Origin of the sequence: Haemophilus parainfluenzae (genome assembly GCF_036288925.1) — a bacterium.
In the GTDB taxonomy this organism is placed as follows: Bacteria; Pseudomonadota; Gammaproteobacteria; order Enterobacterales; family Pasteurellaceae; genus Haemophilus_D.
Genome location: NZ_CP127167.1, coordinates 343,170 through 400,840 on the forward strand (window position 1 = coordinate 343,170; position 57,671 = coordinate 400,840).

The 57,671-nt window shown below is 40.1% G+C and carries 46 protein-coding genes and 2 pseudogenes (2 of these 48 cut by a window edge); 24 read left to right on the plus strand and 24 right to left on the minus strand.

Annotation, left to right across the window (positions count from 1 at the left end):
• On the minus strand, positions 1–378 hold the 5' portion of the coding sequence (locus QQS40_RS01780) for a single-stranded DNA-binding protein (protein ID WP_049357843.1). It extends 90 nt beyond the left edge of the window; only the first 378 of its 468 coding nucleotides appear in the window; its start codon is at positions 376–378; the stop codon falls past the left edge of the window.
• A 162-nt stretch (positions 379–540) separates the two neighbouring features.
• Here QQS40_RS01780 and uvrA point away from each other — a divergent pair, with 162 nt between their 5' ends.
• A complete protein-coding gene (gene uvrA / locus QQS40_RS01785) occupies positions 541–3,372 on the plus strand; it encodes an excinuclease ABC subunit UvrA (RefSeq protein ID WP_297568227.1) in 2,832 nt (943 codons plus the stop codon).
• A gap of 55 nt (positions 3,373–3,427) precedes the next feature.
• On the opposite strand, the gene QQS40_RS01790 is transcribed toward uvrA, so the two are convergent.
• The 3 genes from QQS40_RS01790 to rarD all read right to left on the minus strand — a co-directional run bounded on the left by QQS40_RS01790 (position 3,428) and on the right by rarD (position 7,151).
• Positions 3,428–4,954 (minus strand): DHA2 family efflux MFS transporter permease subunit, encoded by a 1,527-nt coding sequence (locus tag QQS40_RS01790; protein WP_297568230.1) that lies wholly within the window; start codon positions 4,952–4,954, stop codon positions 3,428–3,430.
• Positions 4,955–4,962: 8 nt separating this feature from the next.
• Entirely contained in the window at positions 4,963–6,132 is a 1,170-nt protein-coding gene (locus QQS40_RS01795; protein ID WP_128786824.1) for an EmrA/EmrK family multidrug efflux transporter periplasmic adaptor subunit, read from the minus strand.
• A 134-nt stretch (positions 6,133–6,266) separates the two neighbouring features.
• Positions 6,267–7,151 (minus strand): EamA family transporter RarD, encoded by an 885-nt coding sequence (gene rarD, locus QQS40_RS01800; protein ID WP_172622028.1) that lies wholly within the window; start codon positions 7,149–7,151, stop codon positions 6,267–6,269.
• A gap of 123 nt (positions 7,152–7,274) precedes the next feature.
• Here rarD and QQS40_RS01805 point away from each other — a divergent pair, with 123 nt between their 5' ends.
• The gene (locus tag QQS40_RS01805) at positions 7,275–7,733 is read left to right on the plus strand and encodes an Lrp/AsnC family transcriptional regulator (RefSeq protein ID WP_128786822.1); all 459 of its coding nucleotides are present in this window, start codon (positions 7,275–7,277) and stop codon (positions 7,731–7,733) included.
• A gap of 59 nt (positions 7,734–7,792) precedes the next feature.
• Here QQS40_RS01805 and nhaA read toward each other — a convergent pair whose 3' ends face one another.
• Positions 7,793–8,977: a Na+/H+ antiporter NhaA gene (gene nhaA / locus QQS40_RS01810; RefSeq protein WP_128786821.1), complete on the minus strand. Its 1,185-nt coding sequence runs from the start codon at positions 8,975–8,977 to the stop codon at positions 7,793–7,795.
• A 231-nt stretch (positions 8,978–9,208) separates the two neighbouring features.
• Between nhaA and brnQ the strand changes: the two genes are divergently transcribed.
• A complete protein-coding gene (gene brnQ / locus QQS40_RS01815) occupies positions 9,209–10,510 on the plus strand; it encodes a branched-chain amino acid transport system II carrier protein (protein ID WP_329505799.1) in 1,302 nt (433 codons plus the stop codon).
• A gap of 65 nt (positions 10,511–10,575) precedes the next feature.
• On the opposite strand, the gene rlmB is transcribed toward brnQ, so the two are convergent.
• The 3 genes from rlmB to rpsT form a co-directional block, all read right to left on the minus strand.
• Positions 10,576–11,316 (minus strand): 23S rRNA (guanosine(2251)-2'-O)-methyltransferase RlmB, encoded by a 741-nt coding sequence (rlmB, locus tag QQS40_RS01820; RefSeq protein WP_005698098.1) that lies wholly within the window; start codon positions 11,314–11,316, stop codon positions 10,576–10,578.
• Positions 11,317–11,332: 16 nt separating this feature from the next.
• On the minus strand, positions 11,333–13,678 hold the full coding sequence (gene rnr / locus QQS40_RS01825; RefSeq protein WP_329505802.1) for a ribonuclease R: 2,346 nt from the start codon (positions 13,676–13,678) through the stop codon (positions 11,333–11,335).
• Between the two features lie 164 nt (positions 13,679–13,842).
• Positions 13,843–14,106: a 30S ribosomal protein S20 gene (rpsT, locus tag QQS40_RS01830; protein ID WP_005695217.1), complete on the minus strand. Its 264-nt coding sequence runs from the start codon at positions 14,104–14,106 to the stop codon at positions 13,843–13,845.
• 266 nt (positions 14,107–14,372) lie between these two features.
• Here rpsT and murJ point away from each other — a divergent pair, with 266 nt between their 5' ends.
• From murJ to ileS, 7 genes and pseudogenes are all read left to right on the plus strand, one after another.
• Positions 14,373–15,947 (plus strand): murein biosynthesis integral membrane protein MurJ, encoded by a 1,575-nt coding sequence (gene murJ / locus QQS40_RS01835; protein ID WP_112082692.1) that lies wholly within the window; start codon positions 14,373–14,375, stop codon positions 15,945–15,947.
• A gap of 46 nt (positions 15,948–15,993) precedes the next feature.
• Positions 15,994–16,920, plus strand: coding sequence for a bifunctional riboflavin kinase/FAD synthetase (gene ribF / locus QQS40_RS01840; RefSeq protein WP_297568251.1), 927 nt, complete (start codon positions 15,994–15,996; stop codon positions 16,918–16,920).
• Positions 16,921–16,967: 47 nt separating this feature from the next.
• Positions 16,968–17,120: pseudogene (locus tag QQS40_RS01845) on the plus strand (RNA pseudouridine synthase); the annotation flags it as partial.
• A gap of 28 nt (positions 17,121–17,148) precedes the next feature.
• Positions 17,149–17,667 (plus strand): ClbS/DfsB family four-helix bundle protein, encoded by a 519-nt coding sequence (locus QQS40_RS01850; RefSeq protein ID WP_112082690.1) that lies wholly within the window; start codon positions 17,149–17,151, stop codon positions 17,665–17,667.
• Positions 17,668–17,845: 178 nt separating this feature from the next.
• Positions 17,846–18,073 carry a DUF4160 domain-containing protein gene (locus QQS40_RS01855; RefSeq protein WP_112082689.1) on the plus strand — a complete coding sequence of 76 codons (228 nt, stop codon included), beginning with the start codon at positions 17,846–17,848 and terminating at the stop codon, positions 18,071–18,073.
• 1 nt (position 18,074) lies between these two features.
• Entirely contained in the window at positions 18,075–18,323 is a 249-nt protein-coding gene (locus QQS40_RS01860; RefSeq protein WP_112082688.1) for a DUF2442 domain-containing protein, read from the plus strand.
• Positions 18,324–18,349: 26 nt separating this feature from the next.
• Positions 18,350–21,175, plus strand: coding sequence for an isoleucine--tRNA ligase (gene ileS, locus QQS40_RS01865; RefSeq protein WP_297568255.1), 2,826 nt, complete (start codon positions 18,350–18,352; stop codon positions 21,173–21,175).
• A 375-nt stretch (positions 21,176–21,550) separates the two neighbouring features.
• Here ileS and purB read toward each other — a convergent pair whose 3' ends face one another.
• Together purB and hflD are read right to left on the minus strand one after the other, a co-directional pair.
• Positions 21,551–22,918, minus strand: a complete 1,368-nt coding sequence (gene purB, locus QQS40_RS01870) for an adenylosuccinate lyase (RefSeq protein WP_149785842.1) — start codon at positions 22,916–22,918, stop codon at positions 21,551–21,553.
• Positions 22,919–22,934: 16 nt separating this feature from the next.
• Entirely contained in the window at positions 22,935–23,558 is a 624-nt protein-coding gene (gene hflD, locus QQS40_RS01875; RefSeq protein ID WP_128786814.1) for a high frequency lysogenization protein HflD, read from the minus strand.
• 140 nt (positions 23,559–23,698) lie between these two features.
• Between hflD and trpS the strand changes: the two genes are divergently transcribed.
• From trpS to QQS40_RS01910, 7 genes are all read left to right on the plus strand, one after another.
• Complete coding sequence (gene trpS / locus QQS40_RS01880; protein ID WP_005697360.1) at positions 23,699–24,703, plus strand: tryptophan--tRNA ligase; 1,005 nt, start codon at positions 23,699–23,701, stop codon at positions 24,701–24,703.
• 54 nt (positions 24,704–24,757) lie between these two features.
• The gene (locus tag QQS40_RS01885) at positions 24,758–25,048 is read left to right on the plus strand and encodes a YfcZ/YiiS family protein (protein WP_049373802.1); all 291 of its coding nucleotides are present in this window, start codon (positions 24,758–24,760) and stop codon (positions 25,046–25,048) included.
• A gap of 32 nt (positions 25,049–25,080) precedes the next feature.
• Positions 25,081–25,869, plus strand: coding sequence for a 4Fe-4S cluster-binding domain-containing protein (locus tag QQS40_RS01890; protein WP_329505813.1), 789 nt, complete (start codon positions 25,081–25,083; stop codon positions 25,867–25,869).
• 105 nt (positions 25,870–25,974) lie between these two features.
• Positions 25,975–27,222 (plus strand): NupC/NupG family nucleoside CNT transporter, encoded by a 1,248-nt coding sequence (locus QQS40_RS01895; RefSeq protein ID WP_297568264.1) that lies wholly within the window; start codon positions 25,975–25,977, stop codon positions 27,220–27,222.
• A 127-nt stretch (positions 27,223–27,349) separates the two neighbouring features.
• Entirely contained in the window at positions 27,350–28,066 is a 717-nt protein-coding gene (gene deoD, locus QQS40_RS01900; RefSeq protein WP_297568267.1) for a purine-nucleoside phosphorylase, read from the plus strand.
• Positions 28,067–28,160: 94 nt separating this feature from the next.
• A complete protein-coding gene (locus QQS40_RS01905; RefSeq protein WP_128787400.1) occupies positions 28,161–28,514 on the plus strand; it encodes a helix-turn-helix domain-containing protein in 354 nt (117 codons plus the stop codon).
• The gene (locus tag QQS40_RS01910; protein ID WP_329506704.1) at positions 28,502–29,320 is read left to right on the plus strand and encodes an IS3 family transposase; all 819 of its coding nucleotides are present in this window, start codon (positions 28,502–28,504) and stop codon (positions 29,318–29,320) included. Before QQS40_RS01905 ends, QQS40_RS01910 begins: the two co-directional genes overlap by 13 nt.
• Positions 29,321–29,382: 62 nt before the next feature.
• Here QQS40_RS01910 and greB read toward each other — a convergent pair whose 3' ends face one another.
• Positions 29,383–29,859, minus strand: a complete 477-nt coding sequence (gene greB / locus QQS40_RS01915) for a transcription elongation factor GreB (protein ID WP_054420337.1) — start codon at positions 29,857–29,859, stop codon at positions 29,383–29,385.
• 105 nt (positions 29,860–29,964) lie between these two features.
• Between greB and QQS40_RS01920 the strand changes: the two genes are divergently transcribed.
• Positions 29,965–32,277 (plus strand): Tex family protein, encoded by a 2,313-nt coding sequence (locus tag QQS40_RS01920; RefSeq protein WP_329506706.1) that lies wholly within the window; start codon positions 29,965–29,967, stop codon positions 32,275–32,277.
• A gap of 102 nt (positions 32,278–32,379) precedes the next feature.
• Positions 32,380–32,760, plus strand: a complete 381-nt coding sequence (locus tag QQS40_RS01925) for a hypothetical protein (RefSeq protein WP_329505817.1) — start codon at positions 32,380–32,382, stop codon at positions 32,758–32,760.
• 137 nt (positions 32,761–32,897) lie between these two features.
• On the opposite strand, the gene QQS40_RS01930 is transcribed toward QQS40_RS01925, so the two are convergent.
• From QQS40_RS01930 to glpA, 4 genes are all read right to left on the minus strand, one after another.
• Positions 32,898–33,989 (minus strand): ElyC/SanA/YdcF family protein, encoded by a 1,092-nt coding sequence (locus QQS40_RS01930; protein ID WP_329505819.1) that lies wholly within the window; start codon positions 33,987–33,989, stop codon positions 32,898–32,900.
• A gap of 70 nt (positions 33,990–34,059) precedes the next feature.
• The gene (gene glpC / locus QQS40_RS01935; RefSeq protein WP_049357807.1) at positions 34,060–35,337 is read right to left on the minus strand and encodes an anaerobic glycerol-3-phosphate dehydrogenase subunit GlpC; all 1,278 of its coding nucleotides are present in this window, start codon (positions 35,335–35,337) and stop codon (positions 34,060–34,062) included.
• A gap of 9 nt (positions 35,338–35,346) precedes the next feature.
• Entirely contained in the window at positions 35,347–36,636 is a 1,290-nt protein-coding gene (gene glpB, locus QQS40_RS01940) for a glycerol-3-phosphate dehydrogenase subunit GlpB (protein WP_329505822.1), read from the minus strand.
• Positions 36,626–38,317 carry an anaerobic glycerol-3-phosphate dehydrogenase subunit A gene (glpA, locus tag QQS40_RS01945; RefSeq protein ID WP_329505824.1) on the minus strand — a complete coding sequence of 564 codons (1,692 nt, stop codon included), beginning with the start codon at positions 38,315–38,317 and terminating at the stop codon, positions 36,626–36,628. Before glpA ends, glpB begins: the two co-directional genes overlap by 11 nt.
• A gap of 297 nt (positions 38,318–38,614) precedes the next feature.
• Between glpA and glpT the strand changes: the two genes are divergently transcribed.
• Positions 38,615–40,054, plus strand: coding sequence for a glycerol-3-phosphate transporter (gene glpT / locus QQS40_RS01950; RefSeq protein ID WP_329505826.1), 1,440 nt, complete (start codon positions 38,615–38,617; stop codon positions 40,052–40,054).
• Positions 40,055–40,148: 94 nt separating this feature from the next.
• Positions 40,149–41,234: a glycerophosphodiester phosphodiesterase gene (gene glpQ, locus QQS40_RS01955; protein ID WP_329505828.1), complete on the plus strand. Its 1,086-nt coding sequence runs from the start codon at positions 40,149–40,151 to the stop codon at positions 41,232–41,234.
• A gap of 878 nt (positions 41,235–42,112) precedes the next feature.
• Here glpQ and QQS40_RS01960 read toward each other — a convergent pair.
• The 4 genes and pseudogenes from QQS40_RS01960 to purL form a co-directional block, all read right to left on the minus strand.
• Positions 42,113–43,543 carry an ATP-binding protein gene (locus QQS40_RS01960; RefSeq protein ID WP_329505831.1) on the minus strand — a complete coding sequence of 477 codons (1,431 nt, stop codon included), beginning with the start codon at positions 43,541–43,543 and terminating at the stop codon, positions 42,113–42,115.
• 221 nt (positions 43,544–43,764) lie between these two features.
• Positions 43,765–43,995, minus strand: a pseudogene (locus QQS40_RS01965) (phosphoribosylformylglycinamidine synthase subunit PurQ); the annotation flags it as partial.
• Between the two features lie 83 nt (positions 43,996–44,078).
• Positions 44,079–44,708 (minus strand): YkgB family protein, encoded by a 630-nt coding sequence (locus QQS40_RS01970; RefSeq protein ID WP_005646193.1) that lies wholly within the window; start codon positions 44,706–44,708, stop codon positions 44,079–44,081.
• A gap of 186 nt (positions 44,709–44,894) precedes the next feature.
• Positions 44,895–48,788: a phosphoribosylformylglycinamidine synthase gene (gene purL, locus QQS40_RS01975; protein WP_329505834.1), complete on the minus strand. Its 3,894-nt coding sequence runs from the start codon at positions 48,786–48,788 to the stop codon at positions 44,895–44,897.
• Between the two features lie 174 nt (positions 48,789–48,962).
• Between purL and QQS40_RS01980 the strand changes: the two genes are divergently transcribed.
• The 3 genes from QQS40_RS01980 (at position 48,963) to QQS40_RS01990 (ending at position 50,996) form a co-directional block, all read left to right on the plus strand.
• Positions 48,963–49,760, plus strand: coding sequence for a methyltransferase domain-containing protein (locus QQS40_RS01980; RefSeq protein ID WP_329505836.1), 798 nt, complete (start codon positions 48,963–48,965; stop codon positions 49,758–49,760).
• Between the two features lie 76 nt (positions 49,761–49,836).
• Positions 49,837–50,190: a helix-turn-helix domain-containing protein gene (locus QQS40_RS01985; RefSeq protein ID WP_128787400.1), complete on the plus strand. Its 354-nt coding sequence runs from the start codon at positions 49,837–49,839 to the stop codon at positions 50,188–50,190.
• Positions 50,178–50,996 carry an IS3 family transposase gene (locus QQS40_RS01990; protein ID WP_253257864.1) on the plus strand — a complete coding sequence of 273 codons (819 nt, stop codon included), beginning with the start codon at positions 50,178–50,180 and terminating at the stop codon, positions 50,994–50,996. The genes QQS40_RS01985 and QQS40_RS01990 overlap by 13 nt, the downstream gene beginning before the upstream one ends.
• Positions 50,997–51,053: 57 nt before the next feature.
• Here the strand turns inward: QQS40_RS01990 and QQS40_RS01995 are convergent, their stop codons facing one another.
• The 5 genes from QQS40_RS01995 to QQS40_RS02015 all read right to left on the minus strand — a co-directional run.
• A complete protein-coding gene (locus tag QQS40_RS01995) occupies positions 51,054–51,728 on the minus strand; it encodes a phosphoglycolate phosphatase (RefSeq protein ID WP_297568292.1) in 675 nt (224 codons plus the stop codon).
• A 12-nt stretch (positions 51,729–51,740) separates the two neighbouring features.
• A complete protein-coding gene (rpe, locus tag QQS40_RS02000; protein ID WP_329505839.1) occupies positions 51,741–52,412 on the minus strand; it encodes a ribulose-phosphate 3-epimerase in 672 nt (223 codons plus the stop codon).
• A 163-nt stretch (positions 52,413–52,575) separates the two neighbouring features.
• Complete coding sequence (locus QQS40_RS02005) at positions 52,576–54,240, minus strand: bifunctional metallophosphatase/5'-nucleotidase (protein ID WP_297568295.1); 1,665 nt, start codon at positions 54,238–54,240, stop codon at positions 52,576–52,578.
• 131 nt (positions 54,241–54,371) lie between these two features.
• On the minus strand, positions 54,372–54,701 hold the full coding sequence (locus QQS40_RS02010; protein ID WP_297568298.1) for a DMT family transporter: 330 nt from the start codon (positions 54,699–54,701) through the stop codon (positions 54,372–54,374).
• Between the two features lie 214 nt (positions 54,702–54,915).
• Positions 54,916–57,671, minus strand: partial view of an Ig-like domain-containing protein gene (locus QQS40_RS02015; protein ID WP_329505842.1) — the 3' portion only. The gene runs 2,332 nt beyond the window's last position; 2,756 of the gene's 5,088 nt are visible here — the last part of the coding sequence; its start codon lies off the right edge, out of view — the gene reads right to left on this strand; it ends in the stop codon at positions 54,916–54,918.

Here is a 57,671-nt window from a genome sequence, read left to right on the forward strand (position 1 = left end):
TTGTGGTGCTGATTGTGCAGGTGTATAACCGCCCATCTCTTGATTACGACCACCTAACATTTGTAAGTTATCACCCTGGATTTCAGTGGTGTAACGATCTTGGCCGTTGTTATCTTGCCATTTACGGGTTTTTAAACGACCTTCAACATAAACTTGTGAACCTTTGCGTAAGTATTGACCCGCAATTTCCGCTAAACGACGATATAACACGATGCGGTGCCATTCGGTCACTTCACGACGTTCACCTGTGTTTTTATCTGTCCAGCTTTCACTTGTTGCCACGCTGATATTTGCTACCGCTTCGCCATTTGGCATCGTGCGGATTTCAGGATCATTACCTAAATTACCCACGATGATTACTTTATTAATACCTGCCATAGAATCCTCTATATTTTAGAAATAAGATGAAAAATTTTGGCTATTTTGCCTTAAAAGAAACAAAAGATCCATAAAAATTAACTGGATATTTGCACAGATATTGAAATATGCGATAATGGTCACAATTTTTGAATTTATTTTCTTAAGGCAATCGCTTTTTCTATGGATACTATCGACATTCGTGGGGCTAGAACCCACAACCTCAAAAACATCAATTTAACCATTCCGCGCGATAAATTAATTGTGATTACAGGCTTGTCTGGTTCGGGCAAATCTTCTTTAGCATTTGATACGCTTTATGCAGAAGGGCAGCGCCGTTATGTGGAATCGCTTTCTGCTTATGCGCGTCAATTCCTTTCTTTGATGGAAAAGCCGGATGTGGATTCGATTGAGGGCTTGTCGCCAGCGATTTCTATTGAGCAAAAATCCACTTCTCATAACCCGCGTTCAACCGTGGGCACGATCACCGAAATTTACGATTATCTGCGTTTGCTGTTTGCTCGCGTAGGGGAGCCGCGTTGTCCTGATCATGATGTGCCATTAACGGCACAAACCATCAGTCAAATGGTGGATAAAGTTTTAAGTCTGCCTGAAGAAAGCAAAATGATGTTGCTTGCGCCTGTGGTGAAAAACCGTAAAGGTGAGCACGTTAAGCTGTTAGATAGCTTGGCGGCACAAGGTTATATTCGTGCAAGAATTGATGGTGAGATTTGTGATTTATCCGATCCTCCAGAACTTGCTTTACAGAAAAAGCATACCATTGAAGTGGTGGTAGATCGCTTTAAAGTGCGGTCAGATTTAGCCACACGTTTAGCAGAATCCTTTGAAACGGCTTTGGAGCTTTCTGGTGGTACAGCAGTTGTGGCAGATATGGATAATCCTAACGCTGAAGAATTGGTTTTCTCGGCGAATTTTGCTTGTCCACATTGTGGCTATTCCGTACCGGAATTAGAGCCTCGCTTGTTCTCATTTAATAACCCAGCAGGGGCGTGTCCGACTTGTGATGGCTTAGGTGTTCAGCAGTTCTTCGATGAAAGCCGTGTGGTGCAAAATGAAAGCATTTCCCTCGCAGGTGGTGCGGTGAAAGGTTGGGATCGTCGCAATTTCTATTACTATCAAATGCTTACCTCGTTAGCGAAACATTATAAATTTGATATTGAAACGCCATACGAAGATTTGCCTCAAAAAATTAAAGATATTGTGATGCAGGGTTCAGGCAAGGAAGAAATTGAATTCCAATATATGAACGACCGTGGCGATGTGGTGATCCGTAAGCATCCTTTTGAAGGGATTCTGAATAACATGGCACGCCGTTATAAAGAAACGGAATCCATGTCTGTGCGCGAAGAATTGGCGAAAAATATCAGTAACCGCCCTTGTGCAGATTGTGGAGGTTCACGTCTTCGCCCTGAAGCTCGAAACGTGTATATCGGCAGCATTAACTTGCCGCAAATTTCAGAGAAAAGCATTGGTGAAAGCCTTGAGTTTTTCCAAGGGCTTACCTTAACCGGTCAAAAAGCACAAATTGCGGAAAAAATCCTGAAAGAGATCAGAGAGCGGTTAGAATTCTTAGTGAATGTGGGTTTGAATTATCTTTCCCTCTCTCGCTCAGCTGAGACCCTTTCGGGCGGTGAAGCACAACGTATTCGTCTTGCGAGTCAGATTGGTGCGGGCTTAGTAGGCGTCATGTATGTGTTGGATGAACCTTCTATCGGTTTGCACCAACGCGATAATGAGCGTCTGTTAAATACGTTGATTCATTTGCGTAATTTGGGCAATACCGTGATCGTGGTGGAACACGATGAGGATGCCATTCGAGAAGCCGATCATATTATTGATATTGGCCCAGGAGCAGGTGTACACGGTGGCCAAGTGATTGCTCAGGGGACAGCCAAAGAGATTATGGCGAACCCAAATTCGATTACGGGTAAGTTCTTATCGGGTGAAGAAAAAATCGAAATTCCAAAAAAACGAACCGCACTTGATAAAAGCAAACTTTTAAAATTAAAAGGTGCGACAGGGAACAACCTGAAAGGCGTGAATTTAGAAATTCCAGTGGGATTATTTACTTGTATCACAGGGGTGTCAGGTTCAGGCAAATCAACGCTAATTAATGATACGTTATTCCCATTGGCACAAAATGCTTTAAATCGTGCGGAAAAAACGGATTTTGCGCCTTATAAATCCATTGAAGGCTTGGAATATTTCGACAAAGTGATCGATATTAATCAAAGTCCAATAGGTCGTACACCGCGTTCTAACCCAGCGACTTACACGGGGTTATTTACCCCAATTCGTGAATTATTTGCGGGCGTGCCAGAAGCGCGTGCGCGTGGTTATAACCCTGGTCGTTTTAGTTTTAATGTGCGTGGTGGACGTTGTGAGGCTTGCCAAGGTGATGGCGTGCTTAAAGTGGAAATGCACTTCTTACCGGATGTGTATGTGCCTTGTGATCAATGTAAAGGTAAACGTTATAACCGTGAAACCTTGGAAATCCGCTATAAAGGCAAAACTATTCACCAAGTATTAGATATGACGGTAGAAGAAGCCCGCGAGTTTTTTGATGCGATCCCAATGATTGCACGTAAATTGCAAACCCTAATGGATGTAGGCTTGTCTTATATTCGTTTAGGTCAGTCTTCTACCACGCTTTCAGGTGGTGAGGCACAACGTGTTAAGTTAGCGACAGAGCTTTCAAAACGCGATACCGGTAAAACCCTTTATATTTTGGATGAACCGACAACCGGCTTGCATTTTGCCGATATTAAACAACTCCTCGACGTGTTACATCGCTTGCGCGATCAAGGTAATACTATCGTGGTGATTGAACACAACTTAGATGTGATTAAAACCGCAGACTGGATTGTGGATCTTGGTCCAGAAGGGGGCAGTGGCGGTGGGCAAATCATTGCGACAGGCACACCGGAAGACGTGGCCAAAGTCAAAGGTTCACATACTGCGAGATTCTTAAAAGACATCTTAACAAAAGGCTAGAAAAATTAACCGCACTTTTGAACATCATCAAAGTGCGGTTATTTTTTGGATGTTTTTAACGCTTGCTACTGAACGGTGGTTTGGCAAACCAAATTACGACAACCAAGGACATAAATGTTATCGCAGAAATTAAGAAGATTTCATTGGCACCCATAATAAAGCCTTGAGCGGTGATTTGTCTAGCAAGATATGATGCCGTTTGTTCTTCGCTTAAACCAAAACTTCCCATCGTTTGGAAGAATTGTTGGGAAATTGGGTTGTATGGATTAATGACTTCCGTAAGTTGCGTGTGATGCACGGCTTCGCGGTTATACCACATAAATGTCGTGAGAGATGTACCTATTGAGCCGGCAAGGGTTCGGAGGAAATTAAATAAGCTCGACGCTGAAGCCATTTTTTCGGGTGGTAAACCTGAAAGGGTAATGGTTGTCAGCGGCATAAAGAAACAAGCAACTGCTAAGCCTTGCACAAATTGCGGTAATGCCACATCCATAAAGGTCATTTCAGGTTCAAAGGTCACAGCTCGCCAATAAAAGGTCAGCGCATAAACCATAAAGCTGATGGTGATTAAAATCCGCATATCAATTTTATTGCCAAATTTCCCGATAATCGGTGCAAGTAGAATCGGCAATAATCCCACTGGTGCAGCCGCAAGCCCCGCCCAGGTGGCGGTATAGTTATAAACCTGTTGGAGCAGAAGCGGGATGAGCACGACCGTTCCTGAATACACCAAGAAAGCAAGACTAGTCGAAACACAACCGACGGTGAAATTTCGGGATTTGAATAAGGAGACATCCACAACTGGATTGTCGTCAGTCAGTTCCCAAATGATTAAGGCGATTAAACCTACTGCAGCGATAATGGTGAGTACCACAATTTCAGTGGAGTTGAACCAATCTAGCTCACGACCTTGATCCAGCATCAATTGCAACGCACCTACACCGAGTGCTAACAAAATAAGCCCAATAGTATTAACTGGTTGATGAGAAATTCTACTTTCTCGGCCTTCTAAAAGTTTCCAACTGATTAAGACAACGGCAAGCCCAATCGGGACGTTGATAAAGAAAATCCAACCCCAATGAATATTATCGCTGATCCAACCGCCTAAAATAGGCCCACAAATCGGGGCGACGACGATCGTCATTGACCAAAATGCCAATGCCATTCCGCGTTTTTCAGGCGGGTAGTTATTTAATAATAAACTTTGAGAAAGGGGGATGATGGGGCCGGCTACCGCACCTTGAAGGACCCGAAAAACGATCAGCATTTCCAAGCTATTCGCAATACCACAAAGCCAAGAGGCTAGCACGAATAATAGCGTTGCGATTAAAAATAACCGCACTTCACCAAAACGTTTTGCCAGCCAGCCTGTAATCGGAATTGAAATCGCATTGGCCACACCAAACGAGGTAATCACCCATGTACCTTGGCTAGACGAGGCACCCAAATCACCTGCGATGGTAGGAATGGCGACATTGGCGATGGTTGAATCCAGCACAAGCATAAAAGTAGCAAGGGAGAGTGCCAATGTCAGGATTGCCAACGCTCCGCCTTGTAGTGGCTTAAAATGAGATTGTGGCATACCAGAACCTAATAGCTATTATTGCGAATAATAGATTCGATCAAATTATTGACCGCACTTTCATCATATTGCAGCACATTCGTAGAATAAAGCGTTGTCGCTGGCGCTTGGTCACGCAAGGTTTCACCTTGGCTATCACTCACATTTACTTTCACTGTGGCAGAAAGACCGATGCGTAATGGGTTTTCAGCCAGTTGTTGCGGATCTAATTGAATACGCACAGGCACACGTTGCACCACTTTGATCCAGTTACCCGTCGCATTTTGAGTGGGTAATAATGAGAATGCATTGCCTGTACCCATTTCGATTCCCACCACTTTTCCATCAAAAGTTTTATCTTTTCCGTAGAGATCGAAGTGAATTTTAACCGGTTGACCAATTCGCATATGAGTTAATTGTGTTTCTTTGAAGTTAGCATCTAACCACATTTGATCGGTAGTCACCACTGCCATTAATGCCCCGCCAACAGAAACCGCTTGCCCGACTTGTGCATTGCGACGAGCCACATAGCCTTTAATTGGACTGCGGATTTTTGTGCGTTCTAAATTCAACCAAGCTTGCTTCAAATTACTGACTGCACTTTGAATTTGCGGTTGTTCACTTAAAGATCCATCTAACAATAAGGCTTGATTTGCGCCAAGCTGATTTTGTGAAATAGTTAAGTTCGCTTTTGCCAGTTCAACAGCTTCTTTCGCATGTTGGAACGATTCTTTATCGATCGCCCCATCTTTGACTAATTGCACACGACGGTTTAAGTTTCCTTGTGCTTGAGCAAGGGTAATTTCATTCGCACGAACGGCCGATTTTAATTGTTTTACGGTGTAATTTAGTTGCGAAACTTGGCGAACCGCATTGGCTAAATTGCTTTTGGCTTGCTCAAAACTCAATTTGGCATTGGTATCATCCAGTTCTAATAACACGTCACCAGCTTGTACGGGATCCATATTATCGACATTAATTTTCGAAATATTCCCCGCTACTTGTGCTGATACCATCACCTGATTACCGCTGACATAGGCATCTTCCGTTTCTTCAAAGCCTTTAATAAAGAAAAACCAATAAGCGGCAGAACCGATCGAAATCAAAAGAAGCAAAAGAATAAAAATAGAAAGCCCTTTTTTACGTTGTTGAGATTTATTATTTGAAGAGTTTTGTGTATCTGTTTGTTGATCGGACATAATGCAAGCCTTATCGGAAAAATGCTGAAGTAAAAAGGCTTCAGTCTATAAAATATGAATGTTTGTTCATTATGAACGTGAATTAGAATTATTTCAAGAATGACCTTACTTTAGCACACAAAGTGCGGTCAAATTTAATGATGTTTTTTCATTAAGCCATTTATTCCAAGCAAAATCAAACTTATCCAAATAGGTACATAAGTGACGTAATCAGATGGGAAAACTGGCGTATTAAGCCAGAATATTGCAATTAAAAAGAGCAAGGTCGGTTCCAGATAACTGAGTACAGAAAATATACTGATGGGAATTTGTTGGCTCGATTTTAAATTGGCAGATAAACCAATTGCACTGACTAAACCTAATGCTGGTAATAAATACCAATATCGACTTTCATTCATCACAAAAGAAAATTGCTGTTCTTGTATGATCAAATAAATAAGGCAGGGAACGGCAATAATACATGTATCTAGCGTGATGCCTTGTAAGGGAGGTATTCTCATTGCTTTACGACTTAAATAATAATAGGGATAGATTAAACATACCCAAAGACTACTCCATGAAAAGGTTTGATTGTGCCACAACTCATGTATTACACCCAACGCCGCAATACATAATGCAATAATTTGAATAACCGAAAGTGTTTCTTTTAGCCAGAATCGACCAAGTAATGCCATGACTAATGGGTATAGAAAATATCCTATTGCGATATTCACTCCCTCACCATTAACGGGTGCCCACATAAATAACCAAAATTGGCTACCCGCATCGAGTGTACCAAGCAAAAACAGCATCCAGCGTTTTTTGTCTTTGCCTAAGATTTCATTGACTAACTTTGATAATGAACGACAACCCAATGTAGGAAAAATAATTAAAAATAGCCCAAATACCATCATCACCATTCGCCAAGCAAATACATCGGTACCATTAAGGGGCTGTAGCCATAAACTGAACAAATACAGTAAGCCAAATAAAAATTGTGAGATGATTCCTAGAAAGATACCTTGAGCCATTTTTATCATTTCCTTACATTGAATAACATCATTATAAAAGTCTGGCGTGGTAAATTTTCTCAATATAGAATAATTTACGATTATTTTTCTCAAGTTTTAGTGTTATTTGGTATTTATTTTCAAGGATAAAAAATGGAACTAGATAAATTAGATCGAGATATTTTGAATATTCTCCAACAAGACGTAACCTTACCATTAAAAGAACTCGCTGAAGAGGTTCATAGCTCGGTAGCAACTTGCCAGCGTCGAATTCAATTACTGACAGAGAAAGGTGTAATTACTAAACAAGTTGCGATCGTATCGCCAAAGGCAGTAGGTAGAGATATTAGTGTTTTTGTGATGGTGGAAATGGATAACCAGCATTCCTGCTTCCAAGAATTATTTGAACGAAAAATGCGCCAAGAAACCGATGTGGTGAGCTGTTATGAGATTTCTGGTGATTATGATTTTATGTTGCTTATTCATGCTGAAAACATGGAAAGTTATCATTCATTTACCCGCCGTGTCCTAACTGGTGAATATCATGTTCGAACTTATAAAAGCTTATTTGTGATGAACTTTACCAAAGCAGAGAGTGGGATCTTATTGTAAGTGTACGAATTCAAGAAAATCCTTTGCTAAACTTAGCAAAGGATTTTTGAGAAGCGCGATTATCTTGGTAATGCTGTTGTTTTTTTCAATGTGATATATCCCAAAATCGCAGAAACAGTAGAACCTAATAAGATGCCTAAGCGAGAAAGGGAATTGATGCTTTCTCCCGCATCCGCATTAAATGCAAGACTTGCTAAGAACATAGACATAGTAAAACCAATACCGCATAAAATGGCTACAGCAAAAATTTGTTTGAAGTTGATGCCTTGTGGAAGTTTTGCAATGCCCAGTTTAACGGAAAGGTAACTGAAACCAAATACGCCGAGAGGCTTTCCTAGAAGTAATCCAAGAGAAATTGCAAGCAATAATGGTGATGTCAGCATGCTGAAATCAATGCCATCAAAGCTTACGCCCGCATTGGCAAAAGCAAATAATGGTAAGATAACAAAGGATGACCAAGGGGCAAGAAGGTGCTCAAAGTCATGTAACGGTGTTTCGCCATTTTTACCTTTTAATGGAATACAAAATCCGATAATAACACCCGCAAGAGTCGCGTGTACGCCTGATTTTAATACCGAAGCCCACAAGATTGTTCCCACTACCATATAGGCACAAAGTGCGGTCACTTTAAAGCGATTTAATGCGATAAGTACAACAATAGCAATTGCAGCAAAGATCAGTGCCTGTACACTCAATCCGTGTGAGAAAAATAGTGCAATGACGACAATCGCACCTAAGTCATCAATAATGGCTAAAGCAAGTAAAAAGATTTTTAATGGGAGCGGTACTTGTTTACTTAATAGTGCCATGATACCAAGTGCAAAGGCAATGTCTGTTGCCATTGGAATTGCCCAACCATCGGCTAAAGTGGGATCTTGTTGAGTAATCAAAACATAAACTAATGCTGGAATAACCATGCCTCCCACCGCTGCAATAGCTGGGAAAATGGCTTGTTGATAGCTTGAAAGAGACCCCTCAAATAACTCTTTTTTGACTTCCATTCCGACTAAAACAAAGAATACAGCCATAAAACCATCATTAATCCAGTGGATTAAAGTTTTATCAATTGAAAAAGATCCGACTTTAATGCTAACAGGTAAATTTAAAAAGTCATTATAGGTTTGATTGAGTGGTGAGTTGGCCAAAAGCATTGCGACCACCGCTGATAAAAGTAATAAAATTCCGCCAGCTGATTCCAATTTGAAAAAACGCTGAATTTGTTGAGTCAAACTCAGTTTATGCATTCATTCTCTCCTAAAAAATAATAAAAAACTAATAAAGTCTAGATACTATCAAAAGTCTAGATACTATCATAAATTGACTGATTTTTGGGAATGCTATCTGTAAATATTCGTTTAATATAGCACTTTATTTGGCTAAAACGATGATTTTTTGCATATTTTTGCTTCCACATTTGGAGTTAATCGTCATTTAGAGTAAAATTCGGCAATTTATTTTGTTTGTCGAGACTACTTATGTTTTCAAAAAAAGACATCATCGTGTTAGGTATGATGATTTTTGCTTTATTTTTAGGTGCAGGAAATATCATTTTTCCTCCGATGGAAGGTTACACCGCTGGTAACCAATGGGCAACAGCCTCCATGGGATTTGTAATAACTGGTGTGTTAATGCCATTTATCACCTTAGTTGTGGTATCGGTATTAGGACGTGGTGAAGAGCTAACAAAGGATTTACCCAAGTGGGCAGGTGTAGCTTTTTTAACCATTCTTTATTTAGTCATCGGTTCAACTTTTGCCATGCCTCGAATTACCAATGTGGCTTATGAAATGGCATGGTTACCATTGGGGCTCGTTGAAGATAGTGCGACGACACGTCTTATTTTCTCTGTGATCTTTAATATTATCGCGATGGGATTCATGATTCGCCCGAGCACAATTATTTCAACGGTGGGTGAGGTAATGACCCCAGCATTGTTGGTATTATTACTTGTTGTTGGGGGCACTGTTTTTGTTTCACCGCTTTCTGATATTGTTGCACCTTCCCAGGCTTATGCTGAGAATTCAGCATTAACCACAGGGTTAATTAGTGGTTATCAAACGATGGATGTACTTGCAGCGATTGCCTTTGGTGGCATTGTTGCACGGGCGTTATCTGCAAAAAATGTGACTAATCCCCAAAAGATTGTTAAATATACGATTTCAGCGGGTTTCGTATCTGTCATTTTATTAGGTTGCTTATATTTTTCTTTATTCTACTTAGGCGCGACTTCTGATGCGGTGGCACAAGGCGCCACAAATGGCGGACAAATCTTCTCTCGTTATGTGAACAGTTTATTTGGTTCTGCGGGAACCTGGATTATGGCAGGGATTATTACTTTAGCAAGTTTAACCACATTAGTGGGTGTAACCAGTGCTTGTGGTGATTATTTCTCTAAGTTTTCGACACGTTTTTCTTATCCATTCTGGATTGTTTTCTTCACAGCAATGACAACAATCATTTCACAGTATGGGCTAACAAAATTACTTCGTGTCACGATTCCAGCATTATTCTTGATTTATCCGATGGCGATTATGTTGGTGGTTTTACAGCTTGTGCGTAATAAACTGCCTTCTATTCGATTGAGCTATTACACCACTATTTTTGTGACAGTTTGTTTTAGTTTAGTTGATAGTTTAAAAAACTTGGATGTTTTGCCGGAAGGCTTACATCAAATCATGACTCATTTCCCCTTCTATTCGCAGGGATTAGCTTGGCTTGTGCCAGCATTATGTACCTTAGTATTATCCATGATATTAGGGAAAACCATTTCAAAATAACAAAAATGCCGACAATAATTTGTCGGCATTTTTTATATCAAGTGCGGTCATTTTTTCACGTGTTTTTAGGCGGCAAGACGCTGTCTCACAATTTCAAATAAACACACGCCTGTTGCAACGGAAACATTCAGGGATGAAACAGAGCCCGCCATTGGAATACTAATGAGTTGATCACAATGCTCACGAGTAAGACGGCGCATGCCTTCACCTTCGGCTCCCATCACTAAGGCAAGAGAACCTGTGAGTTTACTTTGGTAAATGGTTTCTGTTGCTTCGCCAGCTGTACCCACCACCCAAATATTATGATTTTGTTGTAGATCTCGCAAAGTACGAGCTAAATTGGTTACGCGAATTAATGGCACTGTCTCCGCAGCACCACAAGCCACTTTACGTGCGATAGAAGTGAGTTGAGCGGATTTATCTTTTGGCACAATAACAGCGCTCACACCAGCAGCATCTGCAGTACGTAAACAGGCACCCAAGTTATGGGGATCTGTCACACCATCAAGTACTAATAAAAGTGGATTTTGTTTACGAGTAAGAAGTTCATCCAAATCATGTTCATTCAGCTCTTTCGCTTCTTGCACTCGAGCAATCACACCTTGATGGACTTCACCATTGGATTTTTTATCTAATGTTTGACGATTAACAAATTGCACCGCAATGCCTAAAGCATAGAGCTCATTGAGTAAGGGTTGTAGGCGTTTATCTTCACGACCTTTCAGCACAAATACTTCAATTAAACGCTCAGGGCTATTTGCTAAAATGCTGTTTACAGCATGGATACCATAGATATTTTCTGACATAGTGTTCTCTTATTTATTATTTCTTCCGTTTTCTAGTCGGTTTCTTAGAAACATCTTTATTTTTGACCGCACTTTTACGTTTTTTTGATACTTTAAGTGGCAGTTCCTTAAAGACTTTTTTTGCTTTTTGCTTCGCTGTTTTTCCCACGCGACGCGGTTTTCGTGCGCTTTCGATTAAACTGAAATCCACCATTTTTTGTTCTAAATGAACGGCGACCACGCGAATTTTGACTTTATCGCCAAGGCGATAAATCATACCACTATTTTCGCCGATTAAACGTTGTTTTGCCGCATCAAATTGATAGTAGTCGTTATCTAAAGTAGAAATATGGACTAAGCCGTCAATGAATAAATCATCTAAACGTACGAATAAGCCAAAGCCCGTTACAGATGAGATCACCCCGCTAAATTCAGCACCCACGCGATCTTGCATATATTCACATTTCAGCCAATCTGCTACTTCGCGAGTGGCATCATCGGCACGGCGTTCGGTCATCGAGCAGTGATCACCTAATACATCCATTTCATCAAAGGAATAATGATAGCCTCCAGTATCTGTGGTTTTACGTTTAGCACCTTTTTCTTTTGCTAATAAATATTTAATCCCACGATGAAGGGTTAAATCCGGATAACGACGAATCGGGGAAGTGAAGTGTGCATATTCTTCTAACGCTAAACCAAAGTGGCCGATATTATCCGCATGATAAACCGCTTGGCTTAATGAGCGAAGTAGCATGGTTTGGATAAGCTCGTGATCTGGGCGATCTTTCACTTGCTCTAATAATTTCGCATAATCTTTTGTGGTTGGTTTCATGCCACCTTCAAGGCTTAAACCACATTCACTTAAGAATGCACGGAAAGACGTTAGTTTTTCTTCGCTTGGTGTGGCATGAATACGATAGAGTGCAGGCTCTTTATGTTTTTCCATAAAGTTTGCTGCTGCAATATTCGCAAGAATCATGCATTCTTCAATGATTTTGTGAGCATCATTTCGCACAACAGGTTCAATGCGATCAATTCGTCCCATGGCATTGAAAATAAATTTGGTTTCAATGGTTTCAAAATCGATGGCACCACGTTGTTTGCGTGCATTGAGTAATGCTTGATAGAGATGATGCAGTTCTTCTAAATGTGGTACTAGCCCTTGATAACGGGTGCGGAGTTCATCATCACCGTCTAAAATCGCCGCGACTTTCGTATAGGTTAAACGTGCATGAGAGTTCATTACCGCTTCATAAAAACGATAGTCCGTGAGTTTACCTTTAGCAGAAATGTGCATTTCACACACCATACACAAGCGATCAACTTGTGGATTCAGTGAACACAATCCGTTTGATAAAATCTCTGGCAGCATTGGCACAACACGATTTGGGAAGTAAACAGAGTTACCTCGGTTATAAGCTTCAGTATCTAATGCAGAACGTAAACGCACATAATAGCTGACATCGGCAATTGCTACCCAAAGCTTCCAACCTTTACCGCTTTTTTCGCAATATACGGCATCATCAAAATCACGTGCATCTTCGCCATCAATGGTCACCAGTGGCAGATTGCGTAAATCCACACGACCTTTTTTGGCTTCTTCAGGCACTTCTTCCGTGAATTTTTTAACGTATTTTTCGACCGCACTTGGGAATTGGTGAGGAATGTCATGATTACGAAGGGCGATCTCCACTTCCATTCCTTTTGCCATATTGTCACCCAGAATTTCGGTGATGATGCCAACAGGTTGAGTAAAGGAGGCAGAACGTTCCTGCAATTCAACCACAACAACTTGCCCCATTCGTGCACCATTGCGGTGTTCATTAGGGACTAAGATATCTCGTCCGATACGACTGTCATCAGGCACCACATAGCTAAAGCCATTTTCTAAGAAGAAACGGCCGACAATTTGTTTTTTACGACTTTCAAGTACGCGAACAATACGGACTTCGCGACGACCACGGCGATCTAAGCCTGCAGGTTGCGCTAACACAAAATCACCGTGCATTACACGTTGCATTTGGTGATTAGGAATAAAGAGATCCTCTTTTTTGCCTTCGACTTGTAAAAAACCATAGCCTTCACGATGGCCGATGACCATGCCTTTGAATAAATCTAATTTTTCAGGCAAGGCATAGCGTTTACGTTTAGTAAAAACTAACTGTCCATCATTCTCCATGGCACGCAAGCGACGACGCATGGCTTCTTGTTGTTCGTCACTTTTAATTGAAAGTGCGGTCAAAATTTCTTCCCGACTCATCGGGGTATTATTTTCACGAATAATTTGCAGAATGTAGTCTCTGCTTGGGATCGGATTACCATATTTGGCTAATTCTTTTTGATAATTCGGATCCGCTTTTTTAAAAGATTTTTTGGTCATTTATTATAGTTTATTTTATGATTAATTTTTTAAGTTGTGGGGGTAGTTTACAGGTTAAAGGGGGGAATGCAAGCTCGTTATAGGGCGTTTGTGGCAGGACGGTTTACGGCAAACAAAAACCGCACTAAAGTGCGGTTTATTTTTAAGCTGTTTTAATGCTTTAATTACGCTAATTTTTTGATTTGAGCAGCTAATTTAGCTTTGTGGTTTGCTGCTTTGTTAGCGTGGATTAAGCCTTTAGAAGCCATACGGTCAACAACTTTTTGCATTTCAACGAATGCTGCTTCAGCTGCTGCTTTTTCACCTGCTGCTACTTGAGCATATACTTTTTTGATGTAAGTACGCATCATAGAGCGTTGGCTTGCGTTGTGTTGGCGGCGTTTTTCAGATTGAACCGCGCGTTTTTTTGCTGACTTGATATTAGCCAAGGTCAAACTCCTAAAATTTCTGTTGATTGATAGACAAAATAAAAGGCGTTAATTTGCCGATTTTGTATGTTTTTGTCAATGAAAAATTTGTGTTGATTTCGGTGAGACACAACCGAAAGTAAGCATCGTCATTTTTACAAGCTCTTTCAATATGGGCTCACACAAACGATGTGTGGCGGATTTTATCAGTTTTTTTGTTGAGAATATAGCGTAAAAATAAAATTTCTATACAATTAAGCAAAAATTTTAGGCTTGAGAAGAATATTTTGAGTAAACGACTTTTAAAATCTAGCATTGTTGTTAGTTCTATGACTTTATTATCAAGAGTGTTAGGTCTTGTTCGCGATGTAGTTATCGCGCATCTTATTGGTGCAGGTGCAACAGCAGACGTTTTTTTATTTGCTAATCGTATCCCAAATTTTCTTCGTCGTTTATTTGCTGAGGGGGCTTTTTCACAGGCTTTTGTCCCTGTTCTCGCAGAATATCAAAAATCTGGCGATATGAATAAAACCCGTGAATTTATTGGAAAAGTTTCTGGTACGCTTGGGGGATTGGTGAGTATTGTTACGATCCTTGCGATGGTTGGATCGCCTGTCGTTGCCGCTTTATTTGGGATGGGCTGGTTTACCGATTGGATGAATGATGGCCCTGATGCACATAAATTTGAACAAGCCTCTCTTCTTCTTAAAATAACTTTTCCTTATTTATGGTTTGTTACTTTTGTGGCATTTTCTGGTGCTGTGCTTAACACGATTGGAAAATTCGGCGTGATGTCCTTTTCACCCGTGTTATTAAATATAGCGATGATTGCCACCGCACTTTTCCTTGCACCACAAATGGATAACCCAGATCTTGCACTGGCTATCGGGATTTTTCTTGGCGGATTATTACAGTTCTTATTCCAAATTCCATTTATGAAACAAGCTGGTTTACTGGTGAAACCCAAATGGGCTTGGCGGGATGAAGGCGTAACCAAAATTCGTAAATTAATGATCCCTGCGTTATTTGGTGTATCGGTAAGTCAAATTAATCTTTTGCTGGATACAGTGATTGCGAGCTTCTTAATGACGGGCTCTATTAGCTGGTTGTATTATTCCGACCGCTTACTGGAATTTCCTCTCGGTTTATTTGGCATTGCGATTTCTACCGTAATTTTACCAACGCTTGCTCGCCACCACGTTAATCGTGAAGGCGATTCAGCAAAAAGTGCGGTTGATTTTCATAATACAATGGATTGGGGCGTGCGAATGATTTTATTACTTGGCGTTCCAGCCGCCATTGGCATTGCTGTATTGGCTCAGCCAATGTTACTTACGCTCTTTATGCGTGGAAATTTCATGCTAAATGATGTTTATGCCGCCTCTTATTCTTTATGGGCGTTTAATGCGGGTTTGCTTAGCTTTATGTTGATTAAAATCCTCGCCAATGGCTATTACGCTCGCCAAGATACCAAAACGCCAGTAAAAATTGGCATTATTGCCATGGTGAGTAATATGGGCTTTAACCTATTGGCAATTCCTTTCAGTTATGTGGGTTTAGCCATTGCTTCAGCGATGTCCGCAACTCTTAACGCCTATTTGCTCTATCGCGGCTTAGCCAAAGCGGATGTGTACCATTTTTCACGTAAAAGTGCGGTCTTTTTTGTCAAAGTTTTATTAGCTGCAATCGCAATGGGTGCGGCAGTTTGGTATTACGTGCCTGAAATCAACCAATGGGCGAAAATGGATTTCTTTATGCGTGTTTATTGGCTTGTTTGGTTGATTGTCTTAGCCGCGATAGTTTATGGTGCAACGTTGATTTTATTAGGCGTTCGCAAGCACCATTTGCTGACAAAAAACTAACTTCTCGCTATAATGCCGAAATTCTCTTATTTTCATGGATAAGGACATGCAATTAATTCGTGGGCTTCATAATGCAAATCGTGTTTTACAAGGTTGTGCGCTAACGATCGGCAACTTTGATGGCGTGCATTTAGGGCATCAAACCGTCCTTCGCCATTTGCGTCAAAAAGCTGACGAATTAAATTTACCCATGGCGGTATTGTTATTTGAATCACAGCCGCGTGAATATTTTATGGGGAAAAATGCACCAGCCCGTTTAATGCGTTTGCGTGACAAAATTTATTATCTCGAAAAGGCTAAGGTTGATGTCGTAATTGTGGCGAAATTTGACCGCACTTTTGCCGAACAGCCAGCCGATGTTTTTATTGAACAAACGCTTGTTAATCATCTACATGTGAAATTTTTAAGCATTGGCGATGATTTCAAATTCGGCTCAAAACGCCAAGGTAATTTTGCCATGTTGCAAGCAGCTAGTAAGCGTTTTGGTTTTATTGTTGAAGATAACCGTAGCTTTTGTCTAGATGAACAGAGAATTAGTAGCACGGCAATTCGCGAAGCGTTAGCGAATGATGACTTACAACTTGCAGAAAATTTACTCGGTAAACCTTATCGTATTTTCGGGCGTGTGATTCATGGAAATAAATTAGGCAGAACAATAGGATTTCCAACGGCCAATATTCGTTTGCATAGACAAGTAAATCCAATCAAAGGCGTTTATGCCGTAAAAGTGCGGTTAAAATCGGGGGAGATTTTTAACGGCGTGGCAAACATGGGAAAACGCCCAACTATAAATGGATTAATGCAATTATTAGAAGTCCATTTATTTGATTTTTCTCAGAATATTTATGGCCAAATGGTGGAAGTGGAATTCTGCCACAAGATTAGAAACGAGATTAAATTCCCCTCTTTTGATGATTTGAAAGTGCAAATTGAGAAAGACGTAGAAACTGCGAAAGGCTTTTTTAAAGGGTAGATATGCCAGTTATTTTACGTTTTAGAGGCTATGTTTTTTTCTTTTACTCTGCAGAAATAGACTGCACTTATTTACATGCTTATCGTTTACAATTTGACTATCAAGGACAGGTGTTTGATATTCAATCATTGCCAAGGTGCGGTCAATTTTTTGAGAGAATCCCGTTAGCAGAGTTATTAGTGGCGTCGGCTAAAGAGTAAGGTGTTATTGATACACGAGGAGATTTTTATGCGTCATTATACGAGTAAAACGGCTTTAAAAAATGCGATACAACAAACGTATGAGAAATATTTGTCAGAATTTGAAACCATTCCGGAAGATTTAAAAGAGACAGTATGTACAGAGGTTGAGCGAACACCTGTGCAAAACTTAGCTTATCAAGTTGGTTGGACAAGTTTATTGATCAGCTGGGAACAAGATGAACGAAAGGGATTGCTTGTTAAAACCCCTTCTGAACACTTCAAGTGGAATCAATTAAGTGAACTTTATCAATGGTTTAATCAAACTTATGCACATTTGTCCTTAGCCGAATTAAAAAGTCGATTAGCACATAATATAGAAACAATTTATTATCTAATTGATACCATGAGTGATGAAGTGCTTTTTTCCCAACATCAACGAAAGTGGGCGGATAATGCCACTAAAAATGCCAAATGGACAGTATCTCAATTTATTCATGTGAATACGGTTGCCCCCTTTACGAGCTTTAGAACAAAAATAAGAAAATGGAAGAAACACTGTTTATAATGACACGATGGTATTAATGCCAATTTCCTTTCTTTCTTATCACTTCACTAAAGGTTAAAGCCTAATGGACTTGACCATCATTAAAACACAAAAAACACCAATAAAAACGTGATTTTTAAGGCACTTAGTATTATCATTAACAGTATTTTTCACAGCATAATTGAATTTAGAGGAAGGCATGCAAAACCTAGAACAAATTACCGAACAAGCATTGGATGCAATTGCCCGTAATGAAGGAAATCCTCTTGAACCTGCGCATATTCATGTGTGCAATGCGGAGTCTGAAGCAAAATTTTGGTTGGAACCCAATATTTCTTTAGCAAGAAACGATGGATTTAATTCAAAAGAATTAAAAGAAATTTTTGTTATTGTTGAAACACATAGAATGCAATTCACGGAGGCGTGATATGACTATTTCAGCTAAAAGCATTCGCTTTGATGAAAACACTATGTGGGTGGAGTTAAATGATGCACGTATTTTAGGTGTACCCTTGGTGTGGTTTCCGAAATTATTACATGCAACCCAAAGTGAATTGGAAAACTATGAACTGAGCCGTAGAGGCATTCATTGGGATTGTCTTGATGAAGATATCTCTATCGGTGGTTTACTTGCGGGACGTGGAGATGTCACACATAAACCACAAAAAGTTGCTTAAATTTAATTTAAAAATTGGAAAATAAAATGACAGTCGATTACAAAAACACTCTTAACCTACCGGAAACCAGCTTTCCAATGCGCGGTGATTTAGCTAAGCGCGAACCTGATATGTTGAAAAATTGGTACGAGAAAAATCTTTACCAAAAAATTCGTAAAGCGAGTAAGGGCAAAAAATCTTTTATTCTGCACGATGGCCCTCCGTATGCGAACGGCAATATTCATATCGGTCACGCCGTTAATAAAATTCTGAAAGATATTATTGTTAAATCTAAAACTGCATTAGGTTTTGACTCGCCTTATATCCCAGGTTGGGACTGTCATGGCTTACCAATTGAATTAAAAGTAGAAGGTTTAGTGGGCAAACCAAACGAGAAAATTACAGCAGCTGAATTCCGTCAAAAATGTCGTGAATATGCAGCGGAACAAGTAGAAGGGCAGAAAAAAGATTTTATCCGTTTAGGCGTATTAGGCGATTGGGATAATCCTTATTTAACGATGAACTTCAACACCGAAGCAAACATCATCCGTACACTCGGTAAAGTGATTGCGAATGGCCACCTATATAAAGGTTCAAAACCAGTACACTGGTGTTTAGATTGCGGTTCTTCTTTAGCAGAAGCAGAAGTGGAATACGAGGACAAAGTTTCTCCGTCTATCTATGTTCGTTTCCCAGCAGTAAGTGCGGTTGAAATTGAAGAGAAATTTAACGCAGTAGGCAAAGGCCATGGCAAATTATCTGCGGTGATTTGGACAACCACGCCTTGGACAATGCCATCTAACCGTGCGATTGCGGTAAATGCAGACTTAGAATACCACTTAGTACAACTTGGCGATGAGCGTGTGATTTTAGCTGCTGAATTAGTTGAATCCGTAGCGAAAGCCGTGGGCGTAGAACAAGTTGAAGTTTTAGGTTCAGTAAAAGGTCAGGCGCTTGAGTTAGTACGCTTTAACCATCCGTTCTATGATTTCACTGTACCAGTAATTTTAGGTGATCACGTGACCACTGATGGCGGTACGGGTTTAGTACATACCGCACCTGATCACGGTTTAGACGACTTTGTCGTGGGTAAACAATATGATTTACCGATGGCGGGTCTTGTATCGAATGACGGTAAATTTATTTCAACGACTGAATTCTTTGCAGGCAAAGGTGTGTTTGAAGCGAATCCATTGGTTGTTGAAAAATTGCAAGAAGTAGGTAACTTATTAAAAGTTGAGAAAATCAAACACAGTTACCCACACTGCTGGCGTCACAAAACCCCGATTATTTTCCGCGCGACGCCGCAATGGTTTATCGGCATGGAAACACAGGGTCTACGCCAACAAGCATTAGGCGAAATCAAACAAGTTCGTTGGATTCCAGATTGGGGTCAAGCACGTATCGAGAAAATGGTTGAGAACCGCCCTGACTGGTGTATTTCCCGTCAACGTACTTGGGGTGTGCCGATGACCCTATTCGTGCACAAAGAAACCGAAGAACTTCATCCACGTACTTTAGCGTTACTTGAAGAAGTGGCGAAACGTGTAGAAAGAGCGGGTATTCAAGCGTGGTGGGATTTAGACGAAAAAGAATTATTAGGTACAGACGCAGAAACTTACCGCAAAGTGCCGGATACTTTGGACGTGTGGTTTGATTCTGGGTCAACCTATTCTTCCGTAGTGGCGAATCGTCCGGAATTTAACGGCCAAGATATCGACATGTATTTAGAAGGTTCTGACCAACATCGTGGTTGGTTTATGTCTTCTTTAATGCTTTCTACGGCAACAGACAGCAAAGCACCATACAAACAAGTATTAACTCATGGTTTCACCGTGGATGGTCAAGGTCGTAAGATGTCAAAATCTATCGGTAACATCGTGACACCACAAGAAGTCATGGATAAATTCGGTGGCGACATTTTACGTTTATGGGTTGCATCTACCGACTATACCGGTGAAATGACTGTTTCTGATGAGATCTTAAAACGTGCTGCGGACAGCTATCGTCGTATTCGTAACACCGCGCGTTTCTTACTAGCGAACTTGAATGGTTTTGATCCACAACGTGATGCGGTTAAACCGGAAGAAATGATTAGCTTGGATCGTTGGGCGGTAGCTTGTGCCTTAGATGCACAAAAAGAAATTAAAGACGCGTACGATAACTATCAATTCCACACAGTAGTACAACGTTTAATGCGTTTCTGTTCTGTGGAAATGGGCTCGTTCTACCTTGATATTATTAAAGACCGTCAATATACCACCAAAGCAGACAGCCTTGCGCGTCGTAGCTGCCAAACAGCGTTATGGCACATTGCAGAAGCATTGGTTCGTTGGATGGCACCAATCTTGTCATTCACGGCAGATGAAATTTGGGGTTACTTACCACAAACCGCAACTGCACGTGCAGAATTCGTCTTCACTGAAGAATTCTACGAAGGCCTATTTGGCTTAGGCGAGAATGAAAAATTAGATGATGCTTACTGGCAACAACTCATTAAAGTTCGTTCTGAAGTGAACCGTGTATTAGAAATCGCCCGTAACGACAAAGTGATCGGTGGTGGTTTAGAAGCAGAAGTAACGGTTTATGCTAACGATGCATATCGTGCATTGTTAGAACAATTAGGCAATGAATTACGTTTCGTATTAATTACCTCCAAAGCGGAAGTAAAAGCATTAGCAGACAAACCTGCGGATGTGGCTGCGGGTGAGTTAGAGGGAATTGCGGTAAGTGTAGCTCGTTCTAACGGTGAAAAATGTCCACGTTGTTGGCATTATTCTGACAAGATCGGCGTGAATCCTGAACATCCTACACTTTGTCCACGTTGTGTGGAAAACGTAGCGGGTAACGGCGAAGTACGTCAGTTCGCATAAGCTTAATATCATAAAGAAAAAGTGCGGTGAAATTGATCTGCACCTCAAAAGTTGAACTAAACAACCAACAATTGAAGTGCAGATTTTTTATGGGTAAACACGACACGATAGTATTTAAATTACAGGTTCTTCAACCCATTCTAAAAGGGGAGATGAGTATTCAAGAAGCCGCTCCTTTTACAATATCAGTACAATATCAGGGTTAAAGCAAAGACCCCAATTATGGTTATCGACGGATTCAACTAAAATTAAAAGGACTGAGTCCGATACAATATTGTCGTCAGCCCTTATGTGAATTGTCCATATTTTGGTGTTCAGATCAAAAATGACCGCACGTTGATTTTTTTAAAGACATTATAAACGCCCTTTTATTTCTTAAAGTTTTTCGACTAACTCAATAGCTGCACCGATGTAGGTGGCAGGGGTAAGTTGTTGTAAACGGGCTTTTTCATCGGCAGGAATATCCAGTTTCTCGATGAATTCACGCATTGCTTTTTCATCAACGCGTTTACCACGAGTGAGTTCTTTTAATTTTTCGTATGGTTTTTCAATACCATAGCGACGCATCACCGTTTGAATTGGCTCTGCTAAAACTTCCCAGTTTTGATTGAGTTCATCACGTAGATGTTGTTCGTTCACTTCTAATTTGCTGATACCTTTACGGGTTGCAGCATACGCAATTAAACAATAACCTAAACCCACACCTAAGTTACGTAATACAGTAGAGTCCGTTAAGTCACGTTGCCAACGAGAAATTGGTAATTTTTGGGCAAGGTGAGTCATCACGGCATTGGCTAAGCCTAAGTTACCTTCCGAGTTTTCGAAGTCGATAGGATTCACTTTATGCGGCATGGTAGATGAGCCAATTTCACCTGCAATAGTGCGCTGTTTAAAGTGATTTAACGCAATGTAACCCCATAAGTCGCGATCGAAGTCGATGATGACGGTATTAAAACGTACCACGACATCAAAGTATTCCGCAATGTAATCGTGAGGTTCAATTTGAGTGGTGTATGGGTTCCAATCTAAGCCTAATGAGGTGACAAATTCTTCACTGAATTTATGCCAGTTGATAGTTGGATAAGCTGATAAATGCGCATTGTAGTTACCTACTGCACCGTTGATTTTACCCAAGATTTCATTTTGTTGGAGTTGTTTGAATTGGCGTTTTAAACGGTAAACCACGTTCGCCATTTCTTTACCCACAGTACTTGGTGAGGCAGGTTGGCCGTGTGTACGAGAAAGTAATGGGATAGTTTTGTATTCGTTCGCTAAACGGGTGATTTCATCAATCAGTTTTTGCCATTCAGGTAAGATTACTTCTTCACGCGCCGTTTTTAACATCAAGGCGTGAGAAAGGTTGTTAATATCTTCCGAGGTACAAGCAAAGTGAATAAATTCAGAAACTTTGGCTAATTCTGGTAAGGCTTCACTTTTTTCTTTTAAGAAATACTCAACCGCTTTTACGTCATGATTCGTGGTACGTTCAATTTCTTTAATACGTTCAGCATCTTGAAGACTGAATTCTTCCACAATTTTATTGAGGTAATCGTTTGCTTCTTTAGACAAAGAAGAAACCTCTTGGATTTCAGCGGTCGCCGCCAATTTTTGTAACCAACGTACTTCCACGGTGACACGGAATTTGAGCAAGCCAAATTCACTGAAAATACCACGCAATGCGGTGGCTTTATCTTGATAACGACCGTCAATCGGGGAAAGAGCGGTTAATGCGGAAAGTTGCATAAGAGTTCTCCAAGGATTAATTTAAAGTTGAGTAGAGTTGTCGTGCCGCTTGCACTAATTTTTTACGATGAAACAACAGTTGCCATTTGCTGCCACCGACTTGACGCCACAAAACGGCTGAACGAATGCCAGCTAGCAAACACGCACGAATTTTGTCTTGCACGTTTTGTTGCTGTAAATGATATGCAGAACCAATAATATGAATGCGTTTGCCTAAAGGACTAATTGTATCGACATAAATATTTGCCATGATTGAAAACATCTCATCATCAAATTGATTGTTGTGATAAGAAAGTTGTTCTGGTAAACGCGCAATACGGCGACCAAGTTCTTGTTTGATTTCAGGTTGCTTGTTTAATTTGCTCTCTAACGCTAACAGGCTGCCCCAATAATTCAATAAATTTTTGTCATTTAATTGGGTCAATTGCTCGATAAGTGTGTTTAATCCCACTTTAAGATATTGAACATCACCGCCAAATACGGCTAATGTATCTTCAGGTTGAGTGATGAGAAGAGAATGAATGGTAGTTTGGAATGCATCTTGATCATCAACTTCGCCTTTTTGTGCTAATTGACTGATTAATAAGACTGATTGACAAACACCGGCAAGAGCCAGAGCCATATCATTATAATTTTTCATTGGGATTATAGATCGTAAACGGCAGAAATTTTGGGCGTAATATAGCATATTTACACATTGTTTTGAACTGAATCATTAAAAAACGCCTCATCTTTTGTTATCATAGCGCCAATTCAATTTACAGAATGAAAGGATAACCAATGACAAAACCAATTGTATTCAGTGGCGTGCAGCCTTCCGGCGAATTAACTATCGGGAATTATTTAGGTGCACTTCGCAACTGGGTGAAAATGCAAGAAGATTATGAGTGTATTTTCTGTGTGGTGGATTTACACGCCATCACGGTACGTCAAGATCCTGCGGCGCTTCGTAAGGCGACTCTTGATGTACTCGCACTTTACTTGGCTTGTGGCATTGATCCGAATAAAAGCACAATCTTCGTGCAATCTCATGTACCAGAGCATACTCAACTAAGCTGGGTATTAAACTGCTACACTTATTTTGGTGAAATGAGCCGTATGACTCAATTTAAAGATAAATCAGCACGTTATGCCGAAAATATTAACGTGGGTTTATTTGATTACCCGGTTTTAATGGCAGCAGATATCTTACTTTACCAAGCGAAAAGCGTACCGGTAGGGGATGACCAAAAACAACATTTAGAAATCACCCGTGATATTGCGGCTCGTTTTAATGCACTTTACGGTGATATTTTCACGATCCCTGAAATCTTCTTAGGCAAAGCAGGCGCGCGTATTATGTCTTTGCAAGATCCTGATAAAAAAATGTCAAAATCAGATGATAACCGTAATAACGTGGTGACCTTGCTTGAAGATCCAAAATCGGTAGCAAAAAAAATCAAACGTGCGGTAACAGATTCTGATGAGCCACCTGTTGTACGTTATGATGTGCAAAATAAAGCGGGTGTGTCTAACTTATTAGATATTCTTTCTGCAGTAACCGATAAATCCGTGGCAGAGCTTGAAAAAGAATTTGAAGGCAAAATGTACGGCCACTTAAAAACAGCGGTAGCTGACGAAGTGTCAAACTTACTTGCCGGTTTACAAGAACGTTTCTATCAATATCGTAACGATGAAGCACTTTTAGACGAAATTTTACGTCAAGGTGCGGAAAAAGCCCGTGCAAGAGCAAAAGCAACCCTTGACAAAGTGTACGAAGCCGTCGGCTTTGTTGCAGCAAAATAATTTTAAACTTAATAAGCCGTGTTCTGTCACGGTTTTTTAGATAAGGAGAAAAATATGGCCATTCAAACTGAAAAACCAATTGAATGTGTAGGTTGTAATACTTTCGATATGAAATCATTGTTTGATAACAGCGATTGTAGTTTACCTATCGAACAGTTTTACGCCACTCGTCAAGATGCAGAAGGTGCATTGGAATATTTCACGTTAAAAGCACGTGATATCGAAAGTGAACCTTGTCAAATTCAGTCTGAAATTCAACAGGTTGAAGATGGATACTTGCTTAAAGCGGTTTTCACATTCTGCTGCCAAGCGGAATTAGTGATTTTCCAAATGAAGCTTGTGTAAGTGATAACTTACTCTAGAAAACAGCGTTTTTTGTGACCGCACTTTCTGATATTTATGTTCCCCTGCATCGTATTATTCCTTTCTCTAATGTGGAAGGGCAGGGGAATCGTACCAGTATTTTCTTACAAGGTTGTAAGCTAAACTGTCTTTATTGCCATAATCCAGAAACGATTCCTCGTTATTCGGAAGGAGCTAATCAAGTCAGTTTGCAATATTTGTATGAACAAGTTATGGAGGCTGTGCCTTTTATTCGTGGTGTGACGGTTTCTGGTGGCGAGCCTACCATTCATCATAAAAAGCTCATTCCATTGTTTCAAAAACTCCGTAAGGAAGGGCTAACTTGCTATTTAGATAGCAGTGGTTTCTTTGAATTTGAGGCAATTCGTCCTTTAATTGATGTGACTGATAAATTTCTTTTTGATCTGAAGGGAGAAGGGCTTGGTTTACAAAGTTTATGCTTTGATAGACAAAATCGTCAAGGCATTGTCCCTCAAACTATCATCCCCATTCATCAACATATCAAGCAAGAAAATTTAGATCGCAATTTAAAGAACTTAGCACAACTTTTGCCATTAAATAAAGTGGAAGAAGTGCGGTTAGTTTATGTGGCGAATTTTTTTGATTCAGAACAGTTGGTGGAAAAAGTCGCTTCCTTATTGAAAAATTATCAGGATGTTTTGTTCAAAATTATTCGAATGCACACAAAAGGTGCACGAGACGCTGAAGGGCTCGCTCCTTATGTCCCAACTGTTGAGCAGACCCAAGAACTTGAAAACTATGCGAAATCTTGTGGTCTGACCAAAATTGTGACCGTTTTATAAGCAAACATATCGAAAAGTAGCAAAAATATTCCGACTTTTTACTGAAAAACAAGTAGAATAGGACAATTTTATTCACTTACTTATAGAACCAATCTAGAGGGAAAAATGGGCATTTTAAGTAGCATTTTAGGCATTGTCGTATTACTGATCATTGCCGTCTTATTTTCAAATAATCGTAAGGCGATTAATTTACGTACTGTATTAGGGGCTTTGGCGATCCAAATCGGATTTGCGGCCCTTATTTTGTATGTGCCGTTTGGTCGAGATGCATTACAAGCGACGGCAAATGGTGTATCAAATGTTATCTCCTATGGTAATGAAGGGATTAACTTCGTCTTTGGTGGCTTAGCGGATCCTTCAAATGCCGGCTTTATCTTTGCAGTGAAAGTGTTACCAATCATCGTCTTTTTCTCTGGTTTAATTTCTGTGCTTTATTACTTAGGCATTATGCAAGTTGTCATCAAAGTGATTGGTGGTGCATTACAAGCCGCATTAGGTACATCAAAAGCAGAATCTATGTCTGCTGCAGCGAACATCTTCGTAGGTCAAACAGAGGCACCGTTAGTGGTTCGTCCCTACATTAAAAACATGACCCAATCTGAATTATTCGCCATTATGGCCGGTGGTACAGCTTCTATCGCGGGTTCAGTGATGGCTGGTTATGCAGAAATGGGCGTGCCGTTGACTTACTTAATCGCAGCATCTTTCATGGCTGCACCAGCAGGTTTATTATTTGCGAAAATTTTATTCCCACAAACTGAACAATTTACCGATAAACAACCTGAAACGGATGATAGCGAAAAACCGACTAACGTGCTTGAAGCAATGGCAGGCGGTGCGAGTGCCGGTATGCAATTAGCGTTAAACGTAGGTGCGATGTTAATCGCATTCGTTGGTTTAATTGCTTTAATTAACGGCATTCTAGGTGGTGTTGGTGGCTGGTTTGGTTATGGCGACTTAACCTTACAATCAATCTTAGGTTGGATATTCAAACCATTAGCATACCTAATTGGGGTATCTTGGGATGAATCCGCAATCGCAGGCCAAATGATTGGGATGAAATTAGCGGTAAATGAATTTGTAGGTTACCTAGAATTTGCCAAATACTTACAACCCGATACAACCGTTGTGCTAAGTGAAAAAACCAAAGCAATCATTACATTTGCTCTATGTGGTTTTGCTAACTTCAGCTCTATCGCAATCTTAATCGGCGGTATCGGTGGTATGGCGCCAAACCGTCGTGGTGATGTTGCACGCTTAGGTTTAAAAGCAGTTATTGCAGGTACATTAGCTAACTTAATGAGTGCTACTATCGCTGGTTTATTCATCGAATTAAGCGGCGTAGCATTATAATTAAAATGTGGTGAATTTAACCACGCTTTATCTCTCAACACCACGAATGATTCGTGGTGTTGTACTTTAAAACAAGCGAAAACGTTTGCTTGAATGACTTTTTATTTATCTACAAGAGGAAAAAACAATGACTCCACATATTAACGCTCCTGAAGGCGAATTTGCTGATGTTGTATTAATGCCTGGCGATCCGCTTCGTGCAAAATACATTGCAGAGACATTCTTAGAAGATGCCAAAGAAGTGACCAACGTTCGCAATATGTTGGGTTATACCGGTACTTATAAAGGTCGTCGTATCTCTGTTATGGGTCACGGTATGGGTATCCCATCTTGCTCAATCTATGCAAAAGAATTAATCACAGAATATGGCGTGAAAAAAATCATCCGTGTTGGTTCTTGTGGTGCCGTACGTATGGACGTTAAATTACGTGATGTCGTGATCGGTCTTGGTGCATGTACAGATTCAAAAGTAAACCGCATTCGTTTCAAAGATCATGATTTTGCGGCAATCGCTGATTTTGATATGGCACAAGCAGCGGTTCAAGCAGCGAAAGAAAAAAGTAAGCAAGTTCGCGTAGGGAATCTCTTCTCTGCAGACTTATTCTACACCCCAGATTTCGAAATGTTTGATGTGATGGAAAAATACGGTATCTTAGGCGTAGAAATGGAAGCAGCGGGTATCTATGGCGTAGCAGCAGAATATGGTGCAAAAGCACTTTGTATCTGTACCGTTTCAGACCATATTCGTACACACGAACAAACTACAGCAGAAGAACGTCAATTAACCTTCAATGATATGATTGAAATTGCGTTAGAGTCTGTATTAATTGGTGATAACGCATAATCTTTCCGATTAATAGAATAAAAAAGTGCGGTCAAGTTGATCTGCACCCCAAAAGTTGGACTCAACAAACCAACAATTGAGGTGCAGATTTTTTATGGGTAAACACTACACAATCGAATTTAAATTACAAATTCTTCAACCTATTTTGAATGGAAAAATGAGTATTAGAGAAGCAGCTCGTTTTTACAATATTCCTTCCAACGCCCTAGTCGGGACATGGTTGAAACGGTTTGAAAAAAGTGGCATAAAGGGACTTATTCCCCGTAAACCATCAGGACGACCGCCTATGAAACCTAAATATGCCAGAATGCCACCGCCACCCAAAACTGAAGAAGACCGTTTACGCCTGAGAATTTTACAGCTTGAAGCGGAGGTAGCCTACCTAAAGGAGTTGAGAAGGCTCAGACTTCAGGACGAAGCCGAGCAACGGAAATTATCCAAAGGTTAAGAACACGCTATCCGTTAAAATGGCTTTTAGGCTTTGCACAGTTAGCGCGTAGTACGTTTTTTGCGAAACTTCAGATTAAACCGGATAAGGATGAGGAGCTGAAAAAGGCCATTAAACGCATCAAAGCCAATCATCCTGATTATGGCTACCGACGTGTTCATGCCAGCTTGCCAGGCGTGAATCATAAAAAAGTTCAACGTTTAATGCAGACACTTGGACTTCAAGTGCGGTCAAGAAAAAGCAAGAAATTTACCACCTATCGAGGCACGATAGGGGTGATAGCACCGAATCATCTTGAACGCGATTTTAGTGCAACGGCCCCGAAACAAAAATGGGTGACCGATATCACCGAGTTTAAGGCAAAAGATGGGAGTAAAGTCTATTTATCCCCGATTTTAGACTTATTTAACAATGAGATAGTCTCCTATAACCTCAGCTATTCCCCAAACTGGGCGCAAGTAGAAGACATGTTAATGCAAGCCGTCAAAGGATTAAATAAAGCTTGTGGTGTCATTTTACATTCAGACCAGGGATGGCAATATCAAATGGTAGCTTATCGTCGAATTTTAGCTGAACATGGCATCATTCAAAGTATGTCGAGAAAAGGGAATTGCTTAGATAACGCCGCAATGGAAAGTTTCTTTGGACGATTAAAAACAGAATGTTTTTATGGTCGGGAATTTAAAACAAAAGAAGAGATAGTTGATGCCGTCAGGGATTATTTGGATTACTATAATCATCGACGGATTCAACTAAAATTAAAAGGACTGAGTCCGGTACAATATCGAAAACAATCCTTTAAATAACAGTCTAACTTTTTGGGGTCAGATCAAGTTTGATCTGACCGCTCTTTTGTTTTCTATACTTGCTATTTTTCATACCAAATTTGGTTTACATAGAGCACGACTTTGCCAGAGGGTGTCTCAACATGGATTTCATCATCAACGCCTTTCCCGATTAAAGCGCGTGCGACGGGAGAATCAATAGAGATCCAGTTTTTAGCGGGATCGAATTCATCGCAGCCGACAAGTCGGTATTGCTTCACTTCTCCCTCTTCATCTTCTAATTCAACCCATGCACCGAAAAAAACTTTGCCTTCTTGCTTCGGATGGTAATCTACGATTTGTAGCACTTCTAAGCGTTTGGAAAGAAAACGTACACGGCGATCAATTTCACGTAAACGACGTTTTCCGTAAATATATTCCGCGTTTTCACTGCGGTCACCAAGTGCGGCGGCATCTGAAACAGCTTGGGTGACTTTCGGGCGTTCTTCTTTCCACAAAAACTTAAGTTCTTGGTCAAGCGCAAGCCAGCCTTGACGGGTAATGTAATTTGATTTTGCCATAATGAAAATAAAAGAAATTTTTTGAATTATATTTGAGCCTGTTGTCTAAAACCAGTATTCTATTCTCGTTTTTATCAAATCCTTTCATAACAAAGAAGTATGACAATGTTAAATCAACAAATTAGCCAAATTATTGCGGCAGAATTAACCGTTCAACCCCAACAAATCCTCGCCGCCATTCAATTATTAGATGATGGCAACACCATTCCATTTATCGCCCGTTATCGTAAAGAAGCCACGGGTGGCTTGGATGACACCCAACTTCGTCATTTTGAAACCCGTTTAATTTATTTACGTGAATTAGAAGATCGTCGTCAAACCATTTTGAAATCTATTGAAGAGCAAGGGAAATTGACTGATGAATTGCGTGACAAAATCCATGCGACACAAAGCAAAACCGAATTAGAAGATTTATATTTGCCGTACAAACCAAAACGTCGTACGAAAGGGCAAATTGCGATTGAAGCGGGTCTTGAACCATTGGCTGATTTACTTTGGAACGAGCCAAAAAATGATCCTGAAACGGCTGCAGCTGAATTTGTGAATGCAGATAAAGGTGTAACAGACACCAAAGTCGCCCTTGATGGCGCACGCTATATTTTAATGGAGCGTTTTGCTGAGGATGCGGGTTTATTAGCGAAAGTCCGTGATTATTTAGCAAAAAATGCGGTTATTGTATCTAAAGTGATTGAAGGCAAAGAAACGGAAGGCGCAAAATTCCAAGATTATTTCGATCACCAAGAATTATTGAAAAATGTGCCTTCTCACCGTGCATTAGCGATGTTCCGTGGACGTAATGAGGGCATTTTACAATTAAGCTTAAATGCTGATCCAGATGCAGAAGAGGGTAGTCGTCAAAGTTATTGTGAAGAAATTATTCGTGATTATTTAGATGTGCGTTTCGCTGCTCAGCCAGCGGATAAATGGCGTGAACAAGTGATTGCGTGGACATGGAAAATCAAAGTGTCGTTGCATTTAGAAACGGAATTAATGGCAAGTTTACGTGAAAAAGCGGAAGAAGAAGCTATTGATGTTTTCGCTCGAAATCTGACCGCACTTTTAATGGCGGCACCCGCTGGCGCGAAGAGCACAATGGGTTTGGACCCAGGCTTACGTACGGGGGTTAAAGTCGCAGTGGTGGATAACACGGGTAAATTATTAGATACCACCACCATTTATCCACATACGGGGCGTGAAGCTGAAGCGCAAGTGGCGATTTTCAGCTTAATCCGCAAACATAACGTGGAATTAATTGCCATTGGTAACGGTACGGCTTCTCGTGAAACAGAACGTTTTGCGAAAGAAGTGATTAAAGAAATCAAAGAAAATAAACCACAAACCGTTGTAGTAAGCGAAGCGGGCGCATCGGTTTATTCTGCTTCTGAATTTGCCGCAAATGAATTCCCGAATTTAGATGTATCTTTACGTGGTGCGGTCTCTATTGCACGTCGTTTACAAGATCCATTGGCAGAATTAGTGAAAATCGAACCGAAAGCCATTGGTGTAGGCCAATATCAGCACGATGTAAACCAAACCCAACTTGCGCGTAAACTTGATGCGGTGGTGGAAGACTGTGTAAACGCGGTAGGCGTAGATTTGAATACAGCATCCGCACCATTGCTTGCTCGCGTGGCAGGGATGACAAAAACCTTAGCACAAAACATTGTGGAATATCGTGATGAAAATGGCCGTTTTGAAAGCCGTAGCGAATTGAAAAAAGTGCCACGTTTAGGGCCAAAAGCCTTTGAGCAATGTGCGGGCTTTATGCGTATTGCTGAAGGGAAAAATCCACTTGATGCTTCAGGTGTTCACCCGGAAGCTTATCCTGTGGTCGAAAAAATCTTGCAAGCGACAGCACAATCTATTCAAGATTTAATGGGTAATGCGGGTGTGGTACGCCAACTTGATGCGAAACAATTTATTGATGAGCAATTTGGTTTACCGACTGTCCAAGATATTTTCAAAGAGTTGGAAAAACCAGGACGCGATCCGCGTGGTGAATTCAAGACCGCTGTATTTACAGAGGGTGTAGAAGAAATTACCGATTTAAAACCGGGTATGATTTTAGAAGGTACCGTCACCAATGTGACTAACTTCGGCGCATTTGTGGATATTGGTGTTCACCAAGATGGTTTAGTACATATTTCATCATTAAGCGATAAATTCATAGAAGATCCACATCAAGTGGTGAAAACTGGCGATATCGTGAAAGTGAAAGTATTGGAAGTGGATGTGCCGCGTAAACGTATTGCGTTGACGATGCGACTAGATGAAAGTGTGGTCAAAAATGACGGCAAATCTGACCGCACTTTAAGTGCCAAACCAAAAAGTAATTCGCCTCGCCAAGATCGCAATCCAAGAGGAAATGGTACGATGGGTAATGCCTTTGCCGATGCGTTGAAAAATTGGAAAAAATAATTTCGTCATTTAGATGAACATTGTGGCCAAATAAGCGTACAATAAAGGGGATCTGGTCAATCATCCAATCCCCTTTTTTATTTCAACGAAAGGAATATGCTTATGGAAAAAGGTATTCTTGGGCCGCATGAAGGCAAGGAACTGGAATTAATGTTAAGGGGCGAAAAGCAAGTGGCATTATTCAATGAGCTTGGTATTCCTGACGCCTTTCTCCCTTATCTTGAGCAAGGAATGCTTCATTCAAAAACAGTGCAGCGTCATATTAATGATGTTTGCTTAACTGATTTTATTGTCTATTTACCTCAATCTCTTGCACTCGCTGAACAAATGGAAGTGTTACTTCCTGCAAGCACTGTGAATGGTTTTGATCCAAAAGTGGAACGTGAAATCGGCCGAATTCTTGGCTACCGAGAAAAAGACATCGAATATTATATTCAGCATTTTCAAGATAATTTAGAGAAGTATCGACAGCAATATAGTTAATTGATCAAAATGAAACTAAAACATGTTCAATACTTAGAATATTAAAATAATATTTTGTGATAATTGCCGTTAACGCCAACAAAAGTTCGGTTCTAAATAGAAAATAGTTTGACCGCATTTTTGTTCTTTCAGAGAGATTAATCTTGTAATAGTCCGCTATTAAACATCGACAATCCCATTGTTTTTAAGCTATCGCGATAAATACCCAGCAAATCTTTCTCCGTGATTTTTTGTAACTCATCTAACGGTTTATCTAACGCGGCGACTGTTTCAATCACAAGACCTTGCGGACCGGATTCTTGCGTCGCAATTTCAAATAACGCTTGTCCGCGACGAACATGACTACCTGAGCTAATCAACACGGCATGTTTGATTTTGTGTTTCGCTAAAGAGTAACGAGAGAAAAGTGCATTTTCGACAGTTGAACGCGCATAGTTATCCGAATAAATACGACTTGCATCAACGCCTTTCTCAATTAACCATTGTTTCATCAAATCCCCTTCGGTTTTATTGTTTTGTGGCACCCCGCCTGTCACAATAATTAACGCATCTGGATTTTGATTCGCAATTTCTAAGGTTTTCTCTAAACGTTGCACTAAAATGTCATGCATGCTGCCGTCTGGGTTTAAAGCATACCCCAACGTAATAATTGCAGATTGTGCCGGTAATTTAGTTTCAAGTTTGTCAGTAATTGGCTGATTAGCCGCTTTATCAATCACGGCAAAAACTTTCTCTAATTTGCTCGCACTTTCTGGGGAAAGTTGTTTTAAGCGTTCTAAATGTTTAGTAGTTTCTGCTTGATTGCCTTTAAAACGATTCCACGCCGCCAAGTAAGTGTGGGCTTTCACATCATCTGGCGCCACATCAAGCACTTTTTGGTAAAGCTCAATGGCTTTATCGGTATTGCCGTTATAAATATTGGCATTCGCTGCACCAAACAAAAAATCCACACGATAAGGCTCAAGCTTATACGCTTCTAATAAAAGATCCGCAATACGCTCCATATTGGAAGGAAGTTTCGCGGTAAAACCTGCATTTGAAACACGAGCCGGTGAGTTTTGGATTTTCACTGCTTGTTCAAGCAATTCATCCACAACCTGTCTTTGAGTAAGAAGTTGTTGATAGTTTAATTGAGGCTCAAGCACTTTCACTTCTGCCGTGCTAGCGAAGCTGTTTACTGCAAGAGATGAAAGTACAGCAAGTAAGGAAACCTTGAAGATTTTTTGCATAATTAATTCTCCATATTGGATTGAATAACAAAAAGAGCGGTCACTTTTTTATCAGTTTCCGCTCTTTTCACTAAGCTTGATTCATCGACATACACAATAACGTCAATGGATGGATACAAGTCACGTTAGATGACATATCGATCTGCCATTTACAAGTTTGGCATTCAGAGATTACATAATCAAATCCACCTGCATTGATGTTATCGAATAAGTTTTTACCGATAGATTGGGAAACCTCGTAGTTTTCTTCTTTGAAACCGTATGTCCCTGCAATACCGCAACATTGTGATGGCAACATCACCACTTCTAAGCCTGGAATTTGTTTTAACACTTCCAAGGTGTATGGTGCCCACCCCGCTTTATCCACGTGGCATGCGGTGTGATAAGCCACACGCAATTTCAATGGTTTAAGCGGTAAGGTTTTACCTTCTTTAAAGAGTTGATATAAGAAGGGTGTCACCATGTGAATATGCGGACGAACTTTCGCATTATCGATACCTAAAATATGATGATATTCATCACGTAAATTTAAGGTACAACTTGATGCTTCACTGATCACATCCAAGCCATTTTCATCCACCATTTTGCTGATGTAATCGGTGTTAAATTGCGCTATTTTCTTCGCACGTTCTGGGAATTGGTTCACGCTTAATGGCAAGCCACAGCATTTTTCTTTTTCCAATAACACCACGCCAATATTCATAGCATTGAACACTTGAATAAATTCTTTACCCAATTGTGGATTATTGTAGTTCACATAACAACCGTGATAATAGGCCACTTTGCGTTCAAATTTTTGTTGGCTTTCCACCATTTTTTTCATATACCAGCTGCGGAACGTACCAAAGGAATATTTTGGTAACGTACGATGGCGGCTAATTTTCAATGCTTTTTCCAACACAAATTTTGTCGCTTTCAAACCAGTGATGGTATTCACAATCGGCGCAAGTGGTGTATTAAGCGAACCCATAATATCGGTGTTACTTAAAATCGCATCACGTAATTTTTGCACGGTTGGCTTGTGTTGTTGAGCAAGGTATTTGTTTCTTGCACGAACGATAATGTCACCAATTTTTACATCAGATGGACACGCAATTTCACAACGTTTACAGTTAGTACAGTATTTCAATGCTTCATCATAAAGCTCAGCTGATTTTAGGCGTAAACGCTCACCATCCGGCCCCGATTGTTTTGGACCTGGGTAGTTTGGATTTTGACGCGAAACCGGACATACCGCTGTACAAGCTGTACATTTAATGCAGCTCTCAAAACTTTCATCAAAAGCATCATGATGTTGTGGTGCATTAAGGGATTGTTTTGCATTTTCAATTAATTGTTGAATGTTCATAACGCCTCCTTAATGTATGTTGTGAAGAATTTCATCCGCAACAGCAAGCGCTGTTACCACTGCCACGCCTGAACCACAACCGAGTTCTAGCGCATTAAAACCACCAATCACATTACCCACCGCATATAAATTCGTTAAAAATTGACCGCTCTTTTGTACTTGGCATTGCGCATTAATCGCCACGCCTGCAGATTGGTATGGTTGTGGATTTGAGAAACGGTGATCTGTCCAAGTAAAGCGATCGGTATCGTTAAAGCCTTCAACACCGATGATGTCAGAATGGAATACGGGCTCGTAGATTTTATCGAATTCAGAAACTAAACCTTTACTGAAGAAACTGCCGGAAGCTAAGACAAAATGCTCAGCCGTGATTTCTTCCTCTTCATGCAAACGCGTTTGAATAGCACGAACTTTGTTGCCATGAAAATGTGCTTTTAATGCGCTATCACCATTCATCATGAGTCCGCCTAATTTCTCAAAACGATGGCGTAATTGAATACGTTGACGCATACCTAATAAAGAAGGTGGTAAAGTTGGCAATTCAAATAATGGCAAGCCAGTTGCTTTGCGAAGTGATTCCATAAACTCTTGATTTTCTAAACCGAAACAAGCTGGTAGGAAAATTGCTTCAGTGCCTTTGGCTGCTTCTTTCATTTCAGCCACCAGATCATCAAATTTCAGTTTATATTCTAAAACTTGTGCAATATTTACACTGCGGAATTCGCGCGAATTTGCACGTAACTGATCCAATTCAGGAATATTTAAAAAGCCTGTTTTCACTTCACAATGAGCAAATTGTGGATTGAGTGTAAGGTTATCCGCCAATAATTCTGGTTGGAAATCGTGATAGCCTTCAATGCCTAAAACCGCAATTTTTTTATACGGGAATGGTGTTTCGCCTTGTACAGTTGGCACACTATTTGGTGAAAGCCATGCACCACGTAAGCTACCTAAACCCGTTACGCGAAGATGATTTTCTGCACTTGAGCCAATTAAATCTAAATTTAACGATTCCGCTAATTTTTCGAAATCTTGTGCTTTCGCTAATACACGTTCAGCCCCCATGATGCTATAGGGGTGTTGTGATAATTGAGCGGAAAGTGCGGTCAAATTTTCAGAAATATTTTTAACAAACGCACCATTTGGTAAACGGCTTAATAAATCTAATGAGCCGGATGCAAAATCAATCGCCGCTTGGCCGTTATTAATAATGACACAACGTTTGCCTTGTTCTTGTAGGGCGATGCCGCAAGTTAAACCTGCAAGGCCACCACCAATAATCACTACATCAAAATTCATTGTTATCCGTCCCTTGCTGTTTGTCAGTTTCAAGCGGTTGAACATCATTTAAGCCCAACACACTGCCATACATCCATGAAGTAAATTCGGCTTCACGAATCGCTTCACCCCATGCAATAGGCTCAATACCGCGCCAACGCTCTTCCATGAAAGAGGTTAATTGTGTAGTAGATTGGCGAGGTGTTGCCACGTCAAAACGGTTCATTAAACCCGCCGCACGGCATGCGCAAAGCTCAGCTTGGCAAGTCCCCATCCCCACACGAGTACGGCGACGTAAATCCACTAAGTTATTGACATTTAATTCATCCACGGCATAACGTACTTCACCTGCTGTCACCGCTTCACATTCACACACCATTGAACGATCAAGACGTTCTTTATCTAATAAGCGAGTGGCACGAGAACCATGACGATACACCGCTGAATAACGAATCGTACTTGGAAGAGAAATGACTTTCTGATTGGTTTCTGCACGGCTTTCAGTTGACCCCGGTAATGGACGCTCAGCGGTTGTACAACGTGCTGTCTTATTGAGTTTTTTACAAACAAGATCCGTTGCCCATTCTGCCATTAAGCGATAAGTCATTAATTTACCACCCGTGATGGTGATAAAGCCGTCTAAGCCGTCACGTTCTGCGTGGTCAAGTAACACAATACCACGACTTACGTTACGACCAGATGGGTCATCATCTGTCGCCACCAACGGACGCACGCCTGCATAAGCACGTAATACGCGAGTATGACGCAAGCTCGGCGCAAGTTTTTCCCCTTCACGGAAAAGAATATCCACTTCTTCTGGAGTCACTTCCATATTATCAATTTGATCGTAAGGAATACGGCTAGAGGTTGTACCGATAACACAAATGGTATCACCCGGCACAAGAATGTCCGCATCCGCTGGTTTACGACAACGGTTAATGACCATTTTGTTGATGCGGTGCCCCATGACAAGTAATGCGCCTTTGGCTGGAAACATTTTGATTTTAAGATCCGCATATTCTGCGATGCCTTGTCCCCAAATACCACCTGCATTGACGACTAATGGCGCAAAGAATTTGCGATTTACACGATTTTTGTGATCGTAAACATCTACCCCGATCACTTTGCCCCCCTCGCGAATTAAATTTTTCACTTCGCAATAGGTAAACATTTTTGCACCATTCTCAATGGCATCCATCACGTTAGAAGCTGTTAAACGGAAAGGATCGATTGAACCATCTGGCACAACAACAGCACCCACTAAATCGGGATTCACTGATGGTTCCATAATCTGGGCAAGTTTAGGATCAATGGCGACAGCCTCAATACCAGATTTGGTACAACTTTCGATGAAAGTTTTTTGATAATCGAGAGAATCCTCAGGTAAGGTGATAAATAAACCTTCCGTTTCATCCACACAGTGACGAGCGATATTGCGCAGAATTTTATTTTCTTTAATACATTCTTCTGCTGATTCCTGATCGTTTACCGCATAACGCGCCCCACTATGTAACAAACCGTGGTTACGACCTGTTGCACCTGTCGCAATATCACGACGCTCTAATAAAATACAGTTAATTCCACGCAATGCGCAGTCACGAGCAATACCTGCCCCCGTCGCACCACCACCAATGATAATCACATCCGTCGAGATAGGTGAAAAATCGCCCACATCGCGATACATATTAGGTGATAATCCCATTGTTTCCCTCCAGCCCAAAATGAATAAAAAAGGAAAATAAACAAACAGACATTAAGTCTAAGGTTATTGTATGAAAGTGTAGTAAAATTAACAATGCTTTGAGCGAAAAAGAAAACTATTTTGTGAACAAGATCACATTATTTTCGAATTCGCTCATTTTTTTTGAAAATAAAATTTGTGAAATACATCACATTTTTAAATTATTTTTCTTTTCAATTTTTATTTTTCTTTTATCATTCACCCTTCCCTGATATAAAGATCGGGAACTTATAATTAAGACAAACTGGAGAAAAAATAATGTTTGGACCATTTAAACCCGCACCGCATATTGCGGAACTTCCAGCGGAGAAAATTGATTCCACGTATAAACGCTTACGTTGGCAAGTGTTTGCAGGGATCTTCTTTGGTTATGCCGCTTACTATTTTGTGCGTGCAAACTTTGACTTAGCACAACCTGGTTTAATTCAAGCCGGCTTGTACTCAAAAGCGGAACTCGGTGTTATCGGCTCAGCAGCTGGTCTTGCCTACGGTTTATCTAAGTTCGTCATGGCAGGCATGTCTGACCGTTCGAACCCTCGCGTATTCTTACCATTTGGTTTATTGCTTTCTGGTCTTTGTATGACTATGATGGGTTTATTCCCATGGGCAACCTCAGGCATTGCCATCATGTGGGTAATGATCTTCTTAAATGGTTGGTTCCAAGGTATGGGTTGGCCTCCATGTGGTCGTACCATGGTACACTGGTGGTCTAAATCAGAACGCGGTACTATCGTATCTATCTGGAATACAGCGCATAACATCGGTGGCATGATGCCAGGTGCAATGGTGCTATTAGCGAGTGCTATCTTCTTCAGTGCTCATGGCATCGAGGCTCAGGCAAAAGACATTTGGCAACAATCGCTCTACTATCCGGGTATTGCTGCAATGATCTGTGCTATTCCCGTTTATTTTGTCATGCGTGATACACCACAATCTTGTGGTTTACCATCAATCGAGAAATGGCGTAATGACTATCCTGATGACTATAACGAAAAAACTTACGAAAACGATTTAAGTACAAAAGAAATCTTTGTCACTTATGTATTAAAAAACAAATTGTTATGGTACATCGCACTGGCTAACGTATTTGTATATTTAATTCGCTATGGCGTATTAAAATGGTCTCCGGTTTACTTAAGTGAAATAAAACATTTCAACATCAAAGGTACTGCATGGGCATATACCATTTATGAATTAGCCGCTGTACCAGGTACATTACTTTGTGGTTGGGTATCTGATAAAGTCTTCAAAGGTAAACGTGGTTTAACCGGTTTTATCTTCATGATCTTAACGACTTTAGCAGTAGTAGCATACTGGATGAACCCAGCTACACCAGAAGCAGAACTTGCAAACTACTCAGCTTGGTATGAAAACCCATATCAATTAACTGACTTCATCTTAATGACCTTAATCGGCTTCTTAATCTACGGTCCTGTAATGTTAATCGGCTTACATGCGCTTGAGCTTGCACCGAAAAAAGCAGCAGGCACAGCAGCAGGTTTTACTGGTTTATTCGGTTACTTAGGTGGTACTGTCTCAGCATCAGCTGTTATCGGTTGGGCAGCACAACACTATGGCTGGGACGGCGGTTTCTACGTCATGATCGGTGGTGGTGTCTTAGCGGTATTATTACTCTTCATCGTAATGGTTGAAGAAGGCAAACACAAAGCGAAATTAGGCGATACCTACGGTAAATAATCTATAAATTAAAGGCGACAGGCGAAGGCTTGTCGCCTTTTTTATTACAAAAAAACAACTGAATTTTTAACCGCACTTTCAAGGAGAAATGCTTATGAAACTCAAAACTTTAGCGCTTTCTTTATTAGCTGCAGGCGTACTTGCAGGATGTAGCGCACACTCTTCTGTGGACACTATGAAATCAGACAAAATTATCATTGCGCACCGTGGTGCAAGTGGTTACTTACCAGAGCATACACTTGAGTCTAAAGCGCTTGCATTTGCACAACATGCAGACTACTTAGAACAAGACTTAGCGATGACAAAAGATGGTCGTTTAGTTGTTATTCATGACCACTTCTTAGACGGCTTAACTGACGTGGCGAAAAAATTCCCAAATCGTCATCGTAAAGATGGTCGCTACTATGTAATCGACTTCACCTTAAAAGAAATTCAAAGTTTAAATATGACTGAAAACTTTGAAACCAAAGATGGTAAACAAGTTGCAGTATATCCAGGCCGTTTCCCACTTTGGAAATCCCACTTCAAAATCCATACTTTTGAAGATGAGTTAGAATTCATCCAAGGTTTAGAAAAATCGACTGGTAAAAAAGTGGGTATCTACCCTGAAATCAAAGCACCTTGGTTCCACCACCAAAATGGCAAAGACATTGCAGTTGAAACCCTTAAAGTGTTGAAAAAATACGGTTACGACAAGAAATCTGACATGATTTACTTACAAACCTTCGACTTCAATGAGTTAAAACGTATCAAAAACGAATTGCTACCAAAAATGGACATGGATTTAAAACTTGTTCAATTAGTGGCATACACCGATTGGCATGAAACTGAAGAAAAAGATGCGAAAGGCAAATGGGTGAACTACGATTACGATTGGATGTTCAAACCAGGTGCAATGGCAGAAGTGGTGAAATACGCTGATGGCGTTGGTCCAGGCTGGTACATGTTAGTGGATAAAGAAAAATCAAAACCAGGCAATATCGTATACACCCCATTAGTGAAAGAACTCGCACAATACAAAGTGGAATTACACCCATACACCGTGCGTAAAGATGCATTACCTGAATTCTTCACTGACGTAAATCAAATGTACGATGCGTTATTGAATAAATCTGGTGCAACTGGTGTATTCACCGACTTCCCAGATACAGGCGTTGAGTTTTTGAAGAAACAAAAATAATACATAAGTAAAAGTAATAAAAAGAGCGGCCAAGATTCGTTGTGATTTTTGAACGCTTTTATTAAAACGAATATTAATTAGAATGTAAACAACTTTCTATTAATCATTTTTTACACAATCATGATTATCTCATACATTATCAACTTTTCTGTAAAAAATTAATCAAAATGAATTTTTCAGGATCAACTGTAGTATTGATCAGAATTGCTTTAGTAATTTTCAAACTAATCTTTCTTCTTTTCTAACACCCAAATTTGGAAAAAGCTCTCTATCAAATCAAGGTATAGATAACCTAGTGAAAATCTACTGGTAACTTAGTGGAAATCTACTGGTAACTTAGTGGAAATCTACTGGTAACTTAGTGGAATTCTACTGGTAACTTAGTGGAATTCTACTGGTAACTTAGTGGAAATCTACTGGTAACTTAGTGGAAATCTACTGGTAACTTAGTGGAAATCTACTGGTAACTTAGTGGAATTCTACTGGTAACTTAGTGGAATTCTACTGGTAACTTAGTGGAATTCTACTGGTAACTTAGTGGAATTCTACTGGTAACTTAGTGGAATTCTACTGGTAACTTAGTGGAAATCTACTGGTAACTTAGTGGAAATCTACTGGTAACTTAGTGGAAATCTACTGGTAACTTAGTGGAAATCTACTGGTAACTTAGTGAAAATCTACTGGTAACTTAGTAGAAATCTACTGGTAACTTAGTGGAAATCTACTGGTAACTTAGTGGAAATCTACTGGTAACTTAGTGGAAATCTACTGGTAACTTAGTGGAAATCTACTGGTAACTTAGTAGAAATCTACTGGCAACTTAGTGGAAATCTACTGGTAACTTAGTAGAAATCTGCTAGTTTTAAAATAAGTTATATTTATTTGAAACTAAAATATTGAGTAGGGTCGTTGCTACTATTCCCGTTCCACTCTAGCACACCTTTTTCAACTAAAGACTGAAGTAATCTCCTTGTATAAGGTGCACTTTTATTTAAAATCTCCCTAGCTTTACTCGTATTAATTTTTTTATTAGAAAAGATATATTGTAAAACTTTAATTTCATTTTGGGTTAATGATTTTATAATATCCTCAGATAGCAACAATTTAATCCTATCCAACTCTCTAGATTGTCTTTGCAAGATATTATTTTCCAATGTTAACAGAACACTATTATGATCTGGCTCACTATAAATAGGATCATTTAGGAAATATTTTTCCATTTCATTGAAAATTCGTTTAACACCTTCATTAAGTTCTTTCACCCAGCCAAATTCTGATAATACCCTTGCTATTCTAGGGTTTCTAGAATACCTTGTAGTTTTAATATTTTGTAAATTAACTATATTAGGTAATGGACCAGGACTAAATATTTCTAATCTATCATCAAACATTGTAACCCTAATATAATCACCATTTATTGAATAATTACGATGAGTTACTGCATTTACAATCCCTTCAAACCATGCAAACTCAGGATATTCAGTGATTTTAGAAAATATTCCATTATTATCTAAAATCTGGAATTCCCTAAGCTGACTATTAATAATTTCCCTACTTTTTTGTATTAAATATGGGATAGGCCCCTCAATATTTAACTCTTTAACAATATTTAAATCCTTTCCTGTTTTAGCAAAAACTCCATCATATTTAATAAATTTTATTCTTGAATTTGGAAAAAATTTTGTTGGGTATTTAGAAAATAATAGTAAACCAGCATTTGTAATATTACCATTGCGGTTAATAAAATTACGAGCGTCTAATATATCTTTGATAGATAAATCGGTATTGAGATGTTTTTGATATTGAGCTAATAAATCCTGATCGAGGTCTTCAATAGATGAATTTTCTTGCACCTCATCCTCAAAAGAGGCTTGCCCTTTATCATATTCTAGCTGTTTTCGTTGCTCATAACTCAATGTTAAAGACTCATCTTTTGATCTCAAATAAGCCTGTCCGTCATTTGATTCAATAACCTTATTGGTTGAAGGACGAACATCAAAGAGTAACACCTGATCATCTTCCCCATCACAATTTTTACATTGTAATAAGCTATATTGTACAGGGATTGGTTGCTTCTGAACGTGATATACAGTATGGGTAAAATCTTCTATTTTATGTGCTTTAGGAGAAGAAAACCCAGTAATTTTACCATTATCCTCAATACCTATAACAAGTAAACCACCGGAAGCATTTGCAAAAGCAAGCAAAGGTTTAAGAATTTCTTTTGGACTTTTTCTTGCACTCTTACGATCAAAAAATTGTCCTTCAGGCTTATTTTGCAAATCTTCAATTTTAAAATTTTTATTCATGATTCTTACCTATGACTTGTAAATACTGTTATTACAATAAAAAATTACATATAGAAAATAACTGAACATTAGCTCCACCAATGTTCAGTTAATTATAATTAAAATATATCCTATATTAGATATCTTTCGTTTGCTATAAGTATATACCCCAAATACACAATAAGACTACTTAAACTATACTATCGCATTTATAAAAATTCCAATCCATGCGCTATTTTAGACTAATCTTCTGGATACCATGAGTTGCTCACCGCACGGAATACACCTTCTAGGTGCGGCATTATAGCTGTGATACGACCGTCCACGTTATAAATTACCGTAATGCCTAATGCCGAACTATTCGGACTAGCTGGGCAAGTTCCAGTTACATTTAAATGACTGTCGATATACTGTGCCACAATCAAGTTTTGGGCTTGAAGTGCGGTCAAATTTTCAAGCGTTTTGAATTCTATCTCCTTTCTTTGTTATTGGTTTATATCTCTTAATAACAAAAAGGCTTGCTGTTTATCCAAGCAAGCCTTTTAAAATAACGCAATTAAGCAAACTGCTTTTTATTCTCTAAATAACGTTTCGCACATTCTGCTGCTGCAACTAAACCGCCTGCCATCATAATAATATCTTTAATCACGAGTCGACCAGCACCTGAGAGATATGGGAAGCCATAATTAGGTGTTGGGAAGTCCCCACCTAAATTCGGCACCCAGGTTTCTGGCGTAAATATCAGGAAGGACAGCGTGACTATCGACATACCAAACGTGAGTAAGCCTCCGAATAAACCTAATGTTGGAGACCAAATGCCCGCTAATACTAAAATACCAATTGTCACAATGATTGCGCCAATAATATAAGAAGCGGTATAGGTGCCGTTGGCTTTATGCCATTCGATATTTTTTGCGACCATTTTGCCTTCAGGGTTTTTATATAAGGTATATTCTTTCACTAAAACACCCTTATCATTTGTCACTTCATTTGCACCGTTTTTGTAAAGGAAGCTTAAGAAAGGACTATTTGACACAAAGTGTGCAATACCATCTGCTTCATATTGACAAACTTTTAAACCGCCAATCCAAACCATCACCACACAAATCGCAATGCGGATAAAGTTAATAAATTGACGTTGCAATGGCGCAACAATATTAGCTAGCAATGTAACTAAACTACTCATTAAGAACTCCTCATATAGTTCAATAGATATAACGGGCATAATGCCCAAGAATTTTTATATAAACATTAACAATATTACTCTCTAATATTGTTGGCATTTTTTATTACTAAAATTTATGCAATAAAAAGAGATACCAATTGCTTAGTATCTCTTATTTTTAATTAATTTTCCGTGATCAATTTCACATTATTTGAAATTCACTCTCGCATTTCTAAAAATTCGCATCCAAGCACCATCTTCAGACCAATCTTCTGGGTACCATGAGTTGCTCACCGCACGGAATACACGTTCTGGGTGTGGCATCATCGCGGCAATACGACCATCGACGTTAGAAATGGCAGTAATACCTAATGCTGAGCCATTCGGGTTAGCTGGATAGGTTTCAGTCACGTTTAAATGACTGTCGATATATTGTGCCACAATCAAGTTTTGCGCTTGAAGTGCGATCAAATTCTCAGGTGTTTTAAATTCTACGCGTCCTTCACCATGAGAAACCGCAATCGGCATATGGGAACCTGCCATGCCTTTAAACCACAATGAGTTGGTGTCGTTGATTTTCACCATCGCAGCACGGGCTTCAAAACGTTCTGATTTATTACGCACGAAACGTGGCCAATTTTCCGCACCTGGGATGATTTCTGCCAGGGTGGAGATAAATTGACAGCCGTTACATACGCCTAATGAAAGGGTGTTTTCATTGGCGAAGAATTGGCTGAATTGATCGCGTAATTGTGGGTTGAATAAAATGGATTTCGCCCAGCCGCCACCTGCGCCCAATACGTCACCGTAAGAGAAACCACCACAGGCCACCATCGTATTGAATTCGTTTAAGTTGTAACGACCTGTCATTAAATCGCTCATGTGAACATCAATCGCGGCAAAGCCTGCACGATCAAAAGCTGCTGCCATTTCAACATGACTATTCACGCCTTGTTCACGTAATACTGCCACTTTTGGTTTCACGCCTTTGCTGATGTAAGGCGCAGCAATATCTTCATTCACGTCATAAGTTAAGTAAGCTGATAATCCTTTGTTGTCTGTGGCTTTTTTCGCTTCAAATTCTTGGTCAGCACATTCTGGATTATCGCGTAAGCGTTGCATTTGGTGAGTGAGTTCTGCCCAAATACTGCGTAATTCAGAGCGTTTTTCGCTTAATAGTTTTTTGCTGCCACGTGTGATTTCAAAACGATCTTCTAAGCTAACAGAACCGAGTTCATAAGTTAAGCCAAGCAAGTCATGGGCTTTTAATACCTCACGCACGGCGCTTAATTCGTTTTCAGAGACTTGGATCACCGCACCTAATTCTTCATTGAATAACACGGCTAAATCATTGTCGCCTAAGGCTGAAATATCCACATCCACGCCACAGTTACCCGTAAATGCCATTTCTGCAATCGTGGTAATTAAACCACCGTCTGAACGGTCGTGGTAAGCCAATAATTTACGTTCTGCTACTAATGATTGCATTGCATCGAAGAAGTTTTTCAGTTTGGCTACATTCACCACATCGGCAGGTTTATCACCTAATTGTTTATACACTTGCGCAAGTGCGGTCGCGCCTAAGCGATTTTTTCTTTCGCCTAAATCAATCAACAATAAACGGCTTGCGCCTTTGTCTGTACGTAATTGAGGTGTCACGGTTTTGCGGACATCTTCCACGCGCGCAAAAGATGAAATCACTAAAGAAAGCGGCGCTGTTACTGATTTTTTCTCGCCATTTTCTTCCCAAGTGGTTTTCATCGACATAGAGTCTTTACCCACTGGAATGGTAATGCCTAATGCAGGACAAAGCTCTTCACCGACTGCTTTAACCGCTTCATATAAGCCGGCATCTTCACCGCCATGGCCCGCTGCAGACATCCAGTTTGCAGACAGTTTGATACGTTTAATATCGCCAATATTGGTGCCCGCAATGTTGGTAATGGATTCAGCCACCGCTAAACGTGCAGAAGCGCCAAAGTCTAATAATGCCACGGGTGCACGTTCGCCCATTGCCATGGCTTCACCATGATAGCTGTCTAATGAAGCGGTTGTGACAGCCACATCAGACACGGGGATTTGCCATGGGCCGACCATTTGATCACGTGCCACCATACCAGTTACCGAACGGTCGCCAATGGTAATTAAGAAGGTTTTTTCTGCCACCACCGGTAAGCGTAATACGCGATGGAAGGCTTCTTTTAATTGAATATTTTCCGTTGCAAGCGGTCGATTTTCGACAGTTTTTAACGAAACCTCACGCGTCATTTTCGGCGTTTTGCCTAATAACACATTCATCGGTAAATCAATTGGATTATTGTCGAAATGGCTATCATGCAAGGTTAAATGTTTCTCTTCCGTTGCCTCGCCAATGACCGCAAACGGTGCACGCTCACGTTCACAAAGTGCGGTAAATAATTCGAGTTTTTCTGGTGCAACCGCTAATACATAACGTTCTTGCGATTCGTTACACCAAATTTCCAATGGTGACATGCCTTTTTCATCGCAAAGGATAGAGCGTAAATCAAATTTACCGCCACGTTCGCCATCGTGTACCAATTCAGGCATTGCGTTGGATAAACCACCCGCCCCCACATCGTGAATAAAGAGAATTGGGTTTTCATCACCTAATTGCCAGCAGCGGTCAATCACCTCTTGGCAGCGGCGTTCCATTTCTGGGTTTTCACGTTGAACAGAGGCAAAATCTAGATTCTCTTTTGATTTCCCGCTGTCCATCGAAGACGCTGCGCCACCGCCCAAGCCGATGTTCATGGCTGGGCCGCCTAATACGATCAATTTCGCGCCAACGGGAATTTCACCTTTTTGAACGTGTTCGCCACGAATATTACCGATACCACCGGCTAACATAATCGGTTTGTGATAGCCTCGCACTTCTTCACCATTGAAGCTGTTGACTTTCTCTTCATAGGTACGGAAATAACCCAATAAGGCAGGGCGACCAAATTCATTGTTAAATGCTGCACCACCTAATGGGCCTTCAATCATAATATCTAAGGCTGAAGCAATACGATTTGGTTTTGAAAGTGGATTTTCCCAAGGTTGTTCAAAGTTTGGAATGACGAGGTTTGATACGGAGAAACCGGTTAAACCTGCTTTTGGTTTTGCACCACGACCCGTTGCACCTTCATCACGAATTTCACCGCCCGAACCCGTTGCAGCCCCTGGGAATGGCGAAATTGCGGTTGGGTGGTTGTGGGTTTCCACTTTCATTAAGATATGTGCATCTTCATTGTGATAACGATATTGTCCATCTTGATCCGCAAAGAAACGGCCGACTTTTGAGCCTTCCATTACTGCAGCATTATCTTTATAGGCTGAAAGCACGAAATCAGGGGTTTTCTCAAAGGTATTTTTAATCATTTTAAACAGGGATTTATCCTGTTTTTTGCCGTCGATAATCCAATCCGCATTAAAGATTTTATGGCGGCAGTGCTCAGAGTTGGCTTGCGCAAACATGTAAAGTTCAATATCGTGCGGATTGCGCCCTAATTGGGTGAAGTTTTCCACCAAATAATCAATTTCATCTTCTGCCAGCGCCAAACCTAATTCTACGTTAGCAGTCACCAAAGCTTCACGTCCACCTTTTAAAATATCCACGGTTTTAAACGGTTTCGGATCTTGATGACGGAATAAGATCTCTGCATCTTCAGGATGACGCACCACCGTTTCCATCATTCTGTCGTGTAAAAGTGCGGTCAATTTTTCTGTTGTTTTTTCATCAAGCGGTTGGTTTAACTCAAAATAATATGCCAAACCACGCTCAATACGCTCCACTTCACTTAAACCACAGTTATGCGCAATATCGGTCGCTTTAGAAGACCAAGAAGAAATCGTGCCAACGCGTGGAATCACGATAAAAGTTTCGCCTTTGGCATCGTGTTCTGCCAAGGTTGGGCCATAATGTAACAACGCTTTTAATTTTGCTTCCTGTTCGCTAACAAGCGGTCGATTTAATTCCACAAAATGCAAATATTCCGCATAAACCGATTTCACCGGTAATTGATTTTGTTGGAATTTTTGCATTAAACCTTGAATACGGAATTCAGAAAGGGCGGGTGAGCCACGAAAAGTTTGAAACATACGGGTACCTTTGAGTTGTGTTTGAGGTAAAAATCGCGAGCTATTATAAAGGAAAAACACCAAAACGAAAACGTTTGCGTTAATCATTTTCAAATGATTTTCAATGGGAGAAAGCATATAATCAGCAAGCAATTCAAAACAATCTGAAAACTAACCGCACTTTGGGGCGTCACTATGATCATCAACGACATCAATTTCAACGATCTCTATCAACAACATCTAAAAGCCTGTAATCACTATAATCTTCCACCGACAAAATGGGATAAAAAAGCCCCTAAAATGGCGGAGAATTTAGTGGGCAAACCAAGCCGTTATAATGAAACGTTACTCAAAGCCATGAATGTGCAACCTGATGAAACCGTATTAGATATCGGCTGTGGCCCCGGAACATTTGTGATTCCTTTAGCCCAACAATGCCAAGCTGTGTATGCCCTCGATTACAGCCAAGGCATGTTAGAGATGGTTCAGCAATATAAAGAAAAGCATCAACTGAATAATATTACCCTTCTACATAAATCATGGTCGGATAACTGGGATGATGTACCTCAAGCGGATGTGATACTCGCCTCTCGCTCGACGCTTGTGGATGATTTGGATGACATGATTGAAAAGCTGCAAAGTAAGGCAAAAAAACGCGTCTTTTTAACCTCGGTGACACAACGCCATTTTCTCGATGAAGGTGTATTTGAAGCCATTGGCCGTGATGATGTAGGCTTCCCAACTTATATTTATTTAGTTAATCGCCTTTACCAAAAAGGCATTCACGCGAATGTGAGTTTTATTAAAACCGAATCAGGCCATTTCCAAGGCGAAACCTTTGAAGATTTATTAAATTCTGTGACGTTTTCTCTCGGCAATCTCACCGAAAAAGAAAAACAAGATTTGGCTCAATTCTATCAACAAAAACAAATAAACAATGAACCGATAAAACACGGACAACGCAAATGGGCGTTGATTTGGTGGGAGGTTTAAGAAAAAATGCGGTCATTTTTGATCTGCACCCCAAAAGTTGGACTCAACAAACCAACAATTGAGGTGCAGATTTTTTATGGGTAAACACTACACAATCGAATTTAAATTACAAATTCTTCAACCTATTTTGAATGGAAAAATGAGTATTAGAGAAGCAGCTCGTTTTTACAATATTCCTTCCAACGCCCTAGTCGGGACATGGTTGAAACGGTTTGAAAAAAGTGGCATAAAGGGACTTATTCCCCGTAAACCATCAGGACGACCGCCTATGAAACCTAAATATGCCAGAATGCCACCGCCACCCAAAACTGAAGAAGACCGTTTACGCCTGAGAATTTTACAGCTTGAAGCGGAGGTAGCCTACCTAAAGGAGTTGAGAAGGCTCAGACTTCAGGACGAAGCCGAGCAACGGAAATTATCCAAAGGTTAAGAACACGCTATCCGTTAAAATGGCTTTTAGGCTTTGCACAGTTAGCGCGTAGTACGTTTTTTGCGAAACTTCAGATTAAACCGGATAAGGATGAGGAGCTGAAAAAGGCCATTAAACGCATCAAAGCCAATCATCCTGATTATGGCTACCGACGTGTTCATGCCAGCTTGCCAGGCGTGAATCATAAAAAAGTTCAACGTTTAATGCAGACACTTGGGCTTCAAGTGCGGTCAAGAAAAAGCAAGAAATTTACCACCTATCGAGGCACGATAGGGGTAATTGCACCGAATCATCTTGAACGCGATTTTAGTGCAACGGCCCCGAAACAAAAATGGGTGACAGATATCACCGAGTTTAAGGCGAAAGATGGGAGTAAAGTCTATTTATCTCCAATTTTAGACTTATTTAACAATGAGATAGTCTCCTATAATCTCAGCTATTCCCCAAATTGGGCGCAAGTAGAGGACATGTTAATGCAAGCCGTCAAAGGATTAAATAAAGCTTGTGGTGTCATTTTACATTCAGACCAGGGATGGCAATATCAAATGGTAGCTTATCGTCGAATTTTAGCTGAACATGGCATCATTCAAAGTATGTCGAGAAAAGGGAATTGCTTGGACAATGCCGCAATGGAAAGTTTCTTTGGGCGATTAAAAACGGAATGTTTTTATGGTCGGGAATTTAAAACAAAAGAAGAGATAGTTGATGCTGTCAGAGATTATTTGGATTACTATAATCATCGACGGATTCAACTAAAATTAAAAGGACTGAGTCCGATACAATATCGAAAACAATCCTTTAAATAACAGTCTAACTTTTTGGGGTCAGATCATTTTTGACCGCACTTTACGCTTTAAGATAGATTAAAGAATCTCTAATAACTTCGCAAAGTCGTCAAAGACCCAATCGGGGTTTGATTCCGCAATTGGAATGTTGTAGTTGTATCCGTAAGTTAATCCCACAACCGGGCAACCTGCTGAATGTGCCGCGAGAATGTCATTTCGAGAGTCACCTACAAACAATACTTGGCGAGGTTCTACGCCAAATTTACCGCATAAATAATACAATGGGCCTGGATGTGGTTTAATCGCCGGTAATGATTGTCCACCAAGCATTTCACTGAATAAATGATCGATACCAAATGCGGCTAATACCGGCTGAACGTGACGAGTTGGTTTGTTCGTTACCACGGCTAAGGTATAACCGCGAGCCTTTAAGGTTTCTAATGTTTCTTTTACATTTGGATATAAACTACTCACATTGCAAAGATTTTCAGCATAATGTGCATTAAAGCGCTCTTTCACTTGCTCGATTTCAGCCTCAGAGAATGTTTTACCCGTTTGCTCTTCAGTCCATTTTAAAGCACGTGCAATTAATACAGGTGCGCCATTACCGATCCAAGTTAAAACCTGTGCTTCTGATGCAGGGGCAAAACCAAAATCCGCTAATGCTGAATTCACGGATAATGCTAAATCCGGCAAGCTATTCACAAGCGTACCATCTAAATCAAAACCGATAACTTTAAATTGAGTCTTCATTACTACTACCTTTTATTTTACTGACGCTAATTGCGTACGCATTTGATCAATGATTTGTTTATAATCTGATTTACCAAAAATCGCTGAGCCTGCTACGAACATATCTGCACCCGCTGCGGCGATTTCTGCAATATTATCCACTTTTACCCCTCCATCAACTTCTAAACGGATATCTAAACCGCTTTCATCAATCAGACGACGAGCTTGTTGTAATTTTTTCAATGTTGAAGGTAAAAAGGATTGTCCACCAAATCCTGGGTTCACGGACATTAACAAGATCACATCCACTTTATCTAATACATAATCCAAATAACTTAATGGCGTCGCAGGATTAAACACTAAACCCGCTTTACAGCCGTGATCACGAATGAGCTGTAAAGAGCGGTCAATATGTTCACTGGCTTCAGGATGAAACGTAATGTAATTCGCACCTGCTTTGGCAAAATCAGGAATAATACGATCGACCGGTTTCACCATTAAATGCACGTCAATCGGTGCTTTAATGCCATAATCACGTAAAGCTTTACATACTGCAGGGCCAAAGGTTAAATTCGGCACATAGTGATTATCCATTACATCAAAATGAATCACATCCGCACCGGCATTCAACACGTTTTGCACATCATCACCAAGACGAGCAAGATCTGCAGAAAGGATAGAAGGGGCGATTAAATAAGGTTTCATTTGTCATCTCCTAAAGGATAAAAGTGCTTGTAGTTTACTACGTTGAGCTCAATTTTACCTTGATTATTTACAAGTTTTAGCTGAAAACAAAGAAAAAAATAACCGCACTTGATTCAATTGCCTCAAAGTGCGGTTGGTTTTTATTGTATTTTAAAAGGATAGATTAGTTTAATCCAATGATTTCCCAACGGTTGTGAGATTGACCATCGATTTTACCTTTCTTCACGTTGGTGATGTAATCGATCATCATATTTTGGATCGTGCCTTTTTCACGGCCCATTGCCACTTTAGATTCCCAAAGTACAGGAATTTGTTGTCCTTCCCAAATCCCACCTTTACCGTTTAACTGAGCGAAACGATATGAGTTCATACCCACTTTTAATTTCATGTCATCAGTTACCGGTTTGCCGTCAGCAAGGGTTAAATCAACGATTTTGCTACCTTGTGGATTACGTAAGTCAATTTTGTAATTTACGCCACCGAAAATGTCGTAAGTCACATATTTTGATTTTTTACGTTCCGCATTGTAACGGTATTCAGTGTCACCCGGTTGGATGGTATCGAAGTAGTTAGCTGACCATTCCATATATTCTTTCAATTGTTTACCCGTCATTTCATAAACGGTGACATCACCGCCTGCATAACGATAGTTAAAGATGATGTCTTTTTTCTTGATATCGCCTTTATTCATGCGTGCTTTTTGGTGGTCGAAAGAGAACGTTACCACATCTGCACCACTGTAATGTTGTTCAACATCATTAATGAATGAAGACAAACCTGTATCTCTTGAGAATGCAGCAGATACACCGTGTTTGGTCTCTTGTGGCACCATTTCATTTACAGTTTGACCAATCACCACATTGTTTAATTCACGTAATTTCTCGTGGTAAGGTTTATAGATTTCGGCAATTTTCTTATCCGCTTCAAGTTCTTTAACTGGAACGGTTTTGGATTCTTTCTTCACCAATTTCACTTCTTTTTTATCGTTGATATCAAAAGTAAGATCCACTTCAGATACCACAGTACCGTAACGGTGTGGTTCGGTGATTAGTGTATTTTTAATGGTTTCACTTGGCACATCTTTGTGCATGTGACCTGCAATCACCACATCAATGCCGTCTACCGCATTGATCACATCACGCATACCAGTGTCTGGAATCTTGTTTTCATTGTCGATACCCATGTGAGCGATCACGATGATTGCATCAACACCTTTCGCTTTTAACTTATCAACTTGTGTACGAGTTTCTTCAGTTGGTGAAGTAAATTTCATGTCTTTTAAGTTGCCCGTGTCTTCTTCAAATTTTGCTGACATTGGGGTACTTAAACCGATAATCCCTAGTTTTACGCCATCTTTTTCAATGATAGTTGTCGCATCAATATAACGTTTATCGTTTTTCTTATAATAGAAATTTGCCGTTAATTTTTTCGCTTTGATGTCTTTTAAGATTTCATCTAATGCTTTCATCCCAAAGTTAAACTCGTGGTTACCAAGTACGAAAACATCGTATTTCATTTCGTTTAATACTTTTGGAATTGGGTGATCTTTGTAATATTTTTTATCTTTTGCGAACACATCAACTTGGTTATCTTGGATCGCATCGCCCACATCCACTAATATCACGTTTTTGTTGTTTTTACGCACATCTTTCACATAAGTTGCGATTTGCGCATAAGAACCAGATTTGTCTTCTACGTCTGCGCCATAGCTCCAAGGTACAACGCGACCATGAATATCAGAGGTACCCAATATTTTAATATTTACTTCTTGTGCCATTGCCGTGCTAATTGCTGAAAATGCAAATAATGAGCAAAGTAATTTTTTCATAGAATTTCCTTTAAAGTTACACAAAGTGCGGTTAAAAATGCCGGAGAATTATAGCGATGAATTGATTGCCAACATAATTTTATTTTGAAAAAAATTAAATTTGTGAGCGCGATCACATTTCATTTGGAGGATTAATGTCCTGTTTGAGAAAACAAGTTAATCACTAAAACACCACTGATAATCAATGCCATACCAATCAGCCCAGCGGTATCAATTTTCTGACCAAAAGCGAAGTACGCCACAATCGTCGTCAAAACAATGCCAACTCCCGACCAAATGGCGTAAACCAAGCCCACGGAAAGCGTGCGAAACACAAGAGAGACAAAATAAAACGAAATGGCATATAAGGTTAATGAACCTATTGTAGGTAAAAGTTTGGTAAAGCCATCGCTGACTTTTAATAAATTCGTTGCCACAATTTCAAGGCAAATCGAAATAGCGAGTAATGTCCAAGGATTCATATCAATCAAAACGTAAAGTAGAAAACGCTATTCTACCTTAAGCGGCTGATGAATGTAACCGAATTTGGCGAGCCATCACTTGCATATAAGGTGTCGTTTGTTCAAAGAAATAACGGTAAGAGGCACATACATAATTATGTGAATTGAGTTCATTTTATTACATAAAAAAACACCCCTCATAGAGGGGTGTCTGATTATAACGATCTTAGATAAGTTAGATTACTTGAATACCTTGTTCAATATAAACTAATTCAGTCGTAATCGTACCTGTATTACCGCTAGTGTAAGAATACACATCATAGGTAACACCATCTACAGTCTCTTCGGTTCCTTTCGCCCATGTACCCACATTTGAACCTGTGATACCGTTAGAGGTATCTTTCAAGTTTTGTGCTGTATCGTCATAGTTATTGTTATTACCTAAATCGACAGTATCTAATGATGTACCGCGGATGTAGACCTTCGCAAGCGTATCACCATCTTGTTGTAAGTCTGATAATCTAATGTTAATGTCTTGACGACCATCTGCTGTTAAATCAAAGATTTCAACATTTTTGAAGTTAGACATTTCATAGCTATGACCGACTTCTTTTAATACGGCAATATCATTACCTTCGCCACCTTCAACTGTACCACCAGTTACACGACCACTGAAGTTAACAATATCATCGCCTGCACCAAGATTAATTGTACCGCCTGAAAGGGTAGAGATATTTAATACGTCATCGCCCATACCCATGTCAACTTTACCACCATTAATGCTGGTAAATGTTGCAGTATCATTACCCTCACCCATATCAACAGTGACTGTTTGAGCGTCAAGACCGTTATTAATACCGCCGGCTACGAGTACATCGTCACCTTCACCCATATTAACGGTTGCACCATAACGTAAGTTACCGCCCACTTTAAACAAGTCGTTACCTTCGCCCATGGTTACTGTCGCATAGTCAACGTGTCCTGCAACTACGAATGAGTCTGAGCCATTACCGAAGAGGAATGTTTGTGATTTTGTAACATAACCACCCACTTCTAGACTATTATCACCGTTGCCAAAGTCGTAACGTCCGCTGCCTGAGCCATCAAGGTTGCTCTTCACATACATACTGTCATTACCTTCACCAAAGGAGACATTCATCGTTGCTCCGACATTAACTGCACCATTAATCACTAAGCGGTCGTTACCATTACCAAAGTCAATATCATATTGGCCTCCAGTTGCAATTTCTGCTGTATCGAAGGTCAGTTTATCGTTACCTTCACCCATTTTTAACGAGCCACCTCGCCATGACTGTAAATTACCACGTAATTGAATATGGTCATCACCTGCACCGGTATCCACATTCAATTTTCCGCCGCCAACCATGGACGCCATGTTACCATTTACACCCGCTTTACGAGCATATTCATCTAAACCAACCACGAGGTGATCATTATCATCCGTGAATTTCAAGCCATTTTCATTCGTTGCTTGGCGGCTAGCAATATCTGTGATTAACCCAACGTTAAATTTACGTCCTTGTGATGGATCTGGCCCCATTTCAGTATTCATATTACTAAATAGGTTACGAATATACATAGTTTTCGTTGAAGCAATATTACCTGCAGAATCAATCACTGTTACTTGCATACCCTCAGTTGAATAACGATTAAAGTTGTCAGCAAGATTAACGGTGTAAGTGCCATCATTATTAATCTCTGCTGTTGTGGTTGATGTTGTACCCGCAGTATTTGGGTAACTAATCTTAACAACCGCACCCACTTCTGAACGATCTGTAATGCTGAACGTAATAGACGTTAAGTTACCCTCTTTATTGTTTGTCATCGCAGTTACTTCCATCGACTCAACTTGAGTATCTAAATAAATATCTTGACGAGTCGTGAGTTCTACTGCATTCGTTGCTTTATTTTGTACTTCTGCAGTATAGCGATATTGAGTACCAAAGGTTTCTGGCAATGCATCAGTGAAAGAGTATGTTTTACCATCCGCACTTACCGTAAATTTATTAGTGAGTACTTCTTTATTGAAGACGTCACCATCTTTTGTTACGGTTTCGCGGTAAATCACCATATTTTGCGCAGAAGTAATTTTATTATCCAACGTGAAAGTGACAGTTGGGGTTGCATCATTTGTTAAACCATCTGCAAGTGTTTTGATTGCTTGTAATTTCGTCGCATCACTTGCATCAATGGTTTTACCATTAGCACCGACTACACCTTCATACTTACCTAAGCCACCATTTCCTGATAATAGACCACTTGCTTCAGTTCCTTCAGAACGAGTGTTTGCGCCTTTGTATTCATCAGTGAAATCATCCTTCACTTCCACTACAATTTTCGTTGGTGGAACTTCAGCTTCTTCGGTCTTAGCTGTATCGATTCCTTCTTTCGAGCTATTACCTTGAGGATCTTTAACGATGGCTTTCACTTCATTGCTTTCACCTGCAGCAAGCGGAGTGAAGGTCACTTTTACACCGTTTTTAATGTTATCTTCAGTTAAGACGATATCTTCAGTTTTTCCATCTGGATAAGTGACAGTTAACGTATCACCTACGCTGTAGCCTGCATTTTCAGGGAATGTAATAGTCGCTGTTGCTTTACCATCTTTGTTTAAGTCAGAAGCATTAATGATTTCATCATCCTTATCCTCAATATGAACAATTGGTTTACCTTCATCATCAGCTTCACCATTGCCATCTTTATCACCCGGTACGCGAGCATCAACAGTAAAGGTTTTTTCATTACCTTCTGTTGCATTACCATCACGTGATTGACTTACTGAGACGCTATAAGAACCATCTGTTGTTACATTTTCTTTAGGAATAGTAACTGCTACTTTACCTGCAGTTGCTTCATCTTCAGTTACAGTATGCTCAATGGTTTTCGTTGTGTTATCTGGATTTGTGATGGTTAATGTAACTACATCCCCGGCTTTAGAATTGGTCTGTAATTTCACTTCCGTTTGGATAC

Bases quoted from the DNA above. Each gene is read 5' to 3' on its own strand.
- uvrA (WP_297568227.1), top strand. From the start codon at position 541: ATGGATACTATCGACATTCGTGGGGCTAGAACCCACAACCTCAAAAAC.
- QQS40_RS01790 (WP_297568230.1), bottom strand. From the start codon at position 4,954: ATGCCACAATCTCATTTTAAGCCACTACAAGGCGGAGCGTTGGCAATC.
- QQS40_RS01795 (WP_128786824.1), bottom strand. From the start codon at position 6,132: ATGTCCGATCAACAAACAGATACACAAAACTCTTCAAATAATAAATCT.
- rarD (WP_172622028.1), bottom strand. From the start codon at position 7,151: ATGATAAAAATGGCTCAAGGTATCTTTCTAGGAATCATCTCACAATTT.
- QQS40_RS01805 (WP_128786822.1), top strand. From the start codon at position 7,275: ATGGAACTAGATAAATTAGATCGAGATATTTTGAATATTCTCCAACAA.
- nhaA (WP_128786821.1), bottom strand. From the start codon at position 8,977: ATGCATAAACTGAGTTTGACTCAACAAATTCAGCGTTTTTTCAAATTG.
- brnQ (WP_329505799.1), top strand. From the start codon at position 9,209: ATGTTTTCAAAAAAAGACATCATCGTGTTAGGTATGATGATTTTTGCT.
- rlmB (WP_005698098.1), bottom strand. From the start codon at position 11,316: ATGTCAGAAAATATCTATGGTATCCATGCTGTAAACAGCATTTTAGCA.
- rnr (WP_329505802.1), bottom strand. From the start codon at position 13,678: ATGACCAAAAAATCTTTTAAAAAAGCGGATCCGAATTATCAAAAAGAA.
- ribF (WP_297568251.1), top strand. From the start codon at position 15,994: ATGCAATTAATTCGTGGGCTTCATAATGCAAATCGTGTTTTACAAGGT.
- QQS40_RS01850 (WP_112082690.1), top strand. From the start codon at position 17,149: ATGCGTCATTATACGAGTAAAACGGCTTTAAAAAATGCGATACAACAA.
- QQS40_RS01855 (WP_112082689.1), top strand. From the start codon at position 17,846: ATGCAAAACCTAGAACAAATTACCGAACAAGCATTGGATGCAATTGCC.
- QQS40_RS01860 (WP_112082688.1), top strand. From the start codon at position 18,075: ATGACTATTTCAGCTAAAAGCATTCGCTTTGATGAAAACACTATGTGG.
- ileS (WP_297568255.1), top strand. From the start codon at position 18,350: ATGACAGTCGATTACAAAAACACTCTTAACCTACCGGAAACCAGCTTT.
- purB (WP_149785842.1), bottom strand. From the start codon at position 22,918: ATGCAACTTTCCGCATTAACCGCTCTTTCCCCGATTGACGGTCGTTAT.
- hflD (WP_128786814.1), bottom strand. From the start codon at position 23,558: ATGAAAAATTATAATGATATGGCTCTGGCTCTTGCCGGTGTTTGTCAA.
- trpS (WP_005697360.1), top strand. From the start codon at position 23,699: ATGACAAAACCAATTGTATTCAGTGGCGTGCAGCCTTCCGGCGAATTA.
- QQS40_RS01885 (WP_049373802.1), top strand. From the start codon at position 24,758: ATGGCCATTCAAACTGAAAAACCAATTGAATGTGTAGGTTGTAATACT.
- QQS40_RS01895 (WP_297568264.1), top strand. From the start codon at position 25,975: ATGGGCATTTTAAGTAGCATTTTAGGCATTGTCGTATTACTGATCATT.
- deoD (WP_297568267.1), top strand. From the start codon at position 27,350: ATGACTCCACATATTAACGCTCCTGAAGGCGAATTTGCTGATGTTGTA.
- QQS40_RS01905 (WP_128787400.1), top strand. From the start codon at position 28,161: ATGGGTAAACACTACACAATCGAATTTAAATTACAAATTCTTCAACCT.
- greB (WP_054420337.1), bottom strand. From the start codon at position 29,859: ATGGCAAAATCAAATTACATTACCCGTCAAGGCTGGCTTGCGCTTGAC.
- QQS40_RS01920 (WP_329506706.1), top strand. From the start codon at position 29,965: ATGTTAAATCAACAAATTAGCCAAATTATTGCGGCAGAATTAACCGTT.
- QQS40_RS01925 (WP_329505817.1), top strand. From the start codon at position 32,380: ATGGAAAAAGGTATTCTTGGGCCGCATGAAGGCAAGGAACTGGAATTA.
- QQS40_RS01930 (WP_329505819.1), bottom strand. From the start codon at position 33,989: ATGCAAAAAATCTTCAAGGTTTCCTTACTTGCTGTACTTTCATCTCTT.
- glpC (WP_049357807.1), bottom strand. From the start codon at position 35,337: ATGAACATTCAACAATTAATTGAAAATGCAAAACAATCCCTTAATGCA.
- glpB (WP_329505822.1), bottom strand. From the start codon at position 36,636: ATGAATTTTGATGTAGTGATTATTGGTGGTGGCCTTGCAGGTTTAACT.
- glpA (WP_329505824.1), bottom strand. From the start codon at position 38,317: ATGGGATTATCACCTAATATGTATCGCGATGTGGGCGATTTTTCACCT.
- glpT (WP_329505826.1), top strand. From the start codon at position 38,615: ATGTTTGGACCATTTAAACCCGCACCGCATATTGCGGAACTTCCAGCG.
- glpQ (WP_329505828.1), top strand. From the start codon at position 40,149: ATGAAACTCAAAACTTTAGCGCTTTCTTTATTAGCTGCAGGCGTACTT.
- QQS40_RS01960 (WP_329505831.1), bottom strand. From the start codon at position 43,543: ATGAATAAAAATTTTAAAATTGAAGATTTGCAAAATAAGCCTGAAGGA.
- QQS40_RS01970 (WP_005646193.1), bottom strand. From the start codon at position 44,708: ATGAGTAGTTTAGTTACATTGCTAGCTAATATTGTTGCGCCATTGCAA.
- purL (WP_329505834.1), bottom strand. From the start codon at position 48,788: ATGTTTCAAACTTTTCGTGGCTCACCCGCCCTTTCTGAATTCCGTATT.
- QQS40_RS01980 (WP_329505836.1), top strand. From the start codon at position 48,963: ATGATCATCAACGACATCAATTTCAACGATCTCTATCAACAACATCTA.
- QQS40_RS01985 (WP_128787400.1), top strand. From the start codon at position 49,837: ATGGGTAAACACTACACAATCGAATTTAAATTACAAATTCTTCAACCT.
- QQS40_RS01995 (WP_297568292.1), bottom strand. From the start codon at position 51,728: ATGAAGACTCAATTTAAAGTTATCGGTTTTGATTTAGATGGTACGCTT.
- rpe (WP_329505839.1), bottom strand. From the start codon at position 52,412: ATGAAACCTTATTTAATCGCCCCTTCTATCCTTTCTGCAGATCTTGCT.
- QQS40_RS02005 (WP_297568295.1), bottom strand. From the start codon at position 54,240: ATGAAAAAATTACTTTGCTCATTATTTGCATTTTCAGCAATTAGCACG.
- QQS40_RS02010 (WP_297568298.1), bottom strand. From the start codon at position 54,701: ATGAATCCTTGGACATTACTCGCTATTTCGATTTGCCTTGAAATTGTG.